Genomic DNA, 57,671 nt, shown 5'->3' with positions numbered 1-57,671 from the left:
TAAAACCACTTTGACCTTACAAGTTATCGCTGAATGTCAAAAAATGGGTGGTACTGCCGCATTTATCGATGCAGAGCATGCATTAGATCCAAGCTACGCACAAAAGCTAGGAGTTAATGTGGATGAATTATTGGTTTCCCAACCTGATACCGGAGAGCAAGCCCTGGAAATTACGGATATGTTAGTGCGTTCAGCTGCAGTAGACGTGATTATTGTTGACTCCGTTGCGGCGCTAACTCCCAAAGCCGAAATTGAAGGAGAGATGGGCGATTCCCATGTGGGTTTACAGGCTCGACTCATGTCCCAAGCGCTACGTAAACTGACTGCAAATATTAAACGCTCCAATACCCTGGTTATCTTTATTAACCAGATTCGTATGAAAATTGGTGTCATGTTTGGTAGCCCTGAAACAACTACGGGCGGTAATGCATTAAAATTCTATGCTTCTGTACGCCTGGATATCCGACGTATCGGGTCAATTAAAAAAGGTGAAGAGATTTTGGGTAGTGAAACACGAGTTAAAGTCGTTAAAAATAAAGTGGCGCCACCATTCAAGATGACTGAATTTGACATTCTGTACAATGAAGGGATTTCACGGGAAAGCGAAATTATCAATTTGGGTGTTCAGCTCAATTTGATTGAAAAATCCGGTGCCTGGTACAGCTATAAGGGCGAGAAAATTGGTCAGGGCAAAGACAATGTTCGTTTATATCTTAAAGAGAACACTCAAGTTGCCTCAGTACTTGAGCAGCAAATTCGGGCTGAGCTTCTAGAGAAAAAACTTCCTATGCTTGCCGCAGCAAGTGCAGAAGAGTTTGAGACCATTGATGACTAAGGCTTTAGATGCTGCTGTGCGCCTGCTATCCAGGCGCGAGCACAGCGCAGTAGAACTTAGTGATAAATTAAAACAAAAAGGATATAGCCTAATAGAAATAAAAAATGCCCTGGAGGAATGTCAACGCTTGGATTTACAAAATGATCATCGTTTTGTTGAAACATACGGCCGTTCACGCATTCGCCAAGGCTATGGTCCTTTAAAAATAAGTCAGGAATTAAGCAGCAAGGGAATTGATAAGGACTTAATTCATCTATTTTTACAGCAAGAAGAAGAAAATTGGTTGCCCTATGCTTTAAATGTTTGGCAGAAAAAAAGTAAAGGTAACGATGATCTGTCTTTTGAGGAATTTCAAAAACAACAGCGTTTTTTGCTTTACCGCGGATTTGGTATGGACACTATAATCCAACTGAAAAAAGAATTGAAAAAATAAAAGGGAAATCGTAGCCTAGGCGTCTTTATGTGCCTTGTGGCTTGGGTGCAGCGAAGCGAATCCCAGGTTTTCTGAGCTTGAATAAAATTTCCTAGCCTCAGGTTATGCTTTGCTGAACCCTGGCTACAATTAAACTAACTCAAAATTGGTGTTGATTCAAAATGAAAAGTTCTGAAATTAGACAAGCATTCTTTGATTATTTCACACAACGTGGTCATCAATTAGTGGAATCCAGTTCCTTAATACCAGCCAATGATCCTACATTATTGTTTACTAATGCGGGCATGGTGCAATTTAAAGATTTATTTTTAGGACTTGAAACCCGTTCATATCAGCGGGCTGTATCGGCACAGCGTTGTGTCCGTGCGGGTGGAAAACACAACGATTTGGAGAATGTAGGGTATACAGCAAGACATCACACATTTTTTGAAATGTTGGGAAATTTTAGCTTTGGTGACTATTTCAAACGGGAGGCAATAAAATTTGCTTGGGAATTCTTGACTCAAGTCCTGGACTTGCCTGAAGAGCGTTTGTGGGTGACTGTCTATAAAGACGATAAGGAAGCCGAGGATATTTGGCTTAATGAAATGAAAGTTTCCGCTGCCCGGTTCTCACGCTGCGGTGAAAAAGATAATTTTTGGTCTATGGGAGATACGGGTCCCTGTGGTCCTTGCACTGAAATCTTTTACGATCATGGTCCAGACATAGCAGGTGGTCCTCCGGGAAGCCCTGATGAAGATGGCGATCGATATATTGAGATTTGGAATCTGGTATTCATGCAATTTAATCGGGATAAAGATGGAAACTTGCACCCTTTACCTAAACCCTCTGTGGATACCGGAATGGGACTTGAACGTCTCGCAGCAGTAGTTCAAGGCGTACATAGCAATTATGAAATAGATAGTTTCCAATATTTAATTCAGTTTACTGCAAACCTTGGAAATATAACCGACCTGGAACATACCTCCTTAAAAGTCATCGCAGATCATATCCGTTCTTGTTCGTTTTTAATCGCTGATGGAGTCATTCCCGGAAATGAAGGGCGAGGATATGTTTTAAGAAGAATAATCAGAAGAGCAATACGCCATGGTAATAAATTAGGTTTACCTAGTCCCTTCTTTTCTCAATTAGTCAATCCTTTAATTACCGTAATGGGTGATGCATACCCCGAATTAGTCCAATCTAAAGCGCATATAGAAAAAGTTTTGAATCAAGAAGAAAATCAATTTGCACGTACGTTAGACCAGGGATTACGTTTGTTGCACGAGCAAATGCATTCTTTAGGTGGACATGAAATATCCGGTGAAATTGCATTTAAGCTTTATGATACTTATGGATTTCCTGTTGATCTCACTGCTGATATTGCTCGAGAACAAAGCCTGTATGTTGATATGGATGGTTTTAATCAATTGATGCAACAGCAAAGGGAACAATCCCAAGCAGCCAGCCAATTTAGCGTCGATTACAGTACCAGTGACCAGTTAGATTATCAATCCGATTTTCACGGATATGAAAAAAAGGAAATGGAAGCGACAATTGTTGCCCTGGTACAGGAAGGCAAAGAAGTACAAACCTTAAGTAAAGGCATGACTGGAGGTATCGTCCTTGAGCATACCCCTTTTTATGCTGAAAGTGGCGGTCAGGTAGGGGATAGAGGAATTCTATCTGGTCCTGGATTTAAATTCCGCGTCGATGATACGCAAAAGAAAGGACAAGCCATCATACATTATGGGGAGATTGTTGATGGGAGTGCGGAAATAAACCAATTGGTCCATGCACAAATTGATGATGAACGGCGGGAGGCAATTCGGTTAAATCATACAGCAACTCATTTATTGCATGCTGCTCTAAAAACAGTCGTTGGATCACAAGTCCAACAGAAAGGTTCATTAGTTGATGCAGAACGTGCACGTTTCGACTTTACACATTTTGAAGCATTAAACATAGAAGAAATTAAAGCGATCGAAGGACTTGTTAATGAACAGATCCGTGCAAATCATGAAGTTGTCACACGAATTATGGATATTGATTCTGCTAAAAAAGGGGGTGCAGTGGCTCTTTTTGGAGAAAAATATGCAGATGAGGTGCGGGTACTTTCGATGGGTGGGTTTTCTAAAGAACTTTGTGGGGGAACACACGCACGGCGTACGGGCGATATTGGCTTATTTAAAATTGTTGCTGAATATGGAATTGCAAGCGGGGTAAGACGGATAGAAATGGTTACCGGCCGTTATGCACTCGCATGGATTAATGAGCAACAATTACTTTTAAGTGAATTAGCTTCTTTATTAAAAACAAAAACGAATCAATTACCCGATAAAGTGGCGCAACTTATTAGTGAAAATAAGAGTTTAGAAAAAGAAGTTACAAAACTGCACAATGAAAAAGTACAAAAATCAGGCGCTAATTTGGCCAATGAAGCAGAAAAAATCAATGGCATCAGCTTGATAGTAAAACAGCTTGAGGGAGTAGACAATCAAAGCCTGCGTACCACCTTAGATCAACTAAAATCCAGGCTGGGTTCAGCGGTCATTGTTTTGTTTACTGTAGATCAAAATAAGATGAATGTGATTGCAGGAGTGAGTAAAAATATTTTAGGAAAAGCACCTGCTGCAGCTACCTTGGTAAGACACTTATGCGGAAAAGGCGGAGGCCGTGACGACATGGCTCAAGGAGGAGGAACTGTTCCAAATGATTTGGAGAAAAAAATAGAAGAAATCAGAGAAATGGTGCGTCATTCATAGAGCCTTATAGCCTGGACTTTTTATTTTCATAAGGAGATGACATGAGTTTTCTTCAGGAATTTAAAGATTTTGCAATTAAAGGAAATGTAATTGATCTTGCCGTTGCCGTGGTTATTGGCGCGGCATTCGGCAAAATTACCAGCTCATTGGTAAGCGGCATTATCATGCCATTAATCGGTTTATTACTGGGTGGTATTAATATTGCAAACAGAACATTTGCCCTCGGTGATGCTGTGGTTAAATGGGGTGAGTTCCTTCAATCGGTCATTGATTTTACCATCATTTCATTTTCAATTTTTATCGCAATCAAGGGGATTTCTTTCTTAAGAAAAAAAGAAGAGAAAAAAGAAGAGAAAAAGGAAGTTCAGACAAGAGAGGAAATTTTATTAGCGGAAATTCGAGATTTATTGAGGGAAAAAAAGGATCTTTAGCGTATTTTTAAAAGGAAAAAAAAACATCTGAGCATGTCGAAAGTAGTTCCAGAATGTTGCCATAGGATGTATTTTCTACCTTGAATGTCTTTTCAATGATTGCTCATTTTCTGATATACGAAGAAAGGCAAACGGGTAATGACCCCCATAATAAGTTCCCAAAAATAGGGGTAATAAAACATTTTTTTTCTGCGTTGTAGCGCGCTCCAGCATGCTTTGGCACAAAGCTCAGGGGGAGCCGCATAAAATATTCCTGGTAAACCATAGGTTTGTTTCGTATCAATAAATCCCAATCGAGCAATTGTGATGTTTAAATTTGCAGGAGCAGCTTGCTGTAAACCTTGAAGATAAATCTCTATGGTTGCTTTACTGGCTCCATACAGACTATTTTTAGCACGTCCTCGACATGCAGCCACGGAACTTAAATAAAGTAAATTATACTCTTGCTGTTTGCGGTTAATATAAGTGTGGATCAATAAAGCATTGGTTTGGATATTTAACTGGATAAGATGATTGATTGTTTCAGCATTTAAATGATCGTTTTCTGTGAAATCACTATGGGCAAGGAACAAATCAATTTCTTTGTCTTGCGAATTGATAATCGAGACTAAATCATTCATCTGATCCACTAAATCAAGAACCAGGATATCACAAAGGATTTTATATCTGATCTTTATGTCATTGGCGATAATTTCAAGCGGTACTTGCTGACGACCAACCAAAAGCAGATGATGTCCTGCTTGGGCGACGCAGTGTGCAAATTTTTCCGCAATAATGGATGTAGCACCAAATACAATCCAAGTTCTTTGCATTATTTTTTTATCCCTAATCGACGTGCCAGGTCTGAGTTCATATTGCATTGATATTGTTTTAATAGGTCACAAAATTGATCTTGTTGCTCATACATGTATTTGAATTGTTGTTCATTTAAAAAAATGTCCTTGGCTAGATAGATTCGTGCATTGATATCTGCTATGAATTGGTTCATGGCAGTAATTGCTTTTTGTGCTTCTGCATTGTTAATAAAATCAATCGCCAGGGTAAATCCTGGTTTACAAAATGAGAGAAGCCCTTTACCCGATTGAGTGAATAACTTAAGTACTGCCAAAGTAGGTGTGGCTTTATGGGCTCTGATAAGACTTATCAATTGTTCTATGGTACTTAAAGCATCAGTTTCATTAAATAATGCCTGGAATTGAATTAAGCCTTTAGCACCATAAAAACGATTCCAATGTAATAGTCTATCGAGAGGGTTATTGAATTGTTGGAGAGATAATTTTTCATGGCCTTTCTTCTTTGTAAAGAAGTAATGGTTGAATATTTTTAAATTCCATTCTTTTATCACAGGAAAAGGGATTTTAGGAACGCTAAGGATTCTTGAATCTTTATTCATGAAAGGCTCACAATGATCGGCGATGGATAGAATGGCTCTTGGAACGGGGTGCAGTAAGTCGAGCCAGGCCACTTGATAATCATGCTGGATGCCCAAAGTAGACATGTTTTCTGTGAGTGTTTGTAGCGAATCAAATTGCTGGTGGTATGCTTGAACAAACCGTGGCATTTTTTTAAGGCGAATTGCAGCCCGAGTAATGACACCAGTAAGACCTAAGCCAGCAATTGTGGCATAAAATAATTCAGAATTTTGATTTGGGCTGCAAGCATATTTTTTACTTCCAATAAGCAAATCAAAACCAACAAGGTGGTGTCCAAAGCTTCCTGCTCGATGGTTGTTTTTTCCATGGACATCGTGAGCAATACATCCTGCCACAGTGGCATGGACTGTTCCGGGAATCACTGGAGGAATGAAATCGGGATGCACTAAAAACAAATCTTTCAGGGTAACCCCGCCCTGACAGATCACAATGCCAGACTCATCATCAAAATGAATAAAATGATTCAAACGTTCTGTATTGATAATTACTCCATCGGTATTGAAGCAACTGTCGTTGTAACTTAAGCCTGATCCTCTCACGAGTAGGTTTTTTTGAGAATAATGCGCAAGATAATCCGTAAGTTGTTCTTCATTATCTGGACGTACACAGAATGATTGACTGGAGCGTGCATTGCTAAAATTAGTAAGCGTTCTCCTTTTGCTTCGCATTGGTATTCATTTTTTAATTTTTGAATATTAAGACTATAATTCATTTAGGAACTTAATTAAAAGGAATTCTGATGAAAACTCTTTTTTTCTTTGTTGCATCGCTTTTTTCTTTTTCAATTTTTGCTGCGAATATTCCACAAGATGCTCTTGGGGCGCAAAAATTTGACAGAACTCAATGTATACATAATACAAAACAAGATTGTATAACTTCACAATGTCTTAATTCAGATGAAATTGATTGCCAGGAAAATTGTCAAAAAATGGCAGAGTCAAAATGTCGGCAGGATAACAATGATTAATCAAAGAGCGGAATAATAAACTTTTTTAAAATAATTGGTAACTCATTTAGAGCTGTCCGATTTTATTATAAGAAAGTACAGGCCCATTTAAAAATGGCATATAGTTTGCTATAAAAAATAGCAAATCTGCTTGTTCTCATTTAAGAGAAAATAAGCGAATATGAGTGTGGATCTATGATTAATAAGAGCCTTTTATCTCAAGAGGAAATTAATGCATTACTTAAGACAGTTGTTCATAATCCGGAAGAAGGGGATATTGAATTGTCTGTTCGTTTTGTGATGGCAGAATTAAAAAGAACTCCAGAAGCTTTAATATCATGGCAAGAAGGAGATATGCTTCCTATTGAAACACAGGTTGCCATTTTAGCTAACAATACTTTAATTGCTCACGGTGAGCTGGTCCTGGTAAATGACAAATTAGGTGTGCGATTAACCGAGATTTTCAATAAATCGGAATAGATTTTTAAGCAAAATAAGGAATATCTCACGCTGAAGAAAATAATTTTTCGCAAAGGAAACTTGCCCCCTGAAAATACTTTCGCGCATTATAACCCAACATATCATGGACCATTACATTTCAAGGAGAGACTAATATTTAAGATGATAAGTTGGAACAATTATTGCAGATAATTATTCACAGCAGAGCAATAATTGATGCACCAAGTAAATATTCTTGAGGTTTTTAAACCTAAGCAATCTGGCACTAAAAGGTATAACACCATATGAGAATTATGCCATGAGCTTATAGAGTAATCTTTAGAATGGAACAAAAAATGTTCCTGACAGCCCAATGAGGAATGCACATTAAAGTGCTGGGAGAAATTATTATGTCTAAAGGGAAAGAAAAAATAAGCGATCCTGATCGCATTAAAAGCCTTTCACGCGCCAAACCAATTAAAGTCATCGCTGTATCCGCAGGAAAGGGAGGTGTAGGGAAAAGTAATATTTCAGTGAATTTGGCAGTTGGTTTGGCTCAACTTAACAAAAAAGTCATGCTGCTGGATGCAGATTTGGGATTAGCAAATATCGATATTATGTTAGGATTACATACTAAATATAATCTTTCCCATGTGACCCAGGGAATATGTCACTTAAGCGACATTATTTTGCCGGGGCCTAATGGAATCAGTGTCATTCCTGCTGGCTCGGGTACAGAATATATGGCCCAACTCTCTCCTGCGGAGCTTGCCGGAATTATTGATGCATTCAACGAGCTTACCGAAGATTTGGACTATATGATTATTGATACTGCAGCTGGTATTTCAGACACAGTTCTTAGTTTTACACGCTCTTCACAAGAATTAATTGTAATTGTATGTGATGAACCCACTTCTTTAACGGATGCATATGCTTTAATTAAGGTAATGAATAAGAGATTTGAATGGACCCGTTTCCATATACTGGCAAATATGGTAAGAAATGAAAGGGAAGGGCGGGACTTATTTAATAAATTATTAAAAGTGTCTGAACAATTTCTTGAGGTTCAGCTAGACTATTTAGGGGCGATACCTTTTGATGAACACATACACAGGGCAGTGAAAATGCAAAAACCCCTTCTTATAGCATATCCTAATTCCCTTGCTGCTTTAGCGCTCAGGCAATTAGTTGATGAGGTTTCTGATTGGCCTCCCAGTTCGATGCTGGGCGGTAATACCAGTTTCTTTCTGGAACGTTTAATTGCAGGTGAAATTTAAGGAGATCATAGTGGATGCTTTGGCTGCTTATAGCAAAGTGAATCAGCAAATTCAAGAAACGCTGGTAAAAACTCATGCCATATTGGTTAAACGCATAGCACATCACTTATTGGGTCGTTTGCCGCAAAGTGTACAGCTGGATGATTTAATTCAAGCAGGAATGCTCGGGTTGCTGGAAGCAACAAAACATTACGATTCGTCCAAGGGGGCGTCCTTTGAAACGTATGCCGGAATTCGTATTCGAGGATATATGCTCGATGAAGTTCGGCGTAATGATTGGGTTCCTCGCTCAGTGCATCGTAACTCCAGAATGATATCTGAAGCAGTCAAAAACGTAGAGCATCGACTGGGAAGAGAAGCTAAAGATGCAGAAATTGCTGCGGAGCTTGGCATACCCCTGGCTGAATATCATGAAATGCTTCAAGACTCAGTAAGTAGTCATTTGTACGGGTTTGATGATTTGGGAGTTACTGACGACGCCCTACAAGGTGGTGAAGAGAGTTATACTTCTACTGAACCTCATGTCAATGTATTTCACAGCGATTTGATGCGCCGCTTATCCGAGGTAATCCGGGGGTTGCCTCCGAAAGAAAGGATGGTTCTTTCTTTATACTATGAACAAGATTTGAATTTAAAAGAAATCGGAGAAGTGATTGAGGTAAGTGAGTCTCGGGTATCTCAAATTCTTAGTCAGGCCATTCACCGTATTCAATCACGCTTACCGGAATAAAATGGGTTCTTGTGATTTTATAAAGAGAAAATTACGGGCTATGAAACTTCATAGCTGTTTTTTTACCGTCTTTCACGGTAAAATCCCATGCTTGTTTTTTTACAGACATAATTAGTCATATTAAATTCTGTACATACCCTACACTGTTCCTGAAAGACCAGGAATGAGAAGTCCATTTAAGATAATATGACTCACTATGGGCCTATTAATTTTTTTAAGAGATAAGTATGTTAGAAGTAAACCAAATTAATCTTAATCTGGTGGAATTGAATAAGCGGGTAGAAGCGCTTAGGGGGTACCTTTGACTTTGACGCGAAAACTGAACGTCTGGAAGAGGTTGTTCGAGAATTGGAATCTTCGAACGTTTGGGATAATCCTGACGTAGCCCAAGCATTAGGACGTGAAAGAACACAGCTAGAGGCAGTTGTTTCTACATTGAGTCAATTAAGTCAATCCATCAACGATTTAAGCGAATTATTCGATATTGCGAAAGAAGAAGGCGACGAACAAACCATCAATGAAATTGGCGATGAATTGCACTCTGTTGAGCAAAAAGTTGCAGATCTGGAATTTCGACGTATGTTTTCCGGCAAAATGGATAATTCAAATGCTTATTTGGATATACAATCAGGTTCAGGCGGTACCGAAGCTCAGGATTGGGCAGAAATGTTATTGCGCATGTATTTACGTTGGGGAGAGCAACATGGTTTTACAACCGAGCTAATAGAATGCTCCCCTGGTGAAGTTGCAGGCATTAAAAGCGCCACAATTTATTTTAAAGGAGAATATGCTTTCGGATGGCTTCGTACCGAAAGCGGGGTGCACCGATTAGTCCGTAAATCTCCTTTCGATTCGGGTAATAGAAGGCATACCTCTTTTGCAGCCGTATTTCTATCCCCCGAAGTGGATGATGATATTGATATAGAAATAAACCCTGCTGATTTACGAATTGATACTTATCGTGCATCTGGAGCCGGAGGGCAGCACGTTAACCGGACTGACTCAGCAGTGCGTATTACTCATGAACCAAGCGGTATTGTAGTACAATGCCAAAATGATCGGAGCCAACATCGTAATAAAGATCAGGCAATGAAACAGCTTAGAGCAAAATTGTATGAGTTGGAGATGCAAAAGAAAAATGCAGAGCAACAAGCATTGGAAGCCAGTAAATCAGATATAGGTTGGGGATCTCAGATTCGTTCTTACGTTTTGGATCAATCCCGTATAAAAGATCTACGCACCGGCGTTGAAACGAGCAATACACAAGCTGTATTGGACGGTGCATTGGATCAGTTCATTGAAGCCAGTTTAAAGGCAGGAGTAGGGCAGCATGAGTGAAGAGCAAATAGAACATCTTGATGAGAGTGAAGTTTATTTAATCCGTAAACAAAAATTAGCTGAATTACGTACGAAAGGTTTTAATTTTCCAAACCGTTTTCGTCGTGAACATTTATCTCAAGAGATCATCCACGATTATGATTCTTTTGATAAAGAGACATTATCTCTAAAACATGTCAAGGTTTCTGTAGCTGGCCGTATCGTATTGAGACGAATTATGGGTAAGGCGAGTTTCTTCCATATCCAAGATATGTCGGGCCGACTTCAAGTGTATATTCGAGCCAATGATCTACCTGAGCAATATGAAGAGTTCAAACATTGGGATTTGGGGGATATTGTTGGAGTCCAAGGAGAGTTATTTAAAACAAACACGGGCGAACTCACTGTAAATGCAGAAAGTATCGAATTGTTAACTAAATCTCTGCGGCCGTTACCTGATAAATTTCATGGTCTGGCAGATCAGGAATTAAAATATCGTAAGCGTTATGTGGATTTAATTGCCAATGATGAAAGCCGTGTTACATTTCTAACCCGTTCACGATTGATTCAGGCATTTCGACAGTTTATGGACAAACATTATTTTCTTGAAGTAGAAACGCCCATGATGCATCCCATACCCGGTGGTGCTATGGCCCGTCCTTTTGTAACCCATCATCATACTTTAGATATGACGATGTATTTACGCATTGCTCCTGAGCTTTATTTGAAACGTCTTGTGGTCGGAGGATTTGAGCGCGTCTATGAAATTAATCGTAATTTCAGGAATGAGGGAATCTCGACTCGCCATAATCCTGAATTTACTATGGTTGAATTTTATCAGGCTTATGCAGATTATAACGATTTAATGGATTTTACAGAAAAACTGATGCAGTTCCTCTGTGATTCAGTTTTAGAAAAACGTCAAATTGAATATCAGGGTCAAATTCTTGACTTTGATAAACCATTTGCGCGAATGACGGTCAAAGAAGCCATTTTACATTATCATCCAGAAATTGAACCACAGCAGCTTGAAAGTGTAGTTAGTTGTCGGGAGATATTGCAGAAAAAAGGATTTCCTTTCAAAGAGACTGATGGTTTAGGTAAGTTGCAAATTATATTATTTGAAGAAACCGTGGAGCACCAATTATTTCAACCTACATTTATCACAGGATATCCTACTGAGATTTCTCCTCTAGCAAGAAGAAATGATAGCGATTCAGAAGTGACTGATCGTTTTGAATTTTTTATTGCAGGTCGCGAGATTGCTAATGGATTTTCTGAGTTGAACGATGCTGAAGATCAATCGGAGCGTTTTCGTAAACAAGTTGAAGAAAAAGATGCGGGTGATTTGGAAGCAATGCATTTCGACAGTGACTATATAGAAGCTCTAGAATATGGATTACCTCCTACGGCGGGTGAAGGTATAGGAATTGATCGATTAGTTATGTTATTCACCAACTCTCAATCAATAAGAGACGTCATTTTATTCCCCCATTTACGACAGTAACTGGGATTATAAAAAATGTTATAACTGGGGGTTTTGTAAAATAAAATTTCTGGTTATAACTTTTTTCTTACCTAGTTCTAAATTATGGAATGATTTATTTTTTTCTTGTTGGAATTGGCATTGTGGAATTTCATGGCGATGATGATTTGCTCATGTATTTAGAATAGATAAGGTATAAAACAATCAATGTGCGGTGTACCCGAATTATAATGACATTGTACCCCGTGCAAAATAATGAATGGAATAATAATAATAGTTAGGTGGCTTATGTTTGTTTCTCACTTACAAAAAGCGATTACATACATTAGAGAAACTCAGGAACTGGCTTTATTTACTACAATGGTTGATACTAGATTATCAGCCATGTTTCGAATATCTCCCTTATATTATATTATGTTGCCGTTTATCGGCCTCTTATTAACTATTAATGCAATAATCAATGGGTACCAACTGGTTAAATCCAGTAACCGTAATCTGGATCGCTGGTTTCTTTTTGCTACTTCTACTGTGTGTGCTGTTTTAGCAAGCGTTTCTCTTTATGGAGCAGCGATCTCAACGATTCTTAATTTGAGTTTTGCAGCAGGTGCGTGGTTTTTTCTCAGCAGCTTAATTGTAGCTTTGATTCATCAGACCGCCATGTTTGGAATCAACTTATATAGAGCATTGGAATGCCCCAATAAAAGTATTCAACGAATGCATTATATACAGGCTTCATTGAATCATTTATTTATTGCTGCATTATTAACTGCTGCTTTGGGTGCAGTTGCTTTTACCTTGCTTTTTCCAATTGCACCCATTGTAGGTATGTTCTTTTCATTGACTGCAGTTTTGTTAACTGGAATAAATATCTTGTGGCATATGGCGCCTAATTCATTGAAGAAAACCATAAAAGGATGGCTTCATTTAAATAAACCCAGTCTTGAAGAAGATGCACGTGCAAATCAAAAAGAATTAGTAAAATTAAAATCTTTTGAAGAAGAAGTACCCAAACATCATAGATTGTTTACTTGCCATGATTATACCGCAGTCATTCGCACAATGGATATGGAAGAGATTAAGCCTTTTCTTTCACGCATTATTCAGTATAAATTGAGCTTGCTATCGGAAAGAGATCTAGAAAACGGACAATGCCAAAATAAAATTTCTTTATTAAAAAGGTTATTACAATCATTAGAAAACCATACACCCCTTTCTAAAAAAGAGATGTTCTTCACTTATCCTTTAGCCTTTCAAAGTTTCTTTATGGAAAAAGGAGAAGTAGAACAAATATTTGACGCAGTAGCGGATTATCACAATCGTCATGTCACCATACAATCAGAGGAATTATTGACGCCAATAGTTGGTTAAATAACTATCAAGGAACATTATTATTAGATATAATGATGGGAAATTGTTTTATTGACGATACAATTTTGAATTCAAGAAACTTTACTTAGTATGATTGGCTGTGATCTATAATTAATATATCCATTAACCTATGATCGAGCAATAAAGGAGTTTTTTTCCATGCCTTTTAAATATCGATCTCTAACAGCAAACTGCGGAAACGACACACTTGGACTAACCGCTTCCCAATCAATTGCTGAACTTTTCGTAGAGGATGATGCTGATTTCTTTGTGATAAACTGTCAGGAAGCTCACTTCAGAAATACGCAAGAGCAGCTAGAACGATTTTTTCCGCAAGAAAAGTATGAGGTAAGATGTTTAAGTCAGATGCCGACCCATACTAAATTGGATACTCAAGTTTTCCCAACCACAGGAATGGCTACTTTTGTCATTTATAAAAAAGAATTGGATTTACGTATTGACGGTAACCCCCAAATAGCAAGGCGAGAGAACAGTAGGCTCGACGGTTCTGGGTACAACAAGGGCGGGATGGTTACAAATTTCTCTATTGAGCGCAAAAATCCTAAAGAAAGAATTCAAGTACAAGCGGTTACTGGTCATTTAGATGCAAATAATGCCATCAAAAGGAACAAAGATTGGCTCAACATTTATAGAGCCACAGTAAAAAGAGTAACCAGCTGGAATGATCTTATGGCATCTAGTCCTGATTTATTGCTTTCGGGATATGATGCAAATACCCGCAATAAATTTAATGAGCAGAATGATAAAATTGATAGGAATATGTGGGATGATCCTGCTAAATATCCTGAAATTCAGGCAATGGACTTCGTCTCCAAGGCCGCTGCCAAGTACAGCAAAGATATAACCTATGCACACACAAAACGTGATCCGCAAACTGGCGAAGAAATAATCGCTGATTCAAAGCGGGAAGGAGATGCAGCACGAGGAATGCTTGATTTTGTTACCATCTATGATGGAGATATCAGTCACATGAAATCTCGAGAAAGCATAGAAAAGGGAATCACTGTAGTGGATATTGAACCACAGACTGGTTCTGATCGGGATCATCATGTGATTATTAGTCCTTCGCAAACCTCCCTGGCTCTAACAGATTTTAACCGTATTAAAAACCTTATGGCAGCTCGTTTATGGGGCGTTGCTCCAGTGGTGTCGAAACAAATTCTTGCAATAAAAGAAGGGACGGCAGCTGCAGATCAAGCATGGCGTCAGCTTCAACTGATAGATTACTATAACGAATATTTGGCTCCTGGTGGATTTTTAGATAGGTCTATAGAGTTGCATCGACGCAAATTGGAGTATTTTCAAGAAATAACCGATAATCCCGCATTAGATGATGCATTAAAAGAGAATCTCAGAAAGATTTTTTTTGAAGACAAAGAGCCAGATAATTCACTGGATCAAATAGATTCCGATCAATTAGATCAAAGAGTCGAGCAGTTGAAGGCAAAACAAGTTTTAATGCAAACATTTTTGGATTCCCTGGCTCAATGTAAGCACGTATCAGGAATTGAAGCTCGTTTCTTTTGTTATAACGATTTGAAAAAACAAATTGAAAATAACATTCAGGTAAATGCTGCTGAGGCATTTAAGTCTGAAGCGGTTAGGGAATATCATAATTATCATATGATGCTTGAAATGGCTTGCAATGAACAAGAAGATCCTGAACTTCAAAAAGCACTGAAAACAATTATAAAAAGACTAGATGCCATTGTAGATCCTACAGATGCAAATGCCCTGAACAATATGGATCCAGGCAAATTGGATACTTTAACCCAGATTGCAGCGCTATGTCATAAAAGAAATCTTTTATTGAAGCAAGAAGAGGTCAATGAGTTGGTTAATATTAATCGTGAATTAATAAGTCTTTCCCATGATGCAATGGGTAGTGATTCTTCTTTATGGCGAGCACTGGCTGAGGCAGTCAAGTTTTTTATCTCTTTAGTTCCTGAGGGTTGGTCCAAAAAAGTAGGTATTGTCCAGGATAAAAAACTATCTGATTCTTTACTTCAATATTCTACAGTTTATAAATCCGCCCTGCAGGATATAGTTCCTCGAGAAGAGGAAGAAGGTGATGTATTTAAAATAGACGGGCCATCAGGAATGTCATAGAACATTCATTTAAGATTTATGAGGATGCCTCGTGTTTCCTTTAAACGGCATTTATGTATTGAACATGATAGATGATGAAAAGATCCAATAAAACTAAAGTTTATGAAGCATATAATGAAATGGTACATTGGTTTGATGCCCATCGGTGTAAAGAACTCAAAATGGAACAGTTCTATTTGCATCAAATAAAGCTGTATTTTCCTCATGGAGGTCAGATATTAGATATTGGCTGTGGTACTGGTGAACCCATTGCTCGATTTTTAATTGAAACAGGCTATGCGTTAACGGGTGTAGATGCCAGTGAAAAAATGATAGAACGCTGTAAGCGTAATTTTCCCAATGCTCAGTGGATCTTAGACGACATGCGTACGATGAAATTCACAAATCAATTTGATGTAGTGATTGCCTGGCATAGTTTTTTTCATTTAACACCAACCGATCAAAGACGAACTTTGCCTTTAATTACTTCATTGGTCAAACCAAAAGGTCTACTACTTTTTACTTCGGGAGATGAATCAGGGGAAGTTTGGGGTGAAAATGGAGGGATAGATTTATACCATGCTTCACTTGCTCCTCAAGAATATGAAACCATTCTACAGCAAAACCATTTTAAAATTTTAGTTTACAATGTTCGCGACCCTAATTGCGGAGAGGCGACAGTATGGCTTGCACAGAAAAACTAAAGAATTTCTATTAATTGAATTGGAACTTTTCAATAGGATTCGGTTAATTCTGTTCTTGTTGGATACCAAACATGGTCTGTTTAAAGAAACTACTTCTAAATCAAAGGAATAATTCAGATGCAATCAAACCCCTTTATTGAATTGAGCATTTGGCTTGCAAATGAACAAATAGCTGGGGCGCCTAATCCCAACCACGCAATATTATCATCTACCTCGTTGGATGGTGCGCCTCATAGCCGTATTGTTGCTATTCGGGAGATCTCAAGGGAGGGTATTTTATTTTTTACACAGAGAGGTACTCGTAAAGTAAATGAGATACGAAATAATCCCAGAGTCAGTCTTGTTTTTTGGATGGAAATTTTGCAACAAGAAGTGATTATCGAAGGAAAAGCCCATTTTTTAACCACTGCTGAGAATAAAAAATATTGGGATAGTTATCCCCGTTGGGCTCAAATTCGTTTTTTAAGTTATGCACCCACTTCTATGCAATCCATTACTAGCAAAGATATTTTAGAAGATAAGTGTAGGACAATTGAAGATTCGTTAGGGGATAAACCAATTTCCATGAGCTCAGAATATTGCGGTTTACTGATTCAACCTGAACGTTTTGTTTTTTATGCTTATAGACTGGAAGAACTATCAGATGTTTGGGAATATGTCTGGTGTCATAATCAATGGCAGGCACAACGACTTTCGCCTTAAGCTAATATTCTAACAATCTATTTTTTTTCGGATTGTTTTGTAAAAGTTCGAGGATGAAGTATATGGGTATTCTGTATACAGTTTAGGTTAATGCATCAAAAGGATGAGCAGAGTCAATAAATAAAGATGGAATCTTCTGACTCATCCTGATACAACTACTCACATCCCTATGTAATTTGGTCCTCCACCTCCTTCTGGTGCATGCCAAACTATATTTTGTCGCGGATCTTTTATATCACAGGTTTTACAGTGAATGCAGTTTTGCGCATTAATCTGTAGCTTAGGAACTGATTCGTCTTCGATGATTTCATACACTCCAGCAGGACAATAGCGGCCCTCAGGAAATGCATAGATTTTTAAATTGACATCAATTGCCAACTGAGGATTTTTTAATATGAGATGACACGGTTGATTTTCTTCATGATAGGTATTTGATAAAAAAACCGAAGAAAGCCTATCAAAAGTAATCACGCCATCTGGTTTGGGATAATCAATTTTTTTTGATTGGTTTGCTGGGATTAATGTGCTGTAATCCGCATGGTTCTTCAAGGTCCAGGGAGAAAATCCCCGTGTAATGTAAGTTTCAAAAGCAGCGTTAATTAAACCTGGGATGAGTCCGTATTTAAAACCGGGTCTAATATTTCGTACCTCATAGAGTTCTTTCTCTAACCAAGATTTCTTTATTTTTTCTTGGTATCCAGTTAATTCAAATTGGGTAGTGCTTTCTTGCTGAATATTTTCAAAACATGCTTCTGCTGCAAGAATACCTGATTTCATGGCAGTATGGATGCCTTTGATTTTGGGAACATTCAAAAAACCTGCTCCATCTCCAATTAAAGCGCCACCAGGGAAGGTAAGTTTTGGCAAGGATTGCCATCCGCCTTCATTGAGAGCACGTGCACCATAACTGATTCGCTCGCCTCCAGTGAGTATGGGTTGGATGAGAGGATGAGTTTTAAAACGTTGAAACTCAGAAAAAGGACTTAACCATGGATTTTTGTAATCTAAACCAACCACGAAACCAAGAGCCACTCTTTGTTTTGATAAATGATAGATGAATGAACCTCCATAAGTTGCATGATCCATAGGCCAGCCTATCGTGTGAATCACTTGACCCGGTTTGTGTTGCTCTTCTTTGACCTGCCACACTTCCTTAATGCCCAGACCATAGGTTTGCGGGTTTGCATTATCTCTTAAATGGAAGCGAGCCATTAATTGTTGGCTTAATTGGCCCCGGCATCCTTCTGCAAACAAAGTTTGTTTGGCAAGTAAATGCATGCCTGGTTGATAATTGTTTGTTTCTTGTTTATTTTTGTCGAGCCCGACGCTTCCTGTTGCAACGCCGATGACTTGGTTATGCGCATTATAAAGAACTTGCGCTGCAGCAAAGCCAGGATAGATTTCACAACCTAAAGCTTCGGCTTGTTGTGCCAGGAAGATGCAAAGCTCTCCTAAACTAATAATATAATTACCCTGATTGTGCATGGGCTTTGGTGTAGGAAGTTTATAGAAGCTTTTTTGAGTTAAAAAATAGAATATATCCTGGGATACTGCTGTATCAAGCGGCGCATCTTGCCATATATCAGGGAGTAGTTCTTTAAGACTTCTGGGTTCTAAAACAGCCCCTGAAAGAATATGCGCTCCAACTTGCGCTCCTTTTTCCAGGATACAAACTGATATTTCCTTTTGTGAGGCTAAGGCCAATTGCTTCAATTTTATTGCGGCTGATAATCCCGCCGGACCTGCACCGACGATAATCACATCAAATTCCATTGTTTCGTGTTCCACCCGCGCTCCTCACTGTAACCTTAAAAAGATAAAATAATCGCTTTTATAAGCTCTAAGATCAAGATAAATAGTGAAAATTAATCAGTGGAATGCATCCATAAAGGCAATTTTCAAAACATTATAAAACCTATCAATAGGAGTCGGAGACTGGAGTATCAGAAATCGAAGAAATAGACTAAACTGAGTGTACCTAAGTAAAAGGAGTTCGGTTTATGAAAAAAATACTTTTTTGTTTTCTTTTTGCTTATTCTATGTTGGTCTATGCGGATAATAAAATGACCATGACTGTTAATGAGAATGATCCAAATTTCGTTGTCACCTTACCTGCAAATCCAACAACAGGATTTCAGTGGTCTGTAGTACGTTTTGATAAAGATTTATTAACACTTCAAGGCAGTAGCTATGAAAGGCCGAAGACCAATCTCATAGGCGCTGGGGGGCAAATGCATTTTACTTTCGGATTGCAAAAAAAGAAAAAATATCCTGACAATACCGTTATTGTACTTAAATATGCTCGATCATGGGAACCAAATACCGCCACATTAAAAAGCGTTCAAATCAATTTCATAAAAGACGGGAAAAAATAAAAAGCAGATTATTATAAGCTCGGTTGAAATCAAGATCGCATGGATCCATTCTTTTTCATAGAATGGATCCATGCGCGAGGTATTCACCTTTTAAATTTAAAAGGTAAATACCTTGGTTCCCAAAACATATCTTCCACCACCTTTTCTAAATCGGCATCTTTATTTTTTTGTGCGAGTCCTGAGTCAATAGCACATCGTGCCACTGCAACGGCAATTTCCTTAGCAACTGTTTGTGCATCATCCAAAGAAGGGAGTAATGGTAAGTAACTTTCTTTTTTGCTGGGCGCGAACTTACATAAAGCATGTGCTGCGGCCAATATCATATCTTTGGTGAGTTTGGATGCATTCACTGCGAGTACACCTAATCCAATCCCGGGGAAAACCAAAGCATTATTACATTGTGCGATTTGGACCATTCGATTATGGAACTCAACTGCAGGAAAGGAAGTTCCTGTAGCAATTAGAGCTCTTCCCTGGCTCCACATTAATATATCTGCTGGTTTGGCTTCACATCGCTCATCTGGATTGGATAATGGAAAAATGATTGGGCGTTCGCAATGAACAGACATGGTTTCGACGATGTCCTGGGAAAAAGCGCCCGTTTGGGCCGAACATCCTATGAGAACTGTGGGTTGAACATGCCGTACCGTATCGGTAAGTGAAGGATGTTGTTTTTCATTGATGGCCCATTTCGCAATTTCATGGGGATCACGGGCATAGGTTTTTTGCGCTTCAGTCAGTTCGGAGTCCGTATTAAGTAATAACCCCTGGCGATCAATGAGCCAAAAACGTTGATGCGCTTCCTCAGGGCTAATTCCTTCGCGCACCATAGCATCTACAATTTGATCGCTGATACCAGTGCCTGCCGAACCAGCACCAAAAACAACAATGCGTTGTTCATGCAGTTTTGAACCTGTGACATCACAAGCAGCTAGTAAAGCAGCCAGGGTCACAGCTCCAGTTCCTTGGATGTCATCGTTAAAAGTGCATAATTGATCCTGGAATTTTTCTAGGATGCGACGCGCATTTCCTCTGCCAAAATCTTCCCAATGTAAAAAAGCATTAGGAAATTGTTTATGAATTTCATGAACAAAATGAGAGATGAATTCGTCATAGGCAGCCGGGTTAATACGGGGGTGACGACAACCGAGATACATGGGATCATTGAGCAAATCTTGGTTGTTAGTCCCTACATCAAGAAATATTGGTAAAGTACGGGTTGGTTCAATACCGCCACATAAACAATAGACCATAAGTTTTGCAACAGGAATATCCATCCCTCCTATTCCCTGGTCTCCAATACCTAATACACCTTCACCATCAGTGACTACAATGACGTCGATCTCAGGATTTGAACGATTTTTTAATATTTCATCAATTTGATTTTTATCAGAATGGGAGATATATAAACCCCGTGGTTGTCTATATTCATGGCTAAATCTTTTCACGGCTGTTCCTACTATTGGCGTATAAATTGTAGGTAACATTTCTCCCAGATGACGGCTTATCAATTTATAAAATAAGATTTGATTTTTATCATGTAAATTATTTAAATAAATATTTTGTTGTAATCTTGTGGTATAGCTAGAATATTGTAAATAAGCTCTTTTCACTTGTTCATCCAGCGTTTCAACACGATGGGGGAGTTTTCCCAACAGGCCAAACTCTTTTCTTTCTTCGTTAGTGAATGCAGTACCTTTATTTAATTGGGGCGTTGTGAGGAGTGGTTTACCGCAAAGAGAAGTCTCGATATATTGTTCTCCCGTTTGTGGATTACGTAGCATTTTAAAATCAAGCATAGTTATCTCATAAGTGGCGTTAGCAGTTGTGTAATGATAATATCGGTTTTTTGTAGTTTACAACAGGTTGAGTATGAATAAAACTTTGGCAGTATTCTTAGTAATTTTAGGGTTAACCTCTTGCTCAGCAAAAAATGAACACTATTATAAATCACATCCAAATGAGCTGCAGCAAGCCTTAAAGGCTTGTCCCAATCGGCAACCTCCTGGTATGACTTGCGAGCAATTGGAAGAACTTGCTAATCGCATGAACAAACTTGCTTACCAATTACAACTAAGCCCTCAAGGTTTTGGTAAGAAAATTATGGCTTTACAAGAGACCATAGTTAAAGAACAAACCCAATTAAAAAATGAAAATAATAATGCTACTTTACAAGCCAATTTAACCCAAAACAAACGAGACTTAGCGGATCATTTGGCAATAGTTAGATGGTTTGAATCACCCATGAGTTAATAGAATGAGAGTATTGATAAGTAATGATGATGGAGTTTTTGCACCAGGTATAAACCTCTTGGCAAGAGAATTATCTACTTTTGCCGATATCGAAGTAGTCGCTCCTGATAGAAACAGAAGTGGATCCAGCAATTCTTTGACTTTGTCACAACCAATAAAAGTCAAAAAATTAGAAAATGGCTTTTACAGTGTTGAGGGTACGCCCACAGATTGTGTGCATTTGGCCGTGACAGGCTTTATCGATAGCAAATTCGATATGGTAGTATCTGGAATAAATGATGGGGCAAATTTAGGGGATGATATCCTTTATTCAGGTACAGTGGCTGCTGCAATGGAAGGGCGTTATTTAGGATTGCCTGCTCTTGCCATATCCATGGTAGGCGATAACATCAAGCATTATGATACAGCGGCAATTATTGCCAAGCAATTGGCCATGAAATTAAATACCCATCGCCTGCCTTCTCAAACCATTTTCAATATTAATGTCCCTGATGTGCCTATAGAGAAAATAAAGGGACTGCAAGTAACTCGTTTAGGAACTCGGCACGGTGCCGAACCTGTTGTTAAAGATAAGGATCCTAGGGGACGGCCAATCTATTGGATTGGTTTACCTGGGGCGGAAGCAGATGCTGGTCCTGGAACCGATTTCTATGCAATAAGTGAGGGCTACGTTTCTATTACGCCCCTTCATTTAGATATGACACATTACAAAATGATGGATTCATTAGCCAATTGGCTGGAAGGGATTCATTTAGAATAAAAATAATAAGTTTTGAGGTCAAGATGATAGTTCCATTTTGCAAAAGATTTTTATGTCTTTTCTTTATGATTACCCTGGTGGGTTGTGGGAATAATTTAGCGCCAGTGACTGAGTTGAGATGGAATCCTTATTTGCGTCATCAAAAAATATATATTGTAAAGCGCGGAGATACGCTTTATTCCATCGCATTTCGCTACGATACTGATTTTAGGACACTCGCTCATTTAAATCATATTAATCCACCATATTCTTTAAGAGTGGGTCAAGTGATTAATTTGCAGGGAATAGTGCCAAGGCATAGGCAATCCAGGCAGCGTCAAATCCCAGCAAAACGATATTATGCCGCGCCTCAAATCAGGCCCTCGGTTATTTACTCACCTAGAAATCGATATGCTCGTTCGGCTTCGGGATGGTTGTGGCCTGTGAGCGGGCGTGTAGTGACTTCTTTTGTTCCTGAACAAGGGAAAAAAGGCATAAATATTGCTTGTAAAAAAGGTGAGAGGGTCATCGCTTCCTCTGATGGAGTGGTAGCCTATGCAGGAAGCGGATTAGCAGGTTATGGTAACTTGATTATTATTAAACATAATTATGCTTATTTGACTGCTTATGGGAATAACGCACGAATTATGGTCTCAGAAGGGCAGCATGTAAAAGCCGGACAAATTATTGCAGAAGCAGGAGTCATTGATCGAAAGTATACCGGTGTTCATTTTGAAATTAGAAAGTCGGGTATACCAGTCAATCCATTGAATTATTTACAAAAAGGTTGACAGATAACTTGTAGTTATAGCAACAATAGTCTTTTTATGCAGTATAATGTATTTATGGAATAATTTTCCCCAACATGACTAAAACTATAGGTGAAAAACAAATGCATGAAGACGATGAGTCAATTAAAGAACCAGAACTTAAGGATGAAGATTGGTCTGAACCTGACGATGAATCACTCTTAATTGAGGAAGACATTGATTCGCTTCTTGAAAAAGATGAAGTCGATCCAGATCCAAATCTTCCTGATTTTTCAGATGATACTGCGTTTCCTTCCTTTCGAGGCAAAAATGCATTGAAAATGATGGATGCGACACAGCTTTATCTGAGCGAAATTGGCTTTTCTCCTCTGCTCAGTGCTGAAGAAGAAGTGCATTATGCAACGCTTGCTTTAAAAGGTGATGTCACTGCACGTAAAAAAATGATCGAGTCGAACTTACGTTTGGTGGTTAAAATATCACGTCGATATCTTAATCGTGGCCTGCCTCTTCTTGATTTGATTGAAGAAGGAAATTTAGGTCTCATGAAATCAGTTGAAAAGTTTGATCCCAAAAGGGGTTTTCGATTTTCAACTTATGCGACATGGTGGATTAGACAAACCATCGAACGTGCCATCATGAATCAAACACGAACCATCCGCTTACCCATCCATGTGGTTAAAGAATTAAATGTGTACCTGAGGGCTGCAAGGCAACTGACGCAAAAACTGGATCATGAACCTTCACCTGAAGAAATTGCAGAAATGGTTGATAAGCCTTTAGAGGATGTACAAAAGCTGCTGGGTTTAAATGATAAAGTCACCTCCGTCGACACCCCAATAGGATTTGATGAAAATAAATCATTACTTGATACTATTGCCGATGAAAACAGCGTGAATCCCGCAGAGCTTTTAACGAATGAAAATCTACGCTTACATATTGAATCTCTTCTGGATAAATTGACTGAAAATCAACAACAAGTCATAGCAAGGCGATTTGGCCTGCGTGGATTTGAAAAAGCAACGCTGGAGGATGTGGGTAAAGAAATTGATTTGACTCGGGAACGAGTTCGTCAAATCCAGGTAGAAGCTTTAAAAACATTACGCGGCTTATTAGAAAAAATGGGATTAACACAAGAAGATTTATTTTGATCTTGTGATTTAAGAAAGCTAATATTTTGTAGCCTGAGTGAACCAAGATATTTGAAACAAAGTTATTTTGGTTCACTCAGGCTGTTTTTTTTATTTCGGTTAAGATAAGGAGTCGCTTATAATGAAAAAAATATTTTTATTTTTATTGATGATTTTATCCTCAGTAACCCATGCAACACAGTTAACAACTTTTGCAGCAATGGCTGATGCGATTTCAAAGGGAAATAAACTCACTCTGATCATGAATATTCAGGAATGTAGTGCGCCAAAATTACCAGCTACACCCCTTTTAGGATCAGTACAACCCAGCGCTTTTATGGTGATAGATAACAACCAAATTACTACCTCTGTCAAGCATTTCACTTTGGATCATCCGCTTTCTAGAGGCAACCCCAGTTTAGAATATCTTAAATTTGATATTCATGCAGATGGTTCTGTTTCTATAAAAAATACAGTCATGGATGCGACAAATTACCAGCCTATAGCAAGTCATCAAATTGACTGTTCTTTAAATAAAGGTTTTAAAGCTTTTAGTTAATCGAATTCTGGTTGACTGTCCCAGAATATTTAAACATCGAGCCTTCCAGCTGTGCCTCACGCGCTATAGATTATCCGCGGGGTTCAGCTAATCTGTGCACAACAGGTATTCCGGGGAATGTTGGTTACTCTCGTCCAGAATTACAGATTTTTATGGCTGTTTAAAATGGGGTTTAAGTCCTTGCCAGCAATTAGAATAATCTCTTTGGAGCTGTGGGATACGCATGGCTTGTTCCGTTATTTTCCATACATCTCTGGTTTCAAACATAAAGGCCAGGGTGTTCAAATAGCGCTCAGGTTCCAATTTTTGAGATATTGCTTTGTCGTAGCTTACATGATCAGGCCCGTGAGGGGTCATGCAATTATGGATACTGATACCCCCGGGGGAGAAACCCTCTTTTTTGGCGTCGTACTCTCCGCGGACAAGACCCATGAGTTCATTCATATAATTTCGGTGAAAATAAGGCGGCCTAAATGTATGGTCTGCAACCATCCATCTTGGCGGGAAAATCACAAAATCTAAATTCGCCAAACCGGGTGTATCACTTTCCGAGGTTAACACAGTAAAGATACTAGGATCAGGATGATCAAAACTGACCGTATTTATTGTATTGAATAAACTTAAATCATAACTATAAGGCGCATAATTACCATGCCAGGCCACAACATTTAGAGGTGAATGATTACATTTAGCCATCCATAGACTGTTTTGGTATTTGCATATTAAGGTTGCTTCAGTAACCCCTTCTTCATAGGCAGCAACAGGATATTGGAAGTGTCTCGGGTTCGCTAAACCATTTGCTCCAATAATCCCTAAAGAAGGTAGAGTGAGCGGGGCTCCGTTATTCTCACATAAATACCCTTTGGTTTGATGATCAATCAACTCCATTTTAAATTTAATTCCGCGCGGAATTACCGCTATCATGCCAGGATGCAGATTTAATTTCCCGAATTCTGTATGTAGGTTTACTTCGCCTTCATAAGGAACGAATAACATTTCGCCATCATTATTTGCAAAGTATTTGCTTTCCATGGTTCTATTGCAGTGATAAATGTATGCATTAACATAGTTGCTTCCTGCAAGATGAAATAATCCCTCCACAAAATCGAAATTTTCTTTTTTAAATAAATCGATGGGAGACCAGCGCAAAGGATTAGGGGATAACTCGGTAAGAAATGGCTTGTAAAGCTCCATTTCATATGCTTGATATGTACCCTGGACAACGGAAGGAAGTATACGATAGAGCCAACTATGCAAATTATTATGTCGGGGTCGAGTGAATGCTGTGCCGCTTAATTGCTCGGCATAAAGACCTAAGTTACAGTGTTGGGGTGAATTTTGGTCCATGGGTAATGCGCCCGGAACTGCCTCAGTTTGATGATGATTACCAAATCCATACAAATACACTGTTCCTCTCCTTAAGAGTTATTCATTGAATATTTTTGACACGCAGCAAAATAGGAATAAAGTGGTTACCCATCCAGTTCTCCAAAAGATTACTGCTTTACGGGGGTACCAAAATTTAAAAAATAAATCTGGCAGGTACTATAGAATAAAAAAGTAAAAAATGTCGAGTCCAAATGCTCGTTTCATTATTCTTTTTAACAAAAGAGCATGTATAATTTATTCAAAATTTAATAAGCTTTTGAGGTCAATTATGGCAGGACATAGTAAATGGGCAAATATTAAATTTCGCAAGGGAGTCCAAGATGCAAAACGCGGAAAAATATTTACCAAATTAATTCGTGAGATTACAGTAGCTGCCCGAATGGGAGGGGGGGATGAATCATCTAATCCTCGATTACGAGACGCAGTGAAGAAAGCGCTTAGTGCAAATATGAAGCGTGATACTATAGATAATGCCATCAAGCGCGGCGTAGGGGGACTTGAAGGTGAAGCAATGGTCGCAATGAGGTACGAAGGATACGGGCCTGGAGGAGTTGCTGTTCTCGTGGATTGTTTGTCCGATAATAAAAACCGTACTGTTTCCGAAGTGCGCCATGCATTTACTAAATGTGGGGGAAATTTAGGAACAGATGGTTCTGTGTCCTATCTTTTTAATAATCAAGGTGAAATTCTAATGGCGCCAGGCCAATCTGAGGAACAGGTGATGGAAATTGCCATAGATGCAGGTGCTGATGATGTTTCTGTGGATGAGGGGCAGATTGAAATAATTACGCCTGTTGAATCTTATCATAGCGTTTTAAATGCCCTTAACGAGGAAGGTTTTAATATTGAGCAATCTCATTTGACGATGCGTGCACAAACTTTGGTTCAAATAGATGATGAATCAGCTGAAACACTCTTAAAATTAATTGACATGTTAGAGGATTTAGATGATGTGCAAGAAGTTTATAGCAACGCCGCATTTTCTGAAAAATTATTAGAATCCATGAATTGATGAGTATCATTTTAGGGATAGATCCTGGTTCAAGGATTACTGGATATGGGCTGATTAAAGAATCAGGAAGCAAAATGGAATACATTGATAGCGGTTGCATACGCACTTCTCCTGAGGGTGAACTTAGCCATAAATTGTTGCAAATCTATAATGGAATTTGTCAATTAATGGACCATTATTCGCCCACTGAGGTGGCAATTGAACAAGTATTTATGCATGAAAATCCAAACTCAGCTTTGAAATTAGGTCATGCACGGGGTGTTGCAATGGTGGCTGCAGCATCTCATCGGGTGAAAGTGAGTGAATATTCGGCACGCGAAATCAAACAGATGGTTGTGGGTTATGGTGCTGCCGAAAAAGCTCAGGTAAGCCATATGGTCATTCATCTGCTTGCACTCAATAAAGCGCCGCAGAAAGACGCTGCGGATGCGTTGGCGATTGCAATTTGTCATAGTCATATGCGCCATAATTTATCAAATGTATTAGGTAAGCGTGGGTTGAGGAGAAGGAAGAGATGATTGGTTGGCTAAATGGACAAATTATTGATAAGCATCAACCAGGAAAATTAGTCATTAATGTGCAAGGTGTTGGTTATGATGTGGAAACCTCATTAAACACTTTTTTCCAGCTTGAGAGTCAAAGTGGTTCCATAGGACTTCACATTCATACTATAGTTCGTGAAGATGCTTTATTGTTATATGGATTTCTCGACAGGCAGGAAAGGGAATTATTTCGAGCATTAATTAAAGTCAACGGGATTGGTCCAAAACTGGCTATGTCAATTCTATCCAGTATCACGCCCAATGAGTTTATCCAATGCATACAGCAGGAAAATGCTTCTTTTCTAGTGAAACTTCCTGGTATTGGTAAAAAAACAGCAGAGCGGTTAGTGATTGAAATGCGCGATAGCATCAAGCAATTCTCTGGGGTGGCTACTGATTCCTTAAACAGATGGATTCCAGCCCTTAATGGCCAAGATGAAGCAGTTAGTGCTTTAGAAGCCCTGGGTTATAAGCCTCAAGAAGCATTAAAAGCAGTGAATAAAGTGAATGACAACATTAAAAGTTGTGAACAGCTTATTCGGGATGCATTGCAGGTTTTAGCTACCCGATAAAAATGTGGTTATTTATCTTGAATGGGCATAAAAAATCGGACAATTAAACCGGTGCCTTCTTTAGGCGTATCCAGTACTAATCTACCGCCATGTAGTTCAGCAATTTGCTGAACTATGGCTAAGCCAAGCCCACTTCCTGGACTCTTATTGCCTAAAACACGGAAAAAGCGTTCGAAAACACGTGATTGTAACTCTGCGGGAATACCAGGTCCATTATCACTGACTTCAAACATTATTTCATGCTGTATTTCTGTTAACCGTACGATGATTCTTCCATGCTCATTACAATATCTGATCGAGTTATCTACTAGATTACGAATTAATATTCCTAAAGCCGTTGAATTTCCAAAAACTGTCAGATTTTCTACATCGCTCTCAAATTCAAGATCAATTTGCTTTTCCACAGCGGCAGGTGCGAGCATAGCAAGTATTTCACGAGTTAATCTGCTCAAATTTACTTCATCTTTTTCTTCCATATGAGCAGCCTCTGGTACCAGTCGGCTCATTGTAAGTAATTGTTGTACGATATGAGTGCTGCGATTCACACTCGCAATAAGTTTTTGTAACGCTTGATTTTTTTCTTCAATATCATTGGAATGTAACGCAACCTGGGCTTGAGTTTTTAAGGCTGCAAGTGGTGTTCGAAGTTCATGCGCTGCATCAGCCGCAAAGCGCTTTTCTCGTTCAAATCCCTCTTTGAGCCTGAAAAACAACTTATTCAATTCATCAATGACGGGTTTAATTTCTTCTGGGACTTCATGTAAGTCTACGGGTTCAAGGTGACTTGGGGCGCGGTTTGCTACCTCCTCAGCTACTTTATCAAGGCTATCTAATCCTCGTCCAATAATGATCCAGATGAGTAATCCCGATAAAGGAAAGGTTAAAAGCATAATATAGAGGTCATCTTGAGCGATTCGATGACCTAATTCATTACGGGTATCATATCGTTCCGCTAAAACGGTGCGTATACCTGCTTTATCATTATATGTAGTAAACACTCGCCAATCTTGAGTCGATATTTTTTTATCACTAAAGCCGTCTACTTCTGAAGTTAAAGGAATTTTGGGAGCAGAAGAAGAGTGTAATAACAATTTTCCACCATTTGTCCAAACCTGGAAATTAAATTTATCAAGGTAATTTTCAGGGGGCTCTTCATTTAAAAACCTTTTTTGATAGTAGGTATCAATTTTTTGGGGAATGGTTTCAAGCGCTTCTTGAATTTTCGATAGAGGCCGTTGATGAAGATCATCGCCTAATAAAGCTTGATAAGAAAGTGCAGAAACGGCCATGAGACTATCTAAATGATCTTGAATGTCCTTTTGATCTAAATAATAGTTACCTATAGCCGTTAAGGTAGTTGTTATCGTAATGGCTAACAACAAATTAATTAAAAGAAACTTTCTTATAGAAGATTTCACGATACAGCAATACCATCATTTTTTTCTGCCATGTATCCTACACCTCTAATGGTTCGAATAAAATTGGCGTTAAGTTTTTTCCGAAGATTATGAATATGTACTTCCAACGCGTTGCTGTCGACATCCTCTTCCCAGCCATAGATGCTTTGCATGAGTTGCTCGCGTGACAACACTTGACCGCTATTTTCTAAGAGTTTCTGCAGAAGTGCAAATTCTCTACGCGGAACGTTGACCAAGACATCATCTACAAACACAGAATGAGCCGCTGGATCAAGGGTAATATTTCTATATTGTAATACAGCATCTGCCCGTCCTTGTGAACGTCTTACCAAAGCTCTTATTCGTGCACTGAGTTCATTTAGATCAAAAGGTTTTACCAAGTAGTCATCTGCGCCACTGTCTAAACCTTTTACTCTATCTTCAATGGATTCGCGGGCTGTTAAAATAAGAACTGGAGTGGGATTGCCATCATTGCGTATACTTTGTAATAAAGCAAGACCGGATAACTTAGGAAGCCCTAAATCCAGAATAATAAGTTCAAAAGATTCAGATTTTAAAGCGGCGCGGGCAGCTTCACCATCTTTAAGCCAGTCTACAATATAACCAAACTGGGTTAGACCGGTTTTTACCGCATCGCCAAGTAATTCGTCGTCTTCAACAAGCAATAGTCTCATTCTTGCTCCTATTGTTTTTCGAGGCCAGTTTCATCCATGTGTTTCGTTAAATAAAAAGCTTGGATTAAAACAAAAAGCAGAGTAAAACCAACCCCGCCAAATAGCTTAAAGTTAACCCAGGCATCCGTATTAAAGTTATAGGCAACATAAATATTTACAGCGCCCATAACCATGAAAAACAAAACCCAAGCCAGATTTAGCCGATGCCAAATCTTTCCAGGCAAAGTCACATTGGCTTCCATCATTTTTTGAATTAATGGTTTACTGCCAATATAACCGGAGCTAAAAAAGACCAGGGCAGAAAGCCAATAAATACCTGTGGGCTTCCACTTGATAAACCAAGGATTGTGGAAAAATAAAGTTGCTCCGCCTAAAACCATAATTATGGCGAGGCTGATTAAATGCATTTTCTCATAATGTTGAAATTTTAAGCGGTAAAAGGCAACTTGACTTACAGAGGCTATCATAGCAACAGCCGTAGCTGTATAAATACCGAAAAACTTGTAAACTATAAAAAATAAAACTATAGGAAAAAAATCAAATAGTAATTTCATATATATTAATACTATAAAATAAGTTATTTAGAGTATAACACAAGTTTTTGTGCTCTCCTCCTTGCTTTATAGTAGAAATGAAAAATAATTGTTAATAATGAGGCATGATGTACCATTGAAAGGCTTTTGGATTTTATAATAAACAAGGTCGGAAAGTTAATAACATTGTCTTATTTTGGCTTCAAATCATATATTAACCTACAGTTATTTTTTGACCACTGAATAAGGGATCATTCCGCTTAAGCCCAGGATTCAATTCAATGAGGCGTTCAACCTTGATTTGATATTGTTGGGCTATCACACTAAGGCTATCGCCTTTTTTCACAATATATTCTACGGGTGGTTTAACTTTTTTCCAGATCACCAGCTGTTGTCCAACTTGTAAAGGCTGATTGTCTGCTAATTTATTCCATACTTGTATGTCATGAATGTTGACCCCATACGTTTTAATAATTTTTTCCACTGTATCATTGGCCTGGACGATATGGATGACGCGATGGTTTCCTATGATTGGAATGTGATGGGTTGCCCGCGCGTTGGGTGAGGTGGGAACCTTGGGTTCTTTCGCTTCTACGATTGGTGTGTTTCTCGTACTGGGAATTAAAATAGATTGATTCGGTTCGATGCGCTGGGTGGTCAGTTGGTTGATTTGTTTAATTAAATTTACTGTTGTATGGTATCTAATCGCGATATTTTCCAAATTGTCCCCGGGTTTTACTGTATATTTTTCCCAGCTAACCCTCTTGTCTTCTGGGAGACTGGCTAAATTTAGAATAAACTGGCGAACTTTTTCAGCCGGGATAAGCAATTTAATTGGTTTATCAGGCGCTGTAGTCCAACGATTAAATCCGGGATTTAATTTGATTAAATCTCTGTAACTAATCCCTGCCATTTTTGCAGCATGGCTTAAATCGATTGGACTACCAATGTTCACTTCCTCGAAATACGGCAGATAGGGTATATCTGGCATCTTTATTTGATAATGGTCTGGATTTTTGATGATTTCAGCTAAGGCAAGTAAACGTGGGACATATGTTTGAGTTTCTTTGGGTACAAACAATTCCCAAAAAGTTATCGATCGCTTACCGCTGGCTTTCATTGCTCTATCTATCGTTCCTGCTCCTGCGTCATAAGCTGCTATGGCAAGAATCCAACTGCCATTGAAAAATTTATTAAGATAAAGAAGATAATTTAATGCTGCATCAGTGGAGGAGCTAATGCTGCGTCGCGCATCAAACCACCAATCCTGTTTTAAACCTAAATCGGTACCCGTTCGGGGCATTAACTGCCATAACCCTGCCGCTCCCGCACCTGAATAGGCAAAAGGGTTATATGCACTTTCAATCATGGGTAATAAAGCCAATTCGCCTGGTAGTTTTCTTTGTTTAATTTCCCGAACTATGTGGTAAATATAAGGTTCGGATTGAAGGCATGCCTTATTTAAAAATCCTGGATGAGCGACTAACCAGCGAATTTGTTCCTGTACTTCAGGACGTTCTGTTTCGTGTTTTAAAGCAAACTCCCCCCGTAAGACATCCCATACGGTAGGACTATGATTGGCTAATGCATCCTGAGTAATACCAAAATAAATGAATAAAAAGAATAAAAAAACATTTATTTTGCAACTCTTAAATTTCAAGGGAATTACCTATGGATATAGTTGGCTAATGAGTTTACTAAAATTAGGATGGGGTTTAAACCCTCAACTAATTCTATTCACCCATCAGCAATTTATTTGATTTTCCCATATTCATTATTTAAATGAATTTTTTTGTTCTCTTAAAACCCTAAATACCTCAAGTGAATGATTTGAAATAGCGCCATGAGCCATTGCATATTTTTGTACATCGGGTTTATCAGTACGTAGAAAGGGATTAATGGATAATTCTGTTTCCATAGTAGAGGGAAGGGTGCAGACGTCATTTTTTATTTTGTCCAAGTATTTTTGGATACTTAAGTTATGCGGTTCCACTGATTGGGCAAAGCGTAAATTTTGATAGGTGTATTCGTGAGCACAATAAATATTTGTTGGAGAAGGCAATGTTTTGAACAACTGCAGAGATTGATGCAGTTGTTCCATTGTACCGTCAAAAACTCGTCCACATCCTGCAGAAAATAGAGTGTCCCCGCAAAATAATAGCTCTTGTGCCGGTTCGTAGTAACTTATATGGGAAGATGTATGCCCTGGATTAAATAATATATTAAAAAATCGATTCCCGACTTGAATTGTTTCATGTTCTTGTACTGGATGAGTTACATACGGGATGCGTGGATCTTTTGGCCCGTACACGATAACTGGGTTGAAGTGTTTGAGCAATTGACTGACTCCACCAATATGATCCTGATGATGGTGAGTTAATAAAATGGATCGTAAAATGAGCTGGTCTGTTTGTGCAAATTGAATAACGGGTGCAGCATCACCAGGATCGACACAATCGAATTGACCTGTATCTTTGTCAACTATTGCCCATATATAATTATCAGTAAAAGCGGGAATGGGATGTATGCTCATCAATAAGCCTCAATCATGTAGGTGGATCCACCCGGGTTAAAATACTTCTTAAGTATATTCAGAACAGTTTTCAATTCTTCGGCAAGGATAAATGGTGGATTAATAATCCATAATCCACATCCCGACATACCCTCAGTTTGTGTCGATGTGAGGGTAAATTCAATATGTAAGGTATTTTTTGCCTGGATTTCTTTCATATTCCTATTGAGTCTTTCCGTTAATTTTTTATTGACTAAGGGGTACCATAGACAAAATACTCCTGTAGCAAAACGGGAGTAAGCCTGTTTCAAAGCAAGAGGGATTTCTTTATATTCATCCTTAATTTCAAAAGATGGATCAATAAAGATTAACCCTCTTTTTTCGGGAGGGGGGAGTAGTGATTTCATTGCTAAAAGACCGTCAGTGTTACTAAAATGCACCTTCTTATTCAAACGGTTCATCTGGCATAGCGCTTCGTATTCCCTAGGATGAAGTTCACAAAAATACATGCGATCTTGTTCTCGCAATCCGTTGATTACAAAAGATGGTGATCCGGGATAGTATTTTAAATGTCCAGACGGATTGAGCTGGTTTATCCCTTTAAAATAATCATGAAAAACAGAGGGAAGTGAATTTCTGTCAGACCAAATTAATTGAACGCCTTGTTGGTACTCCTTTGTTTTTTCAGCTTGTTTGTTTTTTAAGTCATAAATACCCTTTCCTGAATGGGTTTCTAGATAAAATATAGGTTTGTCTTTAATCGTTAAATAATTTAAAAGGCGAGTTAAAGTGATGTGTTTGATTGTATCTGCAAAATTTCCTGCATGATATCCGTGTTGGTAACTGAGCATGTATTTTCCAAAAGCATTTTTATAAACTCTCTACTATACTCTTTTTAAGAGAGAGTATAAAAGGGGAAAGCTATGGATCTTCACGAAGATTTTGATGACCAATCATTCTCTGATTATAATTATGACGATGATATTGATTCTTCCGCCCATCGGAAAAACGTTCGCCGCTTGCTTGAGGAAAAGCTAGAGCGCAAACGATTAAAAGAAGAATTTAAGGATGATTTTGATGAATTAAGCGGAGATTTTGATTGGGATGTTTTAGACAAATAATGCCTCGGATAGTAGGTTTGTTTGCATGAAAACAGACCTGCTTAATGACCTGTATTCCGCGCTGTAGGGTAATACTTAATCCTATTTCCCTAAAGTTGCAGCCATTAATGTATTTTCCAAAAGAGTTACTATGGTCATTGGCCCCACGCCTCCAGGTACGGGCGTAATCCATGATACTTTTTTTACCGCTTTCTCGAAATCTATATCTCCCCTAATGCTTCCATTGGCCAATCGGTGAATCCCCACATCAATAAGGATTTGATTTTGATTAAGCCACTCACAATTTATAACATCCATTTTTCCTGTCGCTATAATAACAATTTCGGCTATTTGGACTAATTTTTCCAATTGTTGCGTGAATTTATGCGCTATAGTGACGGTTGCCCCGGCAAGAAGTAATTCTAAACTCAGGGGTCGTCCAACAATATTGGAAGCTCCAATAACAAGCGCATGTTTTCTTTTGACCTCAAGCTGATAATGCTTGAGCAAATTAATGATTCCAAGAGGGGTGCATGGACGTAATAAAGGGTTTCTTTGCGCGAGGCGTCCCAAATTATAAGGGTGAAAACCATCTACATCCTTGTCAGGTTTGATGTGCTCAATAATCATGTGTTCGTTGATGTGCTTCGGTAATGGGAGTTGAATGAGAATCCCATCAATGTCATCGGAATCATTTAATTTATTGATGAGGGTAATTAATTCTTCTTGCGTGGTTTCTTCTGGTAAGTCAAACGAATGAGAGGTGATGCCAACTTCGGCACAAGCTTTACGCTTATTGGCTACGTAAACTGCCGAAGCAGAATCATTACCGATGAGAACAACAGCAAGCCCAGGGGCGCGGTTTTTCTTTTTTACGTACTCTTGGACTCGTTGTTTTAATTCTTCCCGACGAAGAGAGGCGACCACTTTTCCATCAATCAATGATGCTGACATAGATAACCAGAAAAAATCAAAGGTACAATTATGAATTAGAGGTTAGGGTAATGCAATAGAATAAAAAGAAACATCATACTTAAAAGTTTTTCACTTGAAAGTAATTCAATGATGTTCCTACTGAGTTTGCTTTAGCTGCTTGCTGAGATAATTATAGGCTAAAGCAACAAGATAGCTACTGATAAAAGTCCCGACAAGAGCGCTTACCCCGGTGAGCAGACACTGAACAAAAGTGAGTTCATAATTAAAATATATTGTTCCCATTATTCCATTAAAAGGTTTTCCTTTATTAAAAATCAAAACCATCAAACTCGAAAAAAATGCTGAAAGTCCTGCCAAAGCGCCTAGGGTTACTGCCAGTGATATGGGATCAATTTTGCCAAATTTCATAATATCAGTCCTAATAATTACTCCTCATAATGGGTTTTATTATTCAATATAATCTTCATCAGGGGAAGAGAAATAAGAGGATAATCATTGAATGTAAGTTTCTGTAATCAAAAAAAATATAAATTTAAATAGAGGTTTTACACAGGCCCGATTGACTGAAAAGCTGGCTATGACTATACTGAAATTCTTTGATTGTATGGTAACTATCGTGGATGAACTTACTGAATTACTTAGACCTTCTTGGGGTGCAGAAAAATGGATTTTAGAGGGATGGAACAAGATTACCGTAGATGAAAAACAACTGATAAAAAACAGAATAGATGAGTTATTTTGCGATGGCCTTCCTTTTGAGCTTAAATCCGATAAACTTTTTTATATTTACACTTTTTCACTTTTAGCGCAGCTTGAAGTACTTGCTGTTCAGATCCCGCTAAAATTCGAATCAAAAATGTCAACCCCCGAATATAGAAATCGCATGCGACAGCAATTGCTGGATGAAATATTTCATGGGCTTGTATTTACTAAAATCGTTTATATGCTCTGTGCGCCCTATGCTTCACCACCGCCCTACAGCCCTCATATTGAAATCATTTGTAATTACATTCGCAATGAAAGTTGTCCGAAAATAGCAATTATGTTACTAAACCTTATTGGTGAAGGCTGGATTGAAGAAATTTTTGAAAGCTTGCATCGTGCAGATGTGGCACCTAGAGTATTTGCAACAATTCTGGAAGATGAACATCGACACGTATGTGAAGCGGATCTATATCGAGATATTGGTGTCCCTGACCGAGATCAAATAAAGCCGAAAATTGCTTACTTAGAAGAGCAATTAATTACAAATATATTTATGCAGTACAAATATATGTCATCAGTTTGTGCATTATTAGGCGTGGAAGGCGTGATTCATTTTAAAGAATCGCTTAATAAAAAACACACACAGCAGTTAAGTAAAGTCAATCTTGAACCCAGTGAGAACTGGAAAAATTTTATAGAATTTGCTGATGAAATATTGCCTCGAGTTCAAAATTATACCGAGTCTAATTTTGAAGTGGAGATGACGCCTATTCGCAAAGTGTTAATGACCCAATGGGATAATCCCAGTGATCCCACCATGACAGGTCAGTTTAATATTGATATTTCATGCCTTGATTTTTTTAACAAAAAATTTGCTTCAGAAACTTTAACTACGTTGATGTTACAAGCAGTTAGTTCATGGATGACGATATCCGATCATCATAGGAATTATTTAAGTTTTAGAAAAATATTCCAAACCAAAGAATCTTATGTGGGTCTTGTTGTGATGCTCCCAGGTTGTGGGGACCATATAGGAACAATTGTTTTTGAAAATTGCCATAACCTCAATTTTTATGAGTTATCTGCAAAAATTCGTACCATTGTCCACATGATGGTCTATTGTTTTAAAAAACGTGAATTCTTGGAAAAAACAAATCCACGTGTTCAGCAGCTTATGAAAGATATGGTGTATGAGTATGCTTACAACACCTATCCATACCCTCTCGCAGGAACCCCCTATATTTCTCTTAGTAACATCGGCGTTTTTGGCTATACCCAATCTATGGCACCCCTTCGAAAGACTGAGGCAATGAGATTTACTATAATGGAAGTTGACCGGAAACCTGTTTGGAACAATGAAGCTCAATCATTTTTACCCAAAGATATGTTGCCTGTATCTATTAGTGCAGATCATCGTATATTTGATGGGAATTCGACAGTGCCGAGAATGGTAGAGGAAAGCTTTAAAGCGATGTTTGCCAAAATGAATCAGGAAAAACCCAGATCGAAACAGACCATTCCTCAGCACGAGCAATTAGAATTACTTATAGAACAATTAATAGCAACCAATGTTGAGATGGGATATAAAACATTAATGTTATTGCAAACATGCTGGTTTGATTTCATTTCACTGGAAGATTGTTATGCTGCATCTGCTTATCATGATGTTTCAAAAAAACATGATTCTATTCAGGAGCCTACACCTATCTAATGTAATCAAGCAGAAAGTTGTATATCCATGCAGCAATATAACTGCTCACAAAAGTATTCATTAATACTAGGCCCGCCCCAAGTCCTGCATTAGCCATGGAAGGATTATATGAAAGATATAAGCTACCAATCATGGCTACAATAGGTTTGCCTGCATATAAAACAAATGCTGCCACTCCCATAAAGAAGGAAGCTAAGCCGGATAAAATACTAATAGAGATAGCTAAGGCCAGTGGGTTTATTTTAGTGAATTCCATAACTTATATCCTATATATCATAATGTTTGATAATATTATTAATCATTATGATACAGATGGGAAGCTCATTTTAGTCAGATAAATTAAAGTAAAATCATTATTAATGAATGGAATTTTGAACAAAACAACTAAATAGTGATTCCAAAATATAAGGTTTCCCCTATATACGCCACGCAGAAGTGCTATTTACTTGAATAGATTACTAAAAAATGTTAGTTTTTTAATAATTATTTCCTGTCTTCAACCTCACAAGGCATGGAGCCCTGATTGAAAAAAACGGTTTTATTTTCATCACTATTTTCATTAACTTTACCCTTAAGTGCGTATGCACTTGGCTTAGGTGAAATGAAAGTAGAATCAGCCTTGGATCAACCATTTCTTGCGGAAATTGAATTAATTGATATAAATAGCGTTTCCATATCAAGTATTCGTGTGGGATTGGCTAATCCAGATAACTATCAGAGTTTGGGTATTGAGCAATCCTCTGCCGCCCATTCTTTATCCTTTAATATTAAAAAAAATAAAACTGGAAAATACGTTGTGGAAGTTCATTCCACTGAACGAATGACAGAACCTTATATGCAATTGGTTGTTGATTTAATCTGGTCTAAAGGGCAAATCTATAAAGTATATACTGTATTACTTGATCCCCCTGGTTATCAACTGGCGACTACTACGGCACAAAGCGGAATAACCTATCAACGAAAGTTTAAGAAGTTGCATCAAAAATCAAATTCCTTAACGCTGAATGACGATGAAGGTTCAATCAATAAAAAGAAAAAAGCTGCCTATGGCCCTACTGTATCCAATGAAAATGTTTGGCAAATAGCGCAAAGATATAAAACGCCAAAAGCAATTTTGCCCCAAATTGTACTTGCAATTGTGGGAGCAAACCCTAATGCTTTTATCGATGGTAATTTAAATGGATTAAAACCTGGTGTAGATCTTAAGATTCCTTCGGATAAACAGTTTTCAGAAGTTCCTTCTGATCTGGCTACAGTTGAAGTAATGGCACATGATAAAGCATGGAATGAAAAATCCTCGATTAATCATGTATTGGCACCTCCATATACAACAGGACAAGCTTCCAATTCAGGTCCAGTAGAGTATTCGCAAATACCTCCTGTACCTAAATTCCCTAATAACACCACGAATACAACCAATCAAAATAATAACAATCCTGCTAATGCGAACCAAAAGCTGCCAGGATATATTATGCCGATTACTACGCCTGCTTTAGAAAATCAGAAAAAAATATCCCCTGAACAAAGTAGGACTTTAAAGGCAGAAATATCCATCACCACTGCAGCAATAGATTCTTTGCGAGAATCAAATGGGTTGCTAAAGGATCAATTGAGTTTATTGCAATCACAAAACAAAAAATTACAAACCCAATTGGACGCCCGTGATAAAGAACTGAGATTATTACATAATCAAATTCAACTTTTGATGAAAGAGAAAAAGGGTATTGCTGGACAAAGCAGCAGCTCTATGAACACTTCAAATAATACAAATGAATTTTGGTTTTTATGGATGTTACTGCTTCTTGCTGCCGGTGGGGGCGTAGCCTTATATTACTATCTGAAAAAACGTGATAAAAGAAGAAGAGAGTCAGCTGTGGATACTTCTCCAGCAACTGTTTATCCTTCTTCTATGCATCCTGTTTTTGGTTTAAAAGAAGAACCAATTTCCCCCGCGGGATTACAAGAAGAAAGAGCAGAAAAGCCTGAATCTACTTCGTCACCTACCTCAAAAGATGTGAAAAATTTAAATCAAGAACCCAAGATAATTCATGAGGCAGGTTTCCCAGTTGAACCAGAGTTAAAACCAGAAACGGAATTTACACCTGAAACGAAGTTAAAACCTGAACCGGAATTAAAACCTGAAGCGCAGTTAAAACTTGAACCAGAGTTAAAGCCTAAATCCGAGTTTCAAACTGAAACAGAATTAAATCCGCTATCTAGGTTAAAATCAGAACAGGAAATTAAACCAGAAACAATCTTCATACAGGAGCCTGGTATCCAGAATGGACCCCAGTTAAAAAGATCATCTAAGTCAGATCAAACTAAATCTACGCCTAAGGGTATCGTCTCTCAACCTGAATTAAAGTCTCTACCTGAAACCACTTCTAAAAGAGAATTAGAGGTAACTCCTGAGCCGACTTCTAAAAATGAGTTAGAGCTTGAGCCGCAGTCTCTCCATTTACATGAACCAGAGCTAGGGCTTGAAACTGTCTCGGAATCTGAACCGAAATTTGAACCGAAGACAACTCCCGAGCAAGATCTGAAATTTGAGCCTGAAATCAATCCAAAACACGACAGGGATTTTGAATCTGAAGAAAATTCAGAACATGAACTAAAATCTGAACCTGAAGTAAACGCCAAACCTGAACTAGAGTTTGAAACTCAGGAGAAGGAATCAAGATTAATTCAAGACTCTACGATAGAAGAACAAGTTGAGGAGCAAAATGCTTCTTCTGCGGTAGAAGAAATAAATAGGATATCTGGAGATGAAACGAAGAAAAATCCAGTACAGCCTATGAGGAATCAGCCCTTAGTCTCCGATGAAGAGCAATTATTAGGAACTCTCGCTATAAAACAAAATGACAAACCTTCCGAAGTTAAAAAAGCAGATACAACACAAGAAGAAAATGTCTTGGAGTTTGAGTCGGGTCTTCATCATTTACTTACAGAAAAACCAAGTTCGAAAGAAAATCAATCCCAAGAGCAACCAATTGAAGAGGAGCATACTCTGGAGTTTACATCTGACCTCGGACCAGCTCTAAAAGGTGAAAATAATAACCTTTCCAATTTAAAGAATACGAAAGCATTAGATACTTTAATAGCATTGGCTAAAACTTATATGGGAATGGAAGACACGGAGTCTGCATTACATTCTTTAAATGAAGTATTAGAACACGGCACTGAATCACAAAAGGAAGAAGCGCAACGATTAATTAATGAAATTAAAGGGAAATCCTGAATAACATTATTTAATTGAAAAACAAACTGCATTCATTCTCTTATTTTCCGATTCATTGAAATAATTTTTATAATTCTAAGTTTTTAAAAGGATTTGATTTGATTGATAACAGAATACTCAGATCATTTTCTTATAATCTTAGGGAAGCAGACTCCTACTATTGGGACTTTCTAAAATAGTAAAGAAATCAAAAGAAATTAGTATAATAATTAATAAACTATAAAATCCTCTTATTAAAGTATGGACAAAACATATGCTGTATTATAAATTGGCTCTTTTATCTGGAATAATCAATGCGTATCGCCTTGGTGCTTGAGTACGATGGTAGCCAGTATCATGGCTGGCAAGCACAAACAGGCTTGCATACAGTGCAACAAGCCGTAGAACATGCTTTATCAAAAGTAGCAGATGGTCCTATTTCTGTTGTTTGTGCAGGCAGAACAGATACTGGAGTACATGCTACAAATCAAGTAATTCATTTTGACTGTAATAAATCACGGAGTATTCGTGCATGGATTCATGGTGCGAATTCTTTTCTGCCTAAAGATATTTGTGTTAAATGGGGAAAGGAGCTGTCCGAAGAGTTTCACGCAAGGTATTCAGCTACGGCAAGAAGATATCGATATGTCATTTATAACAGTGCAGTCAGACCTGCTTTATTAAGAAGCAATGTCACTTGGCAATACAGACAATTAGATCATCGTCTGATGCATCAAGCAGCACAACTCCTGTTAGGAGAAAATGATTTTACTTCTTTTCGTTCTGTTGAATGTCAATCCAATACGCCGATGCGTAACATCCATCAGTTGCACGTCAATCGAATGGGTGACTTGGTCATTATTGATATCACTGCGAATGCTTTTTTGCATCATATGGTCCGAAATATAGCAGGTGTATTAATTGCTGTGGGATCAGGAAAACACCCGGTTTCCTGGGTGAGCGAGGTACTGAAAGCAAAAGACAGGAGACTAGGCGCTGAGACAGCACCTTCTTATGGGCTGTATTTAGTACAAGTCACTTATCCTCAGGAATTCTCTATATTAGAGTCAGGCCCAGGGCCTTATTTTTTATTGGAGAAATAATGCAAACACGCGTGCGAGTCAAAATGTGTGGTATGACCCGTATAGAAGATATAGAAGCAGCTGTAACATTGGGCGTGGATGCTATCGGGTTAATTTTTTATTCAAAAAGTGCGCGGCATGTCACATTAGAGCAGGCGAAAAATCTAATTAAAGATTTACCTGCGTTTGTAGATTCAGTAGCAGTTTTGGTCAATCCAGAAAAAGATTTGGTTTACAAAATCCTGGAGGAATTACCAATTCAATTCTTGCAGTTCCATGGTGATGAATCACCGGACTTTTGTCAACAGTTTGGTAAACCTTATATTAAAGCAATACAATGTAATTCCACAAGGCATATCCTCGACGCAGGGCGAAATTTTGCGACAGCTCAGGCTTTATTATTGGATACACCTTCTAAAGAAGTGAGAGGTGGAACCGGATGTACTTTTGATTGGAATATTATTCCGAAATTATCTGAAAAACCATACATTTTGGCAGGAGGTATTGATGAATATAATGTACTTGATGCCATTAAATCATGTAATCCCTATGCAGTCGATCTATGTAGTGGTATCGAGAAATTACCAGGGGTTAAGGATCATGGTAAAATGAATCGTTTCATGCAACAGTTGTTAAATAGATAAGAGCAATCCTGGGTGAAGCGCAGTGTAGCCCGGGAAAAATGAATAATTGATCCCGGGTTTTTACTGCGTTTCACCCAGGTTACATTTTTAGAAGCAATAAAGGTAAAATTCATGAACAAAAAAGAGCTTCCTGATGCTCGTGGGCATTTTGGTCCGTATGGCGGGGTTTTTGTAGCTGATACTTTAATGCACGCATTAAAGCAATTAGAAGAAGCTTATACAAAGTATCGAAAAGATCCTGATTTCCTAGCGGAATTGAATGATGAATTAAAAAATTATGTAGGTCGTCCCAACCCACTTTATCACGCGCAACGTTTAAGCAAAGAAATAGGGGGCGCACAAATCTACTTGAAACGCGAGGATTTGAATCATACAGGGGCACATAAAATCAATAATACGATAGGCCAAGCCTTGCTTGCCAAGCGAATGGGTAAAACCCGGGTTATTGCGGAAACAGGAGCAGGGCAACATGGAGTTGCTTCCGCAACGGTCGCTGCAAAACTAGGATTAGAGTGTGTTGTTTATATGGGTGCTGAAGATATAAAACGGCAATCATCCAACGTGTATCGAATGAAAATACTTGGTGCAGAAGTAGTTCCAGTGACAGCGGGATCGCAAACATTAAAAGATGCTTTAAACGAAGCCATGCGTGACTGGGTCAGCCATGTAGATGATACCTTTTATATTATAGGGACAGTAGCAGGACCTCATCCTTATCCTCAAATGGTTCGAGACTTTCAATCAGTAATAGGAATTGAAGCAAGAGCACAATTTTTGGAAAAAAAGGGACATTTGCCAGACGCATTGGTTGCTTGTGTGGGAGGGGGCTCAAATGCCATCGGCTTATTTTATCCATTTTTAAATGATTCATCCGTGGCTATCTATGGTGTTGAAGCGGGAGGAAAAGGAATAGAAACTGGCGAACATTCCGCATCCTTAATTGCTGGAAGACCTGGTGTATTGCATGGAAATCGAACTTATTTACTCTGTGATGAATATGGGCAAATTAAAGACACTCATTCCGTATCAGCAGGTCTTGATTATCCTGGAGTAGGTCCTGAGCATGCTTATCTTAGAGATACAGGGCGTGTTATTTATGAAGCAATAAATGACGACGAAGCACTGAACGCATTTCGCAAGTTGACTCGAGTAGAAGGGATTATACCTGCTCTTGAATCAAGTCACGCTGTAGCTTATGCAATGAAGCTCGCAAAAAAAATGTCCATAAAACAAAGTATCATTGTGAATTTATCAGGTCGGGGTGATAAAGACATGCATACTGTGGCACAAATTGATGGGATTACCGTATGAACCGAATTGATAAAACTTTAATGCGTTTAAAAGAAAACGGCAAAAAAATGCTCAGCCCCTATATTACTGCTGGCGATCCTTATCCTGAAATGACTGTGAAACTCATGCATGATCTCGTTAAGGCAGGAGCAGATGTTTTAGAATTAGGAATCCCCTTTTCTGATCCCATGGCAGAGGGTCCTGTGATCCAAAGAGCTATGGAACGTGCGCTTGCTCAAGATGTGAATTGCCATACAGTTTTAGCCATGGTGAAAGAATTTCGTTTGCAGGATCAGAATACACCGGTTGTTATCATGGGCTATTTAAATCCTATTGAACATTTTGGCTATGAACTTTTTGCGCAAAAAGCTTTAGAATCGGGTGTGGATGGTACTATTCTGGTCGATTTACCGCCTGAAGAAAGTGAGGAAGTAACTAAAATATGGCAAAAGCACGGTTTATACAGTATCTTCCTTTGTTCACCAACGACTTCCGATGAGCGAATGAAATTAATAAATCAATTTGCCAAGGGGTATTTGTATTATGTCTCTTTAAAGGGTGTTACAGGTTCGGATGCGCTCGATATTTCATCTGTGAAATCTCAATACCAACACCTTAAATCCCAAACCAAACTTCCTTTGATGGTTGGTTTTGGCATCAAAACACCAGAAATGGCAGCGGAAATCGCCGGTTTTGCAGATGGTGTCATCGTAGGGGCGGCTTTAATTACACGTATTCTTGATGCCTATAATATAGATGGAGACATGCTGCAGGCAGGAGCTGATTTAATACAGTCCATGCGACATGCTATGGATGAACATTTAAAATAAAAAGAGATTTGATTCATCTTTTTAAGTTCCGCAGAAGCTGAATAAGATGAGTGATTAATAATTTATGGTTTAGAATAGCCAATTATAAAGTAATGAACATTGATGGAAAAAATCGAATGATAGAATTAACTGAAAAGCGGGCCCATTTTATAAGACAATTAATTACTGATGAATTGGCGAGTGGTAAACATAAATCCATAGTAACTCGTTTTCCTCCAGAGCCTAATGGTTATTTACATGTAGGCCATGCTAAATCTATTTGCTTGAATTTTGGTCTGGCCCAAGAGTTTGGCGGCATTTGTTATTTACGTTTTGATGATACGAATCCAATTAAAGAAGAAGAGGAGTACGTCAATGCCATCATTGAGGATGTACGCTGGTTAGGCTTTGATTGGTATGCAATGACGCATTCTTCTGACTACTATCAGGAGCTCTATGAATTTGCCCTATTGCTCATTAAAAAAGATATGGCTTACGTTGATAGTTTGAGTATGGAAGAAATACGAGCATATCGCGGCACATTACAAGAACCTGGACGTGAAAGCCCTTATAGAAATAGACCTATTGCAGAAAGTTTGGACTTATTTACTCGAATGAAGGCGGGAGAGTTTGCAGATGGTACCCATGTGTTGCGTGCTAAAATAGACATGCAATCAGGAAACGTCAATATGCGTGATCCGGTTATCTATCGTATTCGTCATGCGCATCACCAACGAACCGGCGACGAATGGTGTATTTATCCCATGTATGACTATGCGCATCCTATTTCAGATGCTTTAGAAAAAATCACCCATTCATTATGTACCTTAGAATTCCAGGATCATCGTCCTTTGTATGATTGGTTTGTTGATAATTTACCTTTGCCTGCAAAACCAATACAAACTGAATTTGCTCGTTTGAACTTATCCCATACAGTGACATCCAAGCGAAAATTACGTACTTTGGTTGAAAAAAATGTGGTATCAGGATGGAATGATCCCCGCATGCCTACTTTGCGGGGTATGCGTCAACGTGGATACCCACCCGCTGCAATTCGTCAATTTTGTGAGGTGATAGGGATATCACGAAGTGATTCAGTAATTGATATGTCTCTATTAGAGGAATGTGTTCGTGCTGAATTAAATAAAACGGCCAAACGTGCTTTATGCGTGATGGATCCCTTAAAAGTCGTCATCGAGAATTACCCGGAAGATAAAGTAGAAATACTAACACCCTCATATAATCAGCAGGATCCTGATTCACAAAAAAGAGATGTCCCATTTACCCGAGAGCTTTTTATAGAGCGATCTGATTTTATGGAAGAGCCAACCAAAAAATACTTTCGTTTATCTCCTGGTGCTGAAGTACGGTTACGTCATGCTTACGTGATTAAATGTCAAGAAGTAATCCACGATGAGCAAGGTAATGTTGTGGAATTACGATGTACCTATGATGAAAAAACTTTAGGGAAAAATCCTGAGGACAGAAAAGTGAAGGGAGTCATCCATTGGGTATCTTGTTCCCATGCTTATCCAATCACTATACTAGAATATGATCGTTTATTTAATGATCCAAATCCTGGCAGAGAAGAGGATTTCCTGCAATTTTTAAATCATAATTCATTGCAGTTAAAAAAAGGCTATTGCGAGCCTGCTTTAGCAAATCAGCCTCTTGGCGAGGTATTCCAGTTTGAGCGTTTAGGATATTATTGCATTAATGAAATAAATAATGGACATGTCAGTTCATTTCATCGGGTCGTTGATTTAAAAGATACTTGGGGGAAACTAGAGTCTGTTGGACAAAACGCATAAACAGGAACTTCGCATATTTGATGTATGTCGGAAAAATTGGAAAAAAACTAGCATTACAGAGACAAATCAACGTTGTAAAAACAGGGCTAAACGAAAGGGGCAGATATGTTGCACTTATATAATTCTTTAACAAGAACAAAAGAACCATTTGTTTCCATTTCACCCGGAAAAATTGGGATCTATGTTTGTGGAATAACTGTATATGATCATTGCCATATAGGCCATGCCCGTTCTATGGTGTCTTTTGATGTGATTGTTCGGTTTTTGCGTTCACAAGGTTATCATGTGAAATATGTACGTAATATTACTGATATTGACGATAAAATTATTGCACGCGCGCATGAACGTGCAATTCCAATTGATCAATTGACAGCGCAATATATTGCCGCAATGAAAGAGGATACCAAAGCATTAAATATTCTTCCCCCAGATGTCGAACCCCGTGCCACAGAACACATCGACAGTATTATCCATTTAATCGAGCGATTAATTACGAAAGGGAATGCATATATTAGTGACAATGGGGATGTATGTTACCAAGTTCAATCTTTTGCTGATTACGGTAAATTATCACATAAAGATCTTGAGGGATTAATCGCTGGCGCACGTATTGAAATAGTAAAGGAAAAACGATCTCCCCTGGATTTTGTTTTATGGAAAAAAGCAAAACCTGGGGAACCCAGCTGGCCTTCTCCATGGGGTGAGGGGCGTCCGGGTTGGCACATTGAATGTTCTGCAATGGCGATGAGTGAATTAGGTGAGCAGTTTGATATCCATGGCGGAGGGTTGGATTTACAATTTCCTCATCATGAAAATGAGATTGCCCAAAGTGAGGCAGCTACTGAAAAACCTTTTGCCAATTATTGGTTGCATGTGGGAATGCTGCAGGTGAATAATGAAAAAATGTCAAAATCCTTGGGTAATTTCTTTACCATCGCGGATGTTCTGGATAAATATCATCCGGAAGTGGTGCGTTATTTTCTACTAAGCAGTCATTATCGTAGTTCATTGAATTATTCAGAAGAAAATCTGTCTAACGCTAAAAAAGCATTAACCCGTTTATACCAAACCATAAAAGAAAGTCCTAATGACACGAATTCAGAATTAGACAATCATTGGGTGAATGAATTCAACGCAGCAATGAATGATGACTTCAATACCCCGGTCGCCTTGTCGGTTTTATTTCAACTGAGCCATGAAATAAATAAAAATCATTCGCCCAATTTGGTTACAACTTTGAAACATTTAGCCGGTATCATGGGATTCTTGCAAGAAGACCCCATATTATTTCTACAAGCGGGTTTTGCTGAAGAAGATAAAATTGAAATAGAGCACTTAATTGCGGAACGATTGAAAGCACGAGCTGATCGAAACTGGGGACGTGCCGATGAGATAAGGTCTGACTTATTGAATCGGGGAATCGAATTGGAAGATGGAATGAATGGAACTACTTGGCGGCGTGTAGAGTAATCAAAAAGAATTAGTCTAAATTTCGATCCTCTCAATTAGGTGCAACGACAAATGGAAGCATGCCGTTATTCTAGATTTTCGATGCACCTAATTTAAAGGTTTGGTTCTTTTATTGAAGAAAAATTCTTTAACAATAAAGACTTATCTTGCCTTTGCGTGCTCCTACGAGGTAAAAAAGCTGAAAGAATTAAAAAAATCAGCAAAACAAGAGAGATACAACCCATAAGATAAAAACAGTCATCTAAAGCCAAAGCGATAGATTGTCTCGTAAGATAATCATTTAATTGGGCTGTCGCATGTTTTCCATGGATATGGTATAACTTGGCCCGCTCCAAAAACTGCTGTGTTTGATGCGAAAATTCAGTCAAACGACTGCCTAATCGAAGATGAAAAAATACTTCCCGCCTATGCCATAATATCAGAAATAACGAGACTCCTAAGGCACTACCCAAAAGGCGTGAAACATGAAAAAAGCAGATACATTCGGCGACTTTGCTTTCAGGAAAAGTGAGTACAGACAGTTGAAAGAGAGGTGATAAAAATAAGGCCAAACCGATCCCGGCTAATCCGCGAGACAATGCAATTCGGCTAAAGTTTATTTCTACATTGAAATTGGTTGTATAGAAACAGGAAATGGCAAAAAAAAGTAATGCGATGGTTAATGGAAAAAAAGGGGCATATCGTCTTTTATTGATAAGGACAGGAATCCATCCACAAAATGCCATGGTGCCGATGATAAGCGCTATCCAATCGGGAGTATAATTGACATAAAGCTTTAGCCATAAAGAAAGTAAAATGACCATACCAAAATAAAGAGCAAAAAATAATCCAATGTAAATCATTGCAAATGAGAAATAGAAATTTTTAAGTAATTTCAACTCAAGGACTGGATACTGCGAAGACCAACTTCGTAAAATAAAAAATATAATACTGATTCCTCCGGAAGCGAGTAGAAAAATAACCAAGGGTGAGCGGAACCAATCTAACTCTTGACCTATTGTCAAAGCGGTTCCGATGCAAATCATACTGACACAATAATAAAAATAACCAATTTTATCGAAAAATGTTTGGTTTACGGGAGCATGATATTTTCTATAACCCCATCCTACATACAAAATTAAAAAAAGACATAAAGGGATGTTAGAGAAAAAAAGAAACCGCCAATGATAACTGTAAGCTATCCAGGCACCGTAAGAAGCCCCAATTACAGGTATTATAGAAAGGCAAATCAATATTAGAGAAACAATGTAGACTTTATCCTTATTAGAAGAGAGTAAAGGAATCAACGTATAGGTGATAAGCAGGAACATAGGTCCTGAAGCCAATCCCTCTAAAAATCTAAATAAAATAAAACTAAAAAAATCATTGGCTGTGGCACATCCCAAAGAGCACAATGCGGTAAGACCTAAGCACACTACATAGAGTTGAATTGGGCTTAACCGTAATGATGCCGGTTTTCCCAAAGGAACTCCCAAAAGGTTACCTATGCAAAAAAAGCTGACAGTGTAGGACGTCATATAAGGACTGCCACCTAAATCACTTACAATATATAAACCAGCCATTATCGGTAAGGTAAGATTAAAAATTACTGCTGCAAGCGTTAAGAGTAGGATATAAAGAATCATTATTTCGCTTTTCCATTTATAACGATATCATTCGATCGCAATGGTGTTTGCGAATACTTTTGCAGGTTAGGATCTAAGTTGGCTTGAATAATCTCAGCAATAAGTTTTCCATCTCCATTTTCTTCTTTGTTGAAAATGTCAGTAACATATTGAGGTGAATTTGAATTGGAGACAGGTACCAAAAGTCCATTTTGATCTGATAAATCTGTAGTTACCTCTAGTGAAAGGCCAATCCTCAGAGGATATTTTTTTAATTCATCTTGTAAGAGTGCAATACGAACTGGTAATCTTTGAACAATTTTTATCCAATTTCCTGAAAGATTTTCGGGAGGTAATAATGAAAAAGCATTACCTGCAGCTCCTGGCAAACCAACAATATGACCGTGAAAGACTACATCAGAACCATATAAATCTGAGGTAAACTGTACCTTTTGACCAATACGCATTTTTTTTATTTGGGTTTCTTTATAGTTTGCATTCACCCATATTTGGTCTAAAGGAATAATGGACATCAATGGTTCTTGCGGTGAAACCCACATACCGACTTGAATTGTTCTTTGTGCTACAAGCCCATCAACGGGTGCATATATTTTACAGCGATATAATTGCACCCATGCATCACGAACCTCCTGTGCTGCGGCTTGTACCCATGGATGGTCTGCAATCGAGGTGCCTTGGACTAAAGCAAGCATTTTTTGATAATGGTTTTTCGTACTTTTAAGCGAAGCTGCCGCTGCCTTTAAATCATCTTGTGCATGTTGATAATCTTCTAAAGAAATCCCTTTGACGCCGATCACATCTTGGCGGTGTTTGAGATTTTGTTGAGCTTTCAAAAGCTCTGACTTTTTTACTTCAATTTCAGCAGATAATATGAATACATCATGGAAAGCTTGGCAAACATCACGTACCGTTTTTGCAAGTTTTTTCTTGGCTTTTTCCAATGTAATTGATGCATCAGTTTCATTTAATGAAACAATAAGCTGCCCCTTTTTTACCAGGAAACTGTCATCAGTATAAATTCCAGTAACAAATCCTGGGCGTAAGGATTTGATATAAACCTGGTTTCCTTGAACATAGGCATCATTTGTATAAACCTGGTTGCTCCAGACAATAAGCCAATAGAGAAAAATGCATATCAGTAACAAGCATAAAAAAATAGTAAAATAAAAAGAAGATGATCGCTTATTCATGTATTCTTCACCAAAGGAACCATATTTTGGGAGTAACCTCCTCCCAAGGCTCTGGTTAGTTTTATAGAGGCTAAATACTGGTTATAAAGTAATGTTATATCTATTATTTGTTGTTGGATGACATTCTCTTTTAATGTATAAAGATCAAAAAAACTATCCAAACCTTTTTGTTGCCGTAAATTACTTAATCGATAACGTTGTTTTGCATAATGGACCACTTGTTGCTGTTCTTTCTTTTGTTGATAAATATCTTCAGCAAAAGCCAGGGCATTAAGTACCTCTTGAGTACTGGATAAGAGTAAGTTGTTGTATGCATCAATGGCTGCATCAAATTCAGCCTTGTTTGCGCGGATATTAGCTCTTATAGCACCTGCTGTGAAAATGGGTAATTGCAACGCTGGCCTAATTGCAGCGGTACCGCTGGATAAATCAAATAGCTTCCTCCAACTTGTGCTTTCTAACCCAATAAGACCAACTAGATTAATGTCAGGATAATATTCAGCCATTGCGGCCCCTGTTTTATAGGCTAAAGCTTTTGCCCGCCAAAGTTGCGCCATAAGATCGGGTCTGCGTGCCAAGAACTCCAGGGGAAGAATTTGAGGGATGTCTAATTTTTTGGGTAAAGGAGGAAGGGCGGAATTAATGGATAAAGGCTCATCTGGCCCACGCCCAGCTAATGTATTGATTAAATGTTTATTGGTAATCAGTTCATCGGTAATACCTGAAAGCAAACGTCGAGCTTCGAATAACTTTTCTGAGGCTTCTAAAGAAGACAATTGTGAAGACAGACCTTTTTGTACTAATTTATTTTGTAGTTTTGAATCTTTATTTAATACATGAACTAACTGGCCATATAGTTTTTTTCTCATCAGATTGGTTTTGTACGCAAAATACGCCTGGGCGATTGCTGTGCTGGTAATTAATGTGACTTCAGCAGCTTCTGCTTCCTGAGCTTTTGCTTCTCCTAAAGCTGCATAAAAAAGATTACGGTTTTTTCCCCAAAAATCGAACTCATAGGCAAAGGACAGTGAGAGATCTATAAGCCGGGCGCTCAATGGAAAGTGAGGATTGAATGCACGGTATAACCCATTTTTACTGATATATTGACGATTTTCATGTGCATTGAAAAAAACTAAGGGAGCTAATCTCGAACGAGTAACTATGGCTTGTTGTTTTGCAATTTCAATTCTTTTTTTTACTTTTTGGATTGATGGATTATTGGCCAAAGCTTCTGAAATGAGTTGATTGAGTTCTGGACTACCATAAGTCAACCACCACTGACTATTTGGCCATGTCCCTTTTGAAAAAATTTCTTTCTTTTGTAATCTTTTGTTAATTGAATGTTCCATTTGCGGAACAGGTTTTATATTTTTAGTTTGTCTCTGTTGCGATAGAGAAATAGAGCAAGATACTAACATCCACAAGTAAACACAAGTCATCACTCTAATCCAAAGCCGCATAACACTTCCCTTGTTGGCAACTCGTCCGCTTCCTACTATGTCAATTTGGGTAGGAACATAAACACTATCTTATATAGTAACTATTCATGATTGATTTTCAAAGAAAATTTCTATGGATAAGAGGAAAACAAAGTGGATCTGATTTAAAATGCATTCATTTTCCTCTTTAGGGAATGTTATAGCGGTTTAAGAAATAGAAATTAGCGGCTGCATCTCTATTTCAGGAGCTGAAAAACTGTCTTCATTCATTATAAAATCGGATATTTTCTGCAAGGCTTTAGCTCCTTGATATATAATGGCTTCCAAAGCACAGAGGCTAAAATGGATTAGAGGAAAATCAGGGAAAATTTCATTCTTATATTCGATGGAATGCGACAAACCAAATTTATAGAGATGAAAGGCTGTTTTAAACACGTTAGCTACATTATTTAACCAAATATCTAAAGATTCTACCTTCTCGATTTTCGGGATTACAACGCCAAAATCTTTATTAAAAAAAGAAAAATGTTGAATATTACTTACATTGAGTAAGTCTTTATGAGCTTCTTTAGTTTTTTGATGAAAGTATTCTTTAGAGTTCTTCGGAAAAGTCATTTTAATTCCTAAGGTTGTTCTTCCTTTTGGTTAATCCATAAAGGCCGTTTTAGGATATAAATGTTGTTGTGGATAATATAACATAAAATCTACCAAATAATAAACAATAAAGTCAAATATAAGTCTTTTTAACTTTTAAATTGGCAAAATTTTAAAATTTCACCTAAGGTGAAAAGAACATGGAAATATTTAAAGAGAAATCAGGTAAGACTGTAATATAAAGTTTTAAAAGAGCACAATACAATGAATTATAAGGAAACAACTTCAGAACTCATGGCATAACTATATGGAGGTAGATATGACTCAAGAACCCAAACCACCTTTTCCTTCACAATCTATCACTCCTCCCGGTATTGAAGAAAACATGGACCCTAAGCCTCGCTATAAAGCGCCAGAATATAAAGCAGCTGGTAAGCTTACCAATAAAGTAGCTCTAATAACAGGCGGAGATTCAGGAATAGGACGTGCTGTGGCTTATCTTTTTGCTCGAGAGGGCGCTGATATTGCCTTGACCTATTTAGAGGAAGAAAAAAAGGATGCAGAAAAAATTAAAGAGGAAATTGAAGCACTGAATAGAAAAGTACTTCTTTTACCTGGAGATGTAACGGATGACCAATTTTGCAAACATTGTGTCGATGAAACCCTTAAAACTTATACAAAATTAGATATTTTGGTGAATAATGCGGCTTTTCAAAAGCATCAACCCGATTTAGATCATGTCTCATTGGAGCAATGGGAGAAAACTTTTAAAACAAATATTTTCGGCTATTTTTATATGGCAAAACATGCAATACCATTTTTAAAACCCGGTTGTTCTATTATAAATACTGGCTCAATTACCGGTTTGGAAGGAAGCAAAGAGTTATTGGATTATTCTTCCACAAAAGGAGCCATCCATGCGTTTACTAAATCTTTGGCTAAAAATGTATTCGAAAAAGGTATTCGAGTGAATTGTATTGCGCCTGGACCTGTCTGGACGCCACTCAACCCTGCGGAAAGAAAGGACGAGGAAGTAAAAAATTTTGGGAAAGGTACTCTTATAGGAAGACCCGCGCAACCAGAAGAATTGGCACCTGCTTATGTTTTTTTAGCCTCGAATGCGGACTCAAAATATATAAGTGGCATTGTGTTACCTGTATTAGGGGGCGAAACCATTGCAGGTTAATTCTAAGAGGGAGCCTTAAATAAAATGAGCTAAATAGATCATTATATTTAAGGCCAAGTTTTGAGACAGCTCCAATTTATAATAAACTGGCAATTTCGGAATAAATGGAGCATAAATATTTTTTAAATGAAGCGGATAGTTCTTTATGGGCAAGAGCAGATTTAATGGTGGCTTTTAAATATCCTAATTTATCGCCACAATCATAACGGTTACCTTCAAATTTAAAGGCATAAGTTTCTTGTTTTTTAAGCAGATCTGCAATGGCATCGGTTAATTGAATTTCTCCTCCGTTACCGCATTTAGTATTCTCAATCGAGGCGAAAATATCAGGCGTAAAAATGTATCTTCCAACTACTCCTAAATTGGAAGGCGCATGCTCGGGGATGGGTTTTTCTACAATCCCCTTTATAAAATAAGTGGAAGAATTGATTTTTTTGGTTGGATCTACAACCCCATATTTTTGAATATCTTTGGAATCAATTTCCTCTACGGCAATAATATTAGTTTGTGTTTGGGCAAATAGTTCCACCATCTGTTGTAAACAGTTTTTTTCAAGAGTAAGGATCAGATCATCTGGTAATATAACAGCGAAGGGTTCGTTTCCAATCACTGATTTAGCCTGTAAAACCGCATCGCCTAAGCCATTAGGCTCTGCTTGACGAAGATAAATGCATTGGATATCCGGGGGAAGAATATTCTTGGTTTTTTGAAGTAAAACCTGTTTGTTCTGTTGTTCTAGTCGAGTTTCTAATTCGAAATTCATATCAAAATGATCTTCAATCGCTCGTTTGGAGCCATTTGTGATAAAAATCATTTCCTTAAAGCCCGCTGCAATCGCTTCTTCTACAGCATATTGAATAATAGGTTTATCGATAATGGGTAACATTTCCTTGGGATTTGCTTTGGTAGCAGGTAGAAATCTACTACCTAAACCAGCAACAGGAAAAACAGCTTTCTTAAGATTATTTAACATACAATTTCCTTATCATGTTAATCCCAAATTTATTGATACAGTTGGGGGTAATTTTTTCGGTGGATCTTCTCTCAAAAAAACTGAATCAAATAGTTAAGTTCCGTTATTGGTTTATATTAATTTTTAAGTAAATATCAACGTAGTATCTTCTCTGTAAATTTCATGTTTCCTTTTCCTTTTAGACAGTGATATTACTGATATATAGAAGAAAAATATCAATATTACAATTAATATAATCCTTTAAGAAATAATTGAGATTCTTAAAGTTTCTTTAATATTTCAAAACATTTTTTTGATGTAGTTAGGACCTTTTTAAATTAAAAAAAATATCACTGGATTCATACCAACTACTTTTTTAAAGACTGCACATCTTTGATGAGATTTCTACTATGATTAAAGTAAAACATGAAAACAGAAATCTTATGGATGAAAAATTACTTGAACCTTATTCAATATTTTATAGCGATGATTCTATTCCGGGGATTTCTCGTATTAGAGATAAAGAATCATTTATTTATTTTAATCCAGATGGAACAAAAATAACTGATAAAAAAATTCTAAAAAGGATTGCTTCACTAGCTATTCCACCTGCATATGAAGAAGTTTGGATTTCACCATATGACAACAGTCACATCCAAGCAACCGGACGGGATATCAGAGGAAGAAAACAATATTGTTATCATCCATTATGGAAGTTAGTCCGAGATGAGAATAAATTTAAGTCCATGATATCTTTTGGAAAAATGCTGCCTATAATTCGACAACATGTAGACAAAGAGTTAAATCATTCTTTATCGATGAGTAAAGAACAAGTCATATGCGCCATCATATATCTTCTGGATAATTACTATATCCGAATTGGAAATGCTGTTTATGAAAAATTAAACAATTCCTATGGGTTAACTACGCTTAGAAAAAAACATCTTATGATAAGTTCAACAAAGGCAGTTTTGGATTTTAAAGGAAAGAATTTACATGCTTGGCATGTGGTATTGAGAGATAGGAAGCTTATAAAAATTTTAAAAAAATGCGAAGAAATTCCCGGGTACAGATTATTTAAATATTTAGATGAAAACAACAGTCATATAGAAATTACCTCTCAAGATGTGAACACATATTTAAAAAATCTGACTGAATGTAATTTTACAGCAAAAGATTTCCGGACCTGGGCTGCCTGTAGAGAAGCACTTTTTCGTTTATCAAAAATAAATGCCTCAGATAGGAGTAAATCGGCACTGAAGGATACTATTTTAGAGGTATCCAAATTATTAGGACATACGCCTACTATTTGTAAGAAATCATATATTCATCCAGAAATTATAAGACACTGGGAAAAAAACAATCTGGAAAAATGGATAAGAAAACATTCTCGATACCTTAATGATAAGGATGAGTTATTACTCAAGTGGTTGGAAGAGCATATTATAGAGGACACCATTTAGTAATTTATAATAAATGCCTATATTATTAAAAAGGAATTCAAAAAAATTTAATGTTTTAAGAACAAAATAAGGATATAAAAATGGGCTCTCAAAAAATCATAGAAATATTTCCAAACATACAATCTGCTGAAAGAGCTTATCAATATGCTTTAGATTGTGGTTATACACCAAATGATATAACCGTCATCATGGGAGAAAACTATGATGAATCCAAATTAATAGAGCATGAAAAGATAAAGACATTGGAAGATGTAGGTAAAGGCGGCGCATCCGGGGGAAGTATAGGTGGTCTTATAGGTCTTATATTGTCATTGGGTGGAAGCGTCATTGTTCCCGGGATAGGTTTAATTATAGCTGGCCCTCTTGCCGGTCTTGTTGTCGGGACTCTCATGGGTACTTTACTTGCTCTAGGAGTATCTGAATCTCAAGCTTCAGAATATGAAGAAGCAATACAATCAGGAAAAGTCATTTTATGCATGGATGGACTTAATGATTCAGATATTCAAAAAAAGTGGTCTGAAATAAGTCAAAATAATGCAACTTAAAATAAATTCAATTTTTTGTTATGAAAATATGGTTATTTTTAAATTCCTTTGTTAAAATAAAGGGACAATTTAGATTTGTAATTCATGGATTTAATAAATCCTTTCAAGGGTAATAACTATTTCATAGTTAGATAAATTTTTGAACTCTTTGGTCTTATACTTGACATATTTATTTTTAAATATTATATTAACAAAGTGGTTAAGAAATTTTCCATGTTCCCCTTGGCAGCAGAACTCCTTCTGGTAGTTTTTGTTGTAAGCTCAAACTATTAATAATTTAATTGTAGATTTTCTAAATCTTTTTTTATATTATTCCTGAGCAAAATCTAATGAAGCGAAAGCTAAATTCGCCTTTAGGGCATGATCATTAAAAAATGAGAGACAAACTGTGTGGGCACTTTGAAGAACTTTGAGTGCTTAAGAAGTATATAAAGAGAAGTAAGAAGCTGGTTTTAAACTGGCACAGGAATTGAA

General features: G+C 37.8%; 54 protein-coding genes (1 of these 54 running past the window's edge). 35 read left to right on the top strand and 19 right to left on the bottom strand.

Annotated elements, in window-relative coordinates:
- The 4 genes from recA to mscL all read left to right on the top strand — a co-directional run.
- Positions 1-835, top strand: the 3' portion of a protein-coding gene (recA, locus tag BU07_RS0114730; RefSeq protein WP_031567355.1) for a recombinase RecA. Its footprint begins 212 nt before the window's first position; only the last 835 of its 1,047 coding nucleotides appear in the window; the start codon falls outside the window, past its left edge; its stop codon occupies positions 833-835.
- The gene (recX, locus tag BU07_RS0114725; RefSeq protein ID WP_031567353.1) at positions 828-1,268 is read left to right on the top strand and encodes a recombination regulator RecX; all 441 of its coding nucleotides are present in this window, start codon (positions 828-830) and stop codon (positions 1,266-1,268) included. Before recA ends, recX begins: the two co-directional genes overlap by 8 nt.
- Positions 1,269-1,429: 161 nt before the next feature.
- Positions 1,430-4,012 carry an alanine--tRNA ligase gene (alaS, locus tag BU07_RS0114720; RefSeq protein ID WP_031567351.1) on the top strand — a complete coding sequence of 861 codons (2,583 nt, stop codon included), beginning with the start codon at positions 1,430-1,432 and terminating at the stop codon, positions 4,010-4,012.
- 41 nt (positions 4,013-4,053) lie between these two features.
- A complete protein-coding gene (gene mscL, locus BU07_RS0114715) occupies positions 4,054-4,443 on the top strand; it encodes a large-conductance mechanosensitive channel protein MscL (RefSeq protein WP_031567349.1) in 390 nt (129 codons plus the stop codon).
- Between the two features lie 92 nt (positions 4,444-4,535).
- Here mscL and BU07_RS0114710 read toward each other — a convergent pair whose 3' ends face one another.
- Both BU07_RS0114710 and BU07_RS0114705 read right to left on the bottom strand, forming a co-directional pair.
- Positions 4,536-5,258, bottom strand: a complete 723-nt coding sequence (locus BU07_RS0114710; RefSeq protein ID WP_031567348.1) for an SDR family NAD(P)-dependent oxidoreductase — start codon at positions 5,256-5,258, stop codon at positions 4,536-4,538.
- A complete protein-coding gene (locus BU07_RS0114705; protein WP_031567346.1) occupies positions 5,255-6,544 on the bottom strand; it encodes an FAD-binding oxidoreductase in 1,290 nt (429 codons plus the stop codon). Before BU07_RS0114705 ends, BU07_RS0114710 begins: the two co-directional genes overlap by 4 nt.
- Positions 6,545-6,615: 71 nt before the next feature.
- Between BU07_RS0114705 and BU07_RS0114700 the strand changes: the two genes are divergently transcribed.
- From BU07_RS0114700 to BU07_RS0114655, 10 genes are all read left to right on the top strand, one after another.
- Complete coding sequence (locus BU07_RS0114700; protein WP_031567344.1) at positions 6,616-6,843, top strand: hypothetical protein; 228 nt, start codon at positions 6,616-6,618, stop codon at positions 6,841-6,843.
- 174 nt (positions 6,844-7,017) lie between these two features.
- A complete protein-coding gene (locus tag BU07_RS0114695; RefSeq protein WP_031567342.1) occupies positions 7,018-7,302 on the top strand; it encodes a FliM/FliN family flagellar motor switch protein in 285 nt (94 codons plus the stop codon).
- Positions 7,303-7,670: 368 nt separating this feature from the next.
- The gene (locus tag BU07_RS0114690) at positions 7,671-8,537 is read left to right on the top strand and encodes a MinD/ParA family protein (protein WP_031567341.1); all 867 of its coding nucleotides are present in this window, start codon (positions 7,671-7,673) and stop codon (positions 8,535-8,537) included.
- A gap of 10 nt (positions 8,538-8,547) precedes the next feature.
- The gene (locus BU07_RS0114685) at positions 8,548-9,267 is read left to right on the top strand and encodes an RNA polymerase sigma factor FliA (RefSeq protein ID WP_031567338.1); all 720 of its coding nucleotides are present in this window, start codon (positions 8,548-8,550) and stop codon (positions 9,265-9,267) included.
- Positions 9,268-9,494: 227 nt separating this feature from the next.
- Positions 9,495-10,605, top strand: a protein-coding gene (gene prfB / locus BU07_RS0114680) for a peptide chain release factor 2 (RefSeq protein WP_133134481.1) whose coding sequence is annotated in 2 segments (ribosomal slippage) — positions 9,495-9,569 and positions 9,571-10,605 — 1,110 coding nt in all. Because the reading frame shifts where the segments join, the coding sequence is not laid out codon by codon here.
- The gene (gene lysS, locus BU07_RS0114675) at positions 10,598-12,091 is read left to right on the top strand and encodes a lysine--tRNA ligase (RefSeq protein ID WP_031567334.1); all 1,494 of its coding nucleotides are present in this window, start codon (positions 10,598-10,600) and stop codon (positions 12,089-12,091) included. The genes prfB and lysS overlap by 8 nt, the downstream gene beginning before the upstream one ends.
- A 267-nt stretch (positions 12,092-12,358) precedes the next feature.
- Positions 12,359-13,438, top strand: coding sequence for a hypothetical protein (locus BU07_RS0114670; RefSeq protein ID WP_031567333.1), 1,080 nt, complete (start codon positions 12,359-12,361; stop codon positions 13,436-13,438).
- A gap of 159 nt (positions 13,439-13,597) precedes the next feature.
- Positions 13,598-15,568 (top strand): exonuclease/endonuclease/phosphatase family protein, encoded by a 1,971-nt coding sequence (locus BU07_RS0114665; RefSeq protein WP_051635610.1) that lies wholly within the window; start codon positions 13,598-13,600, stop codon positions 15,566-15,568.
- Between the two features lie 71 nt (positions 15,569-15,639).
- A complete protein-coding gene (locus BU07_RS0114660; RefSeq protein ID WP_242601901.1) occupies positions 15,640-16,251 on the top strand; it encodes a class I SAM-dependent methyltransferase in 612 nt (203 codons plus the stop codon).
- Positions 16,252-16,368: 117 nt separating this feature from the next.
- Positions 16,369-16,953 carry a pyridoxine/pyridoxamine 5'-phosphate oxidase gene (locus BU07_RS0114655; RefSeq protein ID WP_031567327.1) on the top strand — a complete coding sequence of 195 codons (585 nt, stop codon included), beginning with the start codon at positions 16,369-16,371 and terminating at the stop codon, positions 16,951-16,953.
- Between the two features lie 159 nt (positions 16,954-17,112).
- On the opposite strand, the gene BU07_RS0114650 is transcribed toward BU07_RS0114655, so the two are convergent.
- Positions 17,113-18,741 carry a 4Fe-4S dicluster domain-containing protein gene (locus BU07_RS0114650; protein ID WP_031567326.1) on the bottom strand — a complete coding sequence of 543 codons (1,629 nt, stop codon included), beginning with the start codon at positions 18,739-18,741 and terminating at the stop codon, positions 17,113-17,115.
- A 212-nt stretch (positions 18,742-18,953) separates the two neighbouring features.
- Here BU07_RS0114650 and BU07_RS0114645 point away from each other — a divergent pair, with 212 nt between their 5' ends.
- Positions 18,954-19,328, top strand: coding sequence for a protease inhibitor I42 family protein (locus BU07_RS0114645; protein WP_031567324.1), 375 nt, complete (start codon positions 18,954-18,956; stop codon positions 19,326-19,328).
- A gap of 83 nt (positions 19,329-19,411) precedes the next feature.
- Here BU07_RS0114645 and BU07_RS0114640 read toward each other — a convergent pair whose 3' ends face one another.
- A complete protein-coding gene (locus tag BU07_RS0114640) occupies positions 19,412-21,127 on the bottom strand; it encodes an NAD-dependent malic enzyme (RefSeq protein WP_031567323.1) in 1,716 nt (571 codons plus the stop codon).
- Positions 21,128-21,200: 73 nt separating this feature from the next.
- Between BU07_RS0114640 and BU07_RS0114635 the strand changes: the two genes are divergently transcribed.
- The 5 genes from BU07_RS0114635 to BU07_RS0114615 all read left to right on the top strand — a co-directional run bounded on the left by BU07_RS0114635 (position 21,201) and on the right by BU07_RS0114615 (position 24,776).
- Positions 21,201-21,581, top strand: coding sequence for a hypothetical protein (locus BU07_RS0114635; protein WP_031567321.1), 381 nt, complete (start codon positions 21,201-21,203; stop codon positions 21,579-21,581).
- A 4-nt stretch (positions 21,582-21,585) separates the two neighbouring features.
- The gene (gene surE, locus BU07_RS0114630; protein ID WP_031567319.1) at positions 21,586-22,341 is read left to right on the top strand and encodes a 5'/3'-nucleotidase SurE; all 756 of its coding nucleotides are present in this window, start codon (positions 21,586-21,588) and stop codon (positions 22,339-22,341) included.
- Between the two features lie 23 nt (positions 22,342-22,364).
- Positions 22,365-23,111: a peptidoglycan DD-metalloendopeptidase family protein gene (locus BU07_RS0114625; RefSeq protein WP_031567317.1), complete on the top strand. Its 747-nt coding sequence runs from the start codon at positions 22,365-22,367 to the stop codon at positions 23,109-23,111.
- A gap of 101 nt (positions 23,112-23,212) precedes the next feature.
- Positions 23,213-24,238 carry an RNA polymerase sigma factor RpoS gene (gene rpoS, locus BU07_RS0114620; protein WP_031567316.1) on the top strand — a complete coding sequence of 342 codons (1,026 nt, stop codon included), beginning with the start codon at positions 23,213-23,215 and terminating at the stop codon, positions 24,236-24,238.
- Positions 24,239-24,359: 121 nt separating this feature from the next.
- Entirely contained in the window at positions 24,360-24,776 is a 417-nt protein-coding gene (locus BU07_RS0114615) for a VirK family protein (protein ID WP_031567312.1), read from the top strand.
- A 150-nt stretch (positions 24,777-24,926) separates the two neighbouring features.
- Here the strand turns inward: BU07_RS0114615 and hmgA are convergent, their stop codons facing one another.
- Positions 24,927-26,183: a homogentisate 1,2-dioxygenase gene (hmgA, locus tag BU07_RS0114610; RefSeq protein ID WP_031567310.1), complete on the bottom strand. Its 1,257-nt coding sequence runs from the start codon at positions 26,181-26,183 to the stop codon at positions 24,927-24,929.
- Positions 26,184-26,433: 250 nt separating this feature from the next.
- Between hmgA and BU07_RS0114605 the strand changes: the two genes are divergently transcribed.
- From BU07_RS0114605 to ruvA, 3 genes are read left to right on the top strand one after another with little or no spacing between them, the layout of a single operon-like run.
- Positions 26,434-27,177 carry a YebC/PmpR family DNA-binding transcriptional regulator gene (locus BU07_RS0114605; RefSeq protein WP_031567307.1) on the top strand — a complete coding sequence of 248 codons (744 nt, stop codon included), beginning with the start codon at positions 26,434-26,436 and terminating at the stop codon, positions 27,175-27,177.
- Entirely contained in the window at positions 27,177-27,695 is a 519-nt protein-coding gene (gene ruvC, locus BU07_RS0114600; RefSeq protein WP_031567305.1) for a crossover junction endodeoxyribonuclease RuvC, read from the top strand. The genes BU07_RS0114605 and ruvC overlap by 1 nt, the downstream gene beginning before the upstream one ends.
- Positions 27,692-28,291, top strand: coding sequence for a Holliday junction branch migration protein RuvA (gene ruvA / locus BU07_RS0114595; protein WP_031567304.1), 600 nt, complete (start codon positions 27,692-27,694; stop codon positions 28,289-28,291). The genes ruvC and ruvA overlap by 4 nt, the downstream gene beginning before the upstream one ends.
- An 8-nt stretch (positions 28,292-28,299) precedes the next feature.
- Here the strand turns inward: ruvA and BU07_RS0114590 are convergent, their stop codons facing one another.
- From BU07_RS0114590 to BU07_RS0114565, 6 genes are all read right to left on the bottom strand, one after another.
- Positions 28,300-29,709: an ATP-binding protein gene (locus tag BU07_RS0114590; protein WP_031567302.1), complete on the bottom strand. Its 1,410-nt coding sequence runs from the start codon at positions 29,707-29,709 to the stop codon at positions 28,300-28,302.
- Positions 29,706-30,383, bottom strand: a complete 678-nt coding sequence (locus tag BU07_RS0114585; protein ID WP_031567300.1) for a response regulator — start codon at positions 30,381-30,383, stop codon at positions 29,706-29,708. Before BU07_RS0114585 ends, BU07_RS0114590 begins: the two co-directional genes overlap by 4 nt.
- 8 nt (positions 30,384-30,391) lie before the next feature.
- Positions 30,392-30,937, bottom strand: coding sequence for a septation protein A (locus BU07_RS0114580; protein ID WP_031567298.1), 546 nt, complete (start codon positions 30,935-30,937; stop codon positions 30,392-30,394).
- A 193-nt stretch (positions 30,938-31,130) separates the two neighbouring features.
- Positions 31,131-32,576: a lytic transglycosylase gene (locus tag BU07_RS0114575; RefSeq protein ID WP_031567296.1), complete on the bottom strand. Its 1,446-nt coding sequence runs from the start codon at positions 32,574-32,576 to the stop codon at positions 31,131-31,133.
- Between the two features lie 114 nt (positions 32,577-32,690).
- Positions 32,691-33,449: a hydroxyacylglutathione hydrolase gene (gloB, locus tag BU07_RS0114570; RefSeq protein WP_031567294.1), complete on the bottom strand. Its 759-nt coding sequence runs from the start codon at positions 33,447-33,449 to the stop codon at positions 32,691-32,693.
- Positions 33,449-34,279, bottom strand: a complete 831-nt coding sequence (locus tag BU07_RS0114565; protein WP_031567293.1) for a 23S rRNA (adenine(2030)-N(6))-methyltransferase RlmJ — start codon at positions 34,277-34,279, stop codon at positions 33,449-33,451. The genes gloB and BU07_RS0114565 overlap by 1 nt, the downstream gene beginning before the upstream one ends.
- A gap of 72 nt (positions 34,280-34,351) precedes the next feature.
- Between BU07_RS0114565 and BU07_RS0114560 the strand changes: the two genes are divergently transcribed.
- On the top strand, positions 34,352-34,549 hold the full coding sequence (locus BU07_RS0114560) for a PA3496 family putative envelope integrity protein (RefSeq protein ID WP_031567291.1): 198 nt from the start codon (positions 34,352-34,354) through the stop codon (positions 34,547-34,549).
- 81 nt (positions 34,550-34,630) lie between these two features.
- Here the strand turns inward: BU07_RS0114560 and folD are convergent, their stop codons facing one another.
- Both folD and BU07_RS0114550 read right to left on the bottom strand, forming a co-directional pair.
- Positions 34,631-35,482: a bifunctional methylenetetrahydrofolate dehydrogenase/methenyltetrahydrofolate cyclohydrolase FolD gene (gene folD / locus BU07_RS0114555; RefSeq protein ID WP_031567289.1), complete on the bottom strand. Its 852-nt coding sequence runs from the start codon at positions 35,480-35,482 to the stop codon at positions 34,631-34,633.
- Positions 35,483-35,599: 117 nt separating this feature from the next.
- The gene (locus BU07_RS0114550; RefSeq protein WP_031567287.1) at positions 35,600-35,872 is read right to left on the bottom strand and encodes a hypothetical protein; all 273 of its coding nucleotides are present in this window, start codon (positions 35,870-35,872) and stop codon (positions 35,600-35,602) included.
- Positions 35,873-36,041: 169 nt separating this feature from the next.
- Between BU07_RS0114550 and BU07_RS0114545 the strand changes: the two genes are divergently transcribed.
- Positions 36,042-37,880 (top strand): 2-oxo acid dehydrogenase subunit E2, encoded by a 1,839-nt coding sequence (locus BU07_RS0114545; protein WP_242601902.1) that lies wholly within the window; start codon positions 36,042-36,044, stop codon positions 37,878-37,880.
- Here the strand turns inward: BU07_RS0114545 and BU07_RS0114540 are convergent.
- The gene (locus BU07_RS0114540) at positions 37,873-38,136 is read right to left on the bottom strand and encodes a hypothetical protein (protein WP_031567283.1); all 264 of its coding nucleotides are present in this window, start codon (positions 38,134-38,136) and stop codon (positions 37,873-37,875) included. The two genes, BU07_RS0114545 and BU07_RS0114540, sit on opposite strands and share 8 nt — an antisense overlap.
- Positions 38,137-38,403: 267 nt before the next feature.
- Here BU07_RS0114540 and BU07_RS16850 point away from each other — a divergent pair, with 267 nt between their 5' ends.
- From BU07_RS16850 to cysS, 7 genes are all read left to right on the top strand, one after another.
- Positions 38,404-41,118 carry a FimV/HubP family polar landmark protein gene (locus BU07_RS16850; protein WP_035899165.1) on the top strand — a complete coding sequence of 905 codons (2,715 nt, stop codon included), beginning with the start codon at positions 38,404-38,406 and terminating at the stop codon, positions 41,116-41,118.
- Positions 41,119-41,411: 293 nt separating this feature from the next.
- On the top strand, positions 41,412-42,200 hold the full coding sequence (gene truA, locus BU07_RS0114530; RefSeq protein ID WP_031567280.1) for a tRNA pseudouridine(38-40) synthase TruA: 789 nt from the start codon (positions 41,412-41,414) through the stop codon (positions 42,198-42,200).
- Positions 42,200-42,823: a phosphoribosylanthranilate isomerase gene (locus tag BU07_RS0114525; protein WP_031567278.1), complete on the top strand. Its 624-nt coding sequence runs from the start codon at positions 42,200-42,202 to the stop codon at positions 42,821-42,823. Before truA ends, BU07_RS0114525 begins: the two co-directional genes overlap by 1 nt.
- A gap of 111 nt (positions 42,824-42,934) precedes the next feature.
- Complete coding sequence (gene trpB / locus BU07_RS0114520) at positions 42,935-44,134, top strand: tryptophan synthase subunit beta (RefSeq protein WP_031567276.1); 1,200 nt, start codon at positions 42,935-42,937, stop codon at positions 44,132-44,134.
- Positions 44,131-44,943: a tryptophan synthase subunit alpha gene (gene trpA, locus BU07_RS0114515; protein WP_031567274.1), complete on the top strand. Its 813-nt coding sequence runs from the start codon at positions 44,131-44,133 to the stop codon at positions 44,941-44,943. Before trpB ends, trpA begins: the two co-directional genes overlap by 4 nt.
- 116 nt (positions 44,944-45,059) lie before the next feature.
- Complete coding sequence (locus tag BU07_RS0114510; protein WP_031567272.1) at positions 45,060-46,733, top strand: glutamine--tRNA ligase/YqeY domain fusion protein; 1,674 nt, start codon at positions 45,060-45,062, stop codon at positions 46,731-46,733.
- Positions 46,734-46,838: 105 nt separating this feature from the next.
- Positions 46,839-48,203 (top strand): cysteine--tRNA ligase, encoded by a 1,365-nt coding sequence (gene cysS, locus BU07_RS0114500; RefSeq protein WP_031567270.1) that lies wholly within the window; start codon positions 46,839-46,841, stop codon positions 48,201-48,203.
- Between the two features lie 92 nt (positions 48,204-48,295).
- On the opposite strand, the gene BU07_RS0114495 is transcribed toward cysS, so the two are convergent.
- The 4 genes from BU07_RS0114495 to BU07_RS0114480 all read right to left on the bottom strand — a co-directional run bounded on the left by BU07_RS0114495 (position 48,296) and on the right by BU07_RS0114480 (position 53,072).
- Positions 48,296-49,828, bottom strand: a complete 1,533-nt coding sequence (locus BU07_RS0114495) for an MFS transporter (RefSeq protein WP_031567268.1) — start codon at positions 49,826-49,828, stop codon at positions 48,296-48,298.
- Positions 49,828-51,018 carry an HlyD/EmrA/EmrK family protein gene (locus BU07_RS0114490; protein ID WP_031567266.1) on the bottom strand — a complete coding sequence of 397 codons (1,191 nt, stop codon included), beginning with the start codon at positions 51,016-51,018 and terminating at the stop codon, positions 49,828-49,830. The genes BU07_RS0114495 and BU07_RS0114490 overlap by 1 nt, the downstream gene beginning before the upstream one ends.
- Positions 51,015-52,478, bottom strand: a complete 1,464-nt coding sequence (locus BU07_RS0114485; protein ID WP_031567264.1) for an efflux transporter outer membrane subunit — start codon at positions 52,476-52,478, stop codon at positions 51,015-51,017. Before BU07_RS0114485 ends, BU07_RS0114490 begins: the two co-directional genes overlap by 4 nt.
- Before the next feature lie 186 nt (positions 52,479-52,664).
- On the bottom strand, positions 52,665-53,072 hold the full coding sequence (locus tag BU07_RS0114480; RefSeq protein WP_031567262.1) for a hypothetical protein: 408 nt from the start codon (positions 53,070-53,072) through the stop codon (positions 52,665-52,667).
- Positions 53,073-53,370: 298 nt separating this feature from the next.
- Between BU07_RS0114480 and BU07_RS0114475 the strand changes: the two genes are divergently transcribed.
- A complete protein-coding gene (locus BU07_RS0114475) occupies positions 53,371-54,237 on the top strand; it encodes an SDR family oxidoreductase (RefSeq protein WP_031567260.1) in 867 nt (288 codons plus the stop codon).
- Positions 54,238-54,313: 76 nt separating this feature from the next.
- Here BU07_RS0114475 and galU read toward each other — a convergent pair whose 3' ends face one another.
- On the bottom strand, positions 54,314-55,210 hold the full coding sequence (gene galU / locus BU07_RS0114470) for a UTP--glucose-1-phosphate uridylyltransferase GalU (RefSeq protein WP_031567257.1): 897 nt from the start codon (positions 55,208-55,210) through the stop codon (positions 54,314-54,316).
- Between the two features lie 389 nt (positions 55,211-55,599).
- On the opposite strand from galU, the gene BU07_RS0114465 reads away from it, so the two are divergent.
- Together BU07_RS0114465 and BU07_RS0114460 are read left to right on the top strand one after the other, a co-directional pair.
- Complete coding sequence (locus BU07_RS0114465; RefSeq protein ID WP_051635608.1) at positions 55,600-56,652, top strand: DNA topoisomerase IB; 1,053 nt, start codon at positions 55,600-55,602, stop codon at positions 56,650-56,652.
- 80 nt (positions 56,653-56,732) lie between these two features.
- A complete protein-coding gene (locus BU07_RS0114460) occupies positions 56,733-57,197 on the top strand; it encodes a hypothetical protein (RefSeq protein ID WP_031567252.1) in 465 nt (154 codons plus the stop codon).
- Positions 57,198-57,671: the final 474 nt, after the last annotated feature.

The organism is Legionella wadsworthii DSM 21896 = ATCC 33877, from assembly GCF_000701265.1.
Classification (GTDB): Bacteria; Pseudomonadota; Gammaproteobacteria; order Legionellales; family Legionellaceae; genus Legionella; species Legionella wadsworthii.
Note: the sequence above shows the minus strand (reverse complement) of the source record. Positions and strands in the feature narration are given on the sequence as shown.

Excerpts from the sequence above, each read along its gene's own strand:
- mscL (WP_031567349.1), top strand. The coding sequence starts at position 4,054 with ATGAGTTTTCTTCAGGAATTTAAAGATTTTGCAATTAAAGGAAATGTA.
- BU07_RS0114460 (WP_031567252.1), top strand. The coding sequence starts at position 56,733 with ATGGGCTCTCAAAAAATCATAGAAATATTTCCAAACATACAATCTGCT.
- BU07_RS0114540 (WP_031567283.1), bottom strand. The coding sequence starts at position 38,136 with ATGGAATTCACTAAAATAAACCCACTGGCCTTAGCTATCTCTATTAGT.
- BU07_RS0114560 (WP_031567291.1), top strand. The coding sequence starts at position 34,352 with ATGGATCTTCACGAAGATTTTGATGACCAATCATTCTCTGATTATAAT.
- BU07_RS0114605 (WP_031567307.1), top strand. The coding sequence starts at position 26,434 with ATGGCAGGACATAGTAAATGGGCAAATATTAAATTTCGCAAGGGAGTC.
- BU07_RS0114670 (WP_031567333.1), top strand. The coding sequence starts at position 12,359 with ATGTTTGTTTCTCACTTACAAAAAGCGATTACATACATTAGAGAAACT.
- BU07_RS0114705 (WP_031567346.1), bottom strand. The coding sequence starts at position 6,544 with ATGCGAAGCAAAAGGAGAACGCTTACTAATTTTAGCAATGCACGCTCC.
- ruvC (WP_031567305.1), top strand. The coding sequence starts at position 27,177 with ATGAGTATCATTTTAGGGATAGATCCTGGTTCAAGGATTACTGGATAT.
- BU07_RS0114495 (WP_031567268.1), bottom strand. The coding sequence starts at position 49,828 with ATGATTCTTTATATCCTACTCTTAACGCTTGCAGCAGTAATTTTTAAT.
- BU07_RS0114480 (WP_031567262.1), bottom strand. The coding sequence starts at position 53,072 with ATGACTTTTCCGAAGAACTCTAAAGAATACTTTCATCAAAAAACTAAA.
- surE (WP_031567319.1), top strand. The coding sequence starts at position 21,586 with ATGAGAGTATTGATAAGTAATGATGATGGAGTTTTTGCACCAGGTATA.
- lysS (WP_031567334.1), top strand. The coding sequence starts at position 10,598 with ATGAGTGAAGAGCAAATAGAACATCTTGATGAGAGTGAAGTTTATTTA.
- BU07_RS0114550 (WP_031567287.1), bottom strand. The coding sequence starts at position 35,872 with ATGAAATTTGGCAAAATTGATCCCATATCACTGGCAGTAACCCTAGGC.
- BU07_RS0114475 (WP_031567260.1), top strand. The coding sequence starts at position 53,371 with ATGACTCAAGAACCCAAACCACCTTTTCCTTCACAATCTATCACTCCT.
- trpA (WP_031567274.1), top strand. The coding sequence starts at position 44,131 with ATGAACCGAATTGATAAAACTTTAATGCGTTTAAAAGAAAACGGCAAA.
- rpoS (WP_031567316.1), top strand. The coding sequence starts at position 23,213 with ATGCATGAAGACGATGAGTCAATTAAAGAACCAGAACTTAAGGATGAA.
- BU07_RS0114490 (WP_031567266.1), bottom strand. The coding sequence starts at position 51,018 with ATGAATAAGCGATCATCTTCTTTTTATTTTACTATTTTTTTATGCTTG.
- folD (WP_031567289.1), bottom strand. The coding sequence starts at position 35,482 with ATGTCAGCATCATTGATTGATGGAAAAGTGGTCGCCTCTCTTCGTCGG.
- BU07_RS0114565 (WP_031567293.1), bottom strand. The coding sequence starts at position 34,279 with ATGCTCAGTTACCAACACGGATATCATGCAGGAAATTTTGCAGATACA.
- truA (WP_031567280.1), top strand. The coding sequence starts at position 41,412 with ATGCGTATCGCCTTGGTGCTTGAGTACGATGGTAGCCAGTATCATGGC.
- BU07_RS0114545 (WP_242601902.1), top strand. The coding sequence starts at position 36,042 with ATGACTATACTGAAATTCTTTGATTGTATGGTAACTATCGTGGATGAA.
- cysS (WP_031567270.1), top strand. The coding sequence starts at position 46,839 with ATGTTGCACTTATATAATTCTTTAACAAGAACAAAAGAACCATTTGTT.
- BU07_RS0114690 (WP_031567341.1), top strand. The coding sequence starts at position 7,671 with ATGTCTAAAGGGAAAGAAAAAATAAGCGATCCTGATCGCATTAAAAGC.
- trpB (WP_031567276.1), top strand. The coding sequence starts at position 42,935 with ATGAACAAAAAAGAGCTTCCTGATGCTCGTGGGCATTTTGGTCCGTAT.
- BU07_RS0114700 (WP_031567344.1), top strand. The coding sequence starts at position 6,616 with ATGAAAACTCTTTTTTTCTTTGTTGCATCGCTTTTTTCTTTTTCAATT.
- BU07_RS0114615 (WP_031567312.1), top strand. The coding sequence starts at position 24,360 with ATGAAAAAAATATTTTTATTTTTATTGATGATTTTATCCTCAGTAACC.
- BU07_RS0114645 (WP_031567324.1), top strand. The coding sequence starts at position 18,954 with ATGAAAAAAATACTTTTTTGTTTTCTTTTTGCTTATTCTATGTTGGTC.
- BU07_RS0114635 (WP_031567321.1), top strand. The coding sequence starts at position 21,201 with ATGAATAAAACTTTGGCAGTATTCTTAGTAATTTTAGGGTTAACCTCT.
- alaS (WP_031567351.1), top strand. The coding sequence starts at position 1,430 with ATGAAAAGTTCTGAAATTAGACAAGCATTCTTTGATTATTTCACACAA.
- galU (WP_031567257.1), bottom strand. The coding sequence starts at position 55,210 with ATGTTAAATAATCTTAAGAAAGCTGTTTTTCCTGTTGCTGGTTTAGGT.
- BU07_RS0114485 (WP_031567264.1), bottom strand. The coding sequence starts at position 52,478 with ATGCGGCTTTGGATTAGAGTGATGACTTGTGTTTACTTGTGGATGTTA.
- BU07_RS0114580 (WP_031567298.1), bottom strand. The coding sequence starts at position 30,937 with ATGAAATTACTATTTGATTTTTTTCCTATAGTTTTATTTTTTATAGTT.
- ruvA (WP_031567304.1), top strand. The coding sequence starts at position 27,692 with ATGATTGGTTGGCTAAATGGACAAATTATTGATAAGCATCAACCAGGA.
- BU07_RS0114665 (WP_051635610.1), top strand. The coding sequence starts at position 13,598 with ATGCCTTTTAAATATCGATCTCTAACAGCAAACTGCGGAAACGACACA.
- gloB (WP_031567294.1), bottom strand. The coding sequence starts at position 33,449 with ATGAGCATACATCCCATTCCCGCTTTTACTGATAATTATATATGGGCA.
- BU07_RS0114525 (WP_031567278.1), top strand. The coding sequence starts at position 42,200 with ATGCAAACACGCGTGCGAGTCAAAATGTGTGGTATGACCCGTATAGAA.
- BU07_RS0114510 (WP_031567272.1), top strand. The coding sequence starts at position 45,060 with ATGATAGAATTAACTGAAAAGCGGGCCCATTTTATAAGACAATTAATT.
- BU07_RS0114625 (WP_031567317.1), top strand. The coding sequence starts at position 22,365 with ATGATAGTTCCATTTTGCAAAAGATTTTTATGTCTTTTCTTTATGATT.
- BU07_RS0114465 (WP_051635608.1), top strand. The coding sequence starts at position 55,600 with ATGATTAAAGTAAAACATGAAAACAGAAATCTTATGGATGAAAAATTA.
- BU07_RS0114640 (WP_031567323.1), bottom strand. The coding sequence starts at position 21,127 with ATGCTTGATTTTAAAATGCTACGTAATCCACAAACGGGAGAACAATAT.
- BU07_RS0114695 (WP_031567342.1), top strand. The coding sequence starts at position 7,018 with ATGATTAATAAGAGCCTTTTATCTCAAGAGGAAATTAATGCATTACTT.
- recX (WP_031567353.1), top strand. The coding sequence starts at position 828 with ATGACTAAGGCTTTAGATGCTGCTGTGCGCCTGCTATCCAGGCGCGAG.
- BU07_RS0114660 (WP_242601901.1), top strand. The coding sequence starts at position 15,640 with ATGATGAAAAGATCCAATAAAACTAAAGTTTATGAAGCATATAATGAA.
- BU07_RS0114655 (WP_031567327.1), top strand. The coding sequence starts at position 16,369 with ATGCAATCAAACCCCTTTATTGAATTGAGCATTTGGCTTGCAAATGAA.
- BU07_RS0114585 (WP_031567300.1), bottom strand. The coding sequence starts at position 30,383 with ATGAGACTATTGCTTGTTGAAGACGACGAATTACTTGGCGATGCGGTA.